The organism is Paenibacillus cisolokensis (assembly GCF_018403665.1).
GTDB lineage: Bacteria > Bacillota > Bacilli > Paenibacillales > Paenibacillaceae > Paenibacillus_AH > Paenibacillus_AH cisolokensis.
Genome location: NZ_BOVJ01000025.1, coordinates 1 through 52,276 on the forward strand (window position 1 = coordinate 1; position 52,276 = coordinate 52,276).

Sequence of the window (52,276 nt, forward strand, 5' to 3'; positions counted from 1 at the left end):
CCGAATAGATGACTGCGGTACAAAATTCTGCAAAAATACAGTATTTATTGGCAATTTCCACTTGTCTGGCTTGAACCGATCAAAAAACTGTATTATCGCAGGAATTTTAGCGTTCTGGCCATTTTCCGTCCGAAAAAGTTGCACTATTGCAGCTTTGTTTATGCAGCCCCGCCGATCGCGTATCGAGGCGGGAATGAATGATCAATGGCTCCCCTGGATGACCGGTTCGTGCTCCGGCCGCCCGGCCAACCAGTCTTCCAGCGTGGCCACCCGTTCCGGATGCTTGTAGCTGCGCGCGAGAAAGCCGACGCCATGCGATGTCATCGGGTCCTGGTCGGTCGGCTGGTAGCGCAGGTCGACGCTCCAGCGCACTTCGTCCGAATAGTTGGGCGTCGACATATGAAGACAACGGTCGTTGAACAGAATGGCGCTGCCCGCCGGAACCGGAAGGGCGACGGTCGGCGAGTTCCCGAGCTGGCGCTTCGTGAGCGCCGTGTAACCTGTGCCGGATTCGGTCTCATGATGCCATTTCAGCAGACGTTTGCGATGGGTTCCCGGCTTGATGTGCAAGCAGCCGTTCGTCTCGGTAGCATCTACAAGCGGAATCCATACCGTAATGACCGGGTTGGAATTGGCGTCCGGCCAGTACGATTTATCCTGATGCCAAGGTACGGCGCCGGCAGCCACCTTCGGAATTTTTGGACGGGTATTATATACCGGATTCGCGAATATTTCGCCGCCGATCAGCGATTCCACGGCGTCCAGTATTTTCGGATTGCTCATGAGGTGAAAATAGCCCGGCAGACGGTCTCTCCAGCTTCTCCCGTATTTCAGAAACTCATCGGACGATAAACCGGCGAACAGCTCGGCGAGACGGTATTTGAACGGGCGATGCTCAAGGGTATCCGTAATGAGATTCGCCCGTTTCAGTTCTTCGGCAATCATCGACACCTTCCGGTTCATCGCTTCAATCGCCGGCGCCATATCTTCGTCGGTCAGCAGCCGAGGCAGCACGACGTACCCTTCCTCGTTGTAAAAATCGATTTGCTCCTTTGTCAAACTTCCGCTTCTCATTTTGTCGCCAGCCTCCTTCTTCATTTGCAATTTATGGTAACATGAATGGGAGGAACGGTATTTCGACGAAAGTCCGGCGATTTATCTTTTTTTCCGGTGAAATGGCATACGGAAAGGAGAGGGCATATGAACGGAGAGTTGTCCATTCGGCCGTTCGTGCGGGTAGCGCATTATTACCGGTTTCCGATCGAACGAAACGCGAGCGAATCGAGCAGGATCGGATATTGCTACGCCTTTCACCTGGTACGGGAAGGAAGAGGACGCATCTCGGTTCCCGGCGAATCGCGAACCGTCAAGAAGGGGGATCTGATCTTCTTCCCGCCTTCGCTCCGGCATTCGTTCTATTCCGATCCCGTCAAGCCGCTGGCCACTTATAACGTCTATTGCGAGCTTTGGGCGGATAAGCCTTTGCGGACAGACGTCCATCTCGTCTGGAACGATGCCGACTTTCACCCCGCCTACTTGACGAGCATGCGCCCCGATGCCGAGCCGGATCGTCTCCCGCTTGTGCAATCGCTGCAGCATCGGGAAGCGCTGATGACGATTTTCGCCGCAATCGTCAGACATCATCAGAGCGAAGCGGCCGCTTCGGAGGAGATCGCGGCCAGTCTGCTGAAGGCTTTCGTATTGGAGCTGGTTCAGCTGGCGAGACAGCCGTCCTACGCGGACAGACGCGTACAGGCCGTAATCGAGCGGATCGACCGCGAGGCGGACGCGCGGGCCCGGGAGGATCAGTGGCTGGACATGACCGGTCTCCGGAAGTCCCAGTTTCATCAATTGTTCAAACAGGCGACCGGGATGCCGCCCAAAGCGTATGTGACCCGAGCCGTCATGAAGCGGGCGGCCGTATCGCTTACCGAAAGCGGCCGTTCGATTACGGACATCGCCAGCGATCTCGGCTATTCGTCTATCCATCATTTCACCAGGCAGTTCACGCAATTTTACGGCACGCCGCCGACCGAATACCGCAAACGGCAAAACAACTAAAGATATTCCTTGTTTTCGTAAGATCAGCGGATAACGGAGCCGCCCGGATTGATGCAGAATAAGGCGTAAGGGTATACAGCCAGTACAGTCGTCGCTTGGAAGGGGGCTGCTTCATGCTGAACGGCGGCGCTTCCGCCATCCGAACCGGGAAGGCGGGGTTTAACCACTGTTATGTGGATCGCGCTTATACGCTGACCCATCTTCTGCTGCATCAGGTTCAGGATCGCTGCTGTTACGAGGCGGACGGGCGCCTTGCCGACCACGGCAGCCTGCTCGTCTACATGCTGTCCGGGCATGGCGCGATCGCGATCGACGGACATGAGCTGCCGCTGCCGGAGCGCCATTATATATGGCTCAATCCGGGCAGCAGCTACCGGATCGCCGCGGCCAAAGGGTCCAGAAGTCCGATGCGGTTCGTATCCCTGGAGCTGCAGCCGACGGCCAGAGGCAGGCAGCTGCTGGATGCGCTTGCGCAAGCGAGGGACGGCCGCGCGGTCCGGGATGTCGCGGGCCTTGACGAGCTGCTGTTCGAGATTATGCACGAGCTGCGGACGGAACCGCCGCATCTGCCGCTCATGCTGGACAGCCTGCTCAATCGGCTGCTCATCATGCTCGAACGGCAACTCCCGGGCAGCCGGGCGGCGGCGGGCGAAAGGAAGAAAGCTTACGGCAAGAAGGAGCTTGTCTATCAGATTGTTCAGTATTTGGACCGCCATGCGGCGGAAATTTCGGAGCTCGGCCAGTTGGCCGACAAGCTGGGCTACAGCTACTCCTATATGTCGCACGCCTTCCGGGAGGAAATGGACATTTCATTGCAGGAATATTGGGCCAAGCGGCGCATGATGAAGGCGATGAACAGCCTGCAGTCCGGCCGGAGCAGCATTACGCAAATATCGGAGCATCTGCACTATCAGTCGGTCCATTCGTTCAGCAAAGCTTTCAAGAAAATGACAGGCTTCACCCCGACAGAATATCAGAGTTTATATGGGAGAAACGGCGAATATGAATAAAATTGCAATGCTGCTGAATCCGGCTGTCAGGAGCCGGGTGTTCGCAGCTGCGGCGCTGGAACGGATGTCGCGGCTCGCGAACGAGCTGGCGGTGCCGGCGGAGCCGCTTTCGCCGGAGGGCAGTGCCGCCCTGATCCGGGGGGCCGAAGCGGCCGTCACCTCCTGGATGAGTCCGCAATTGAACGAAGAGCTGCTCGATGAGGCGCCGGACTTGAAAATCGTGCTGCATGCGGCGGGTTCGGTGAAACCGGTCGTATCGGAAGCGCTGCAGGCAAGGGGCATCCGCGTCGTCTCCGCCGCCTCGGTGCTGAGCCGCGGGGTGGCGGAGACGGCGCTCGGGCTCACGATCGTATCGCTTAAAAATATATGGGATATTGCGGACCGCACCCGTGACGGGGACTGGTGGAACAACCGGGCGGACGAGACGCGCAGCCGGATTCGCGAGCTGTTCGGCGTGACGATCGGCTGCATCGGGGCGGGGCAGGCCGGCAGACGCTACCTCGAGCTGCTGCGCCATTTTCGCGTCGACGTTTTGCTGTACGATCCGACGGTCAGCGCGGAACAGGCGGTACGGCTGGGCGCGAGGTCGGTTTCCCTCGAAGAGCTGGTGGCCGCTTCCGATGTCGTCACGGTGCTCGCGCCGGAAATTCCGGCTACCTATCATATGATCAACGAGCGGACGCTGAGCGCGATGAAAGATGACGCGATTCTGATCAATCTGGCGCGCGGCTCTCTCGTCGACGAGCAAGCGCTGCGGCGGCGGCTGGAGCGCGGCAGCCTGAGGGTCATCCTCGATGTGACCGATCCGGAGCCGCCTCCGTCCGGGCATTGGCTCCGTACGCATCCCCGCGTCATCTTGACCGGTCACATTGCTGGCGCCGTCAACAACGGCTTGCTTGCAATCGGAGATTTCATCGCAGACGAGCTGGAACGGTATCGCTCCGGAGAAGCGCTGACCGGGGAAGTCGATCTGTTACGGCTCCATCTTCTGGCCTGAGCGGCTGTCCGGTATCCGCGCTTTTCGTTTCACGATATGCTGCGGCTGCGGCAGGATGCGTTCCAGGCGATGTCCGTATCCGGTATACTGCTTGGCCTGCCGGACGAAAGCGTTTTCGAATAAATAGGGGAGGGAAACGGGATGGAGCGGCATTTGCATGCCGATATTGTGATCATTGGCGGAAGCACCGGCGGATGCGCCGCGGCGCTGGCGGCGTCGCGGGCGGGCAAACGCGTCATTATGACGGAAGAGACGGATTGGATCGGCGGTCAGTTGACAAGCCAGATGGTGCCGCCGGATGAGCATCCGTGGATCGAAAGCTTCGGATGTACGGCGAGTTACCGGGCGTTCCGGAACGGGGTGCGGGATTATTACAAGCGCCATTTTGCGGTGCTGCCTGCCGCCCGGGCGAACCCGCATTTCAATCCCGGCAACGCCAGCGTAAGCCGTATCGCGCATGAACCGCGGGCGGCGCTGGCCGTGCTGCGCGATATGCTGGCGCCCTACATTCACCGCGGAAGCCTGACGATCATGGAGCAGCACAAGGCGGTGCGGGTAGAGACGGCGGGCGACGAGATTCGCGCCGTGCATGTCCGCAGCAGTTTGACGGGCGATACCGCGGTGCTGACCGGCGCCTATTTTCTGGATGCGACGGACGAGGGAGACCTGCTCCCGCTATCGGGTACCGAATATGTAACGGGCGCCGAATCGGCCGCGGAGACCGGGGAGCCGCACGCTCTTGACGGCGCGGCCGATCCGGCGGACATGCAGGCGATCACCTGGTGCTTCGCCGTCGACTATATCGAGGGTGAAGATTATACGATCCGGAAGCCGGAGCAGTACGAATTTTGGAAGCAGTACAGCGCAAGCTTCTGGCCGGATCGCCAGCTCAGCTGGACGGGGCTTGTCCCGCATACGCTCGAGCCGATTCGTTACAGCTTCTTTCCGGACGGCAAGTCGTTTTCGCTATGGACGTACCGCCGTATTATCGACCGTTCGCAGTTTGCGCCGGGTGCGTTTGAAAGCGATGTGACCGTCGTCAATTGGCCGCAGAACGACTACTGGCTCGGACCGATTATCGATGTGGATGAGGAAGAACGGCGGAAGCATCTGGAGAACGCCAGACAATTGAGCTTGTCGCTGCTGTACTGGATGCAGACGGAAGCGCCGCGTCCGGATGGCAAAGCCGGATATCCGGGGCTGCGGCTGCGCGGCGATATCGCGGGCACGCAGGAAGGTCTGGCGAAGAGCCCCTATATTCGCGAATCGAGGCGGATCAAGGCGGAGACGACGGTCGTGGAGCAGGATTTGAGCCCGGAATGCCGCAAGGACGGTCTGGCGGCTGACTATTTCGATTCCGTCGGAATCGGCGCATACCGGATCGATCTGCATCCGAGCACGGCGCTTCGAACCTACATCGACATCTCCAGCCTTCCGTTCCAAATTCCGCTCGGCAGCTTGATTCCGGTCCGGATGAACAATCTGCTGGCCGCTTGCAAAAATATCGGCACCACCCATATTACGAACGGCTGCTACCGGCTCCATCCGGTGGAATGGAACATTGGGGAAGCCGCGGGCTATCTCGCCGCCTTCTGCATCGACCGTGGCATGCGGCCGCGCGCAGTGCGGGCGGACGGCGTCTCACTCGGCGACTACCAGGCGATGCTCGCAGCGGCCGGCGTAGAACTGAAGTGGCCGTCGCCAAGGGCCTTGTAAATCCGGTTCGGCGATTACGCGTCCGCAGCTCATTACCGCCCAATATGTCACCGCCCTGAACGTGGGCGCTTTAATTTGACGCCGGGCCGGTTTTCCTCAGCGCAGCGCGACTGTCCGGCGGGTAAAATCGTACCCGCCGTACCGGATCGCGTTGCCGAGGCTGGCCCATACGTCCGGACTTTCGCCGCCGATATGCCAATAGGCGTTGCCGCCGATGGCGAAGCTTGCGCCCGCCATATATTTCAGCGACAGCGAACGGCTGTCCTCCGCCCAGATCGAATGTTTCGTTCCCCCGCGATTGTAAACGGCCGTATATTGTCCCAATGTCTCATCCCACCGCACCGCCGGCTTCACTTCAGCGAGCCGCCGGTTCTGTTCCGCCAGCGTCAAGTCCTCGGATACCGTCCGGCCGTTCTGCCGCGACCAATCCCTCGTATAGAACGGCAATCCCAAAATGACCTGCCCGGCGGGGATTTGCCGGACCAACTTCCGGACATGCCGCTCCACCCACGGCAGCGAAGAGACGGAGCCGGGCTCCGGACTGCCGTTCCAGTGCTCCTCATACCCCATCAAGACGATATAATCGGCTGCATCAGCCAATGCGGCATAATCGAACGGCTCGCTCCAGTCCGTTTCCAAATCGGGAGGAACGCATACGGACAGCTCGGCTCCATGGGCGTGCAGCACCCGGGCCGTTTCGCGGACGAAAGATGAGAAGGCGTCCCGGTCGGCCGGATCGATATTCTCGAAATCGAGATTCAATCCGTCCAGCCGGTAAGTTTGCACGATGTCGGCAAACCTGCGGACGAGCGTCTCGCTCCGCTTCGGATCGGTCAGCACGAGATGCGTCATTTCCCGATCGAAACGGTTGCCGACAAGCGGCCAAACCCGCTTGCCCCGTTCATGCGCCAGGGCGATCAGGGCGGGATCCGCCTGACCGGTCGTTCCGCCCGTTGCCGTTATAAAAAACCATCTGGGCGATATCGTATTGACGACAGCATTTATCGTCATGTTGCGAAATTGCCGATCGGCATCCTCATACAGCCATCCGAGCTGGACGCCCGCATCCGGTTCGGCGGCGAATTGCGCTTTCCAGCCCGGCATTTCGACGATCCGGTACAGGAGCACGGCGGCTTCCGCCCGGCTGATCGTGCGGAGCGGCCGGAACTTCCCGGCGTACCCTTGCATGAGGCCGGCTTCGGCCGTCGCCGCGACGGAAGACGCGGCCCAGGAAGCGATCCGCTCCGCATCGGCGTAAGACAAGCCGGTCCGGCCGGAGGCTTCCCCGTGCAGCCGGAGCGCCCTTGCGGCGATGACCGCGGCTTCCTGCCGTGTGACCGGCCGGCCCGGCTCGAAGGTGCGCGGTCCCGTTCCGCCGACGATCCCCAGGTTGACGGCGCCATGAACGTCGCCGTAATACCAGGCGCCGCGCCGTACGTCGGAGAAGGCGGGAATCGCATTGCCGACCGGGTCCAGATGCAGCGCGCGCAGCATCATTGCGGCGAATTCGGCGCGGGTTACCGCCCGTTCCGGCGCGAACCGGCGATCGCCGACGCCGCCGACGATCCGTTTGGCATAAAGGGCGGCAATGGCGTCCTCGGCATAGCTGCCGGCCATATCGTCGAACGGCGGCTTGCCTGCCGCCGGCGCCGCGAAGCCGGCATTCGCGAACAGACAAGCCGCAATCAAAGCGAAAATAAATATGTATGATCTCGTGTTCACTATTCGGCCTCCGTCTTTTGTTCTATTAATCTATCAATCTATCATAGCAAAAACGGCGCCCGTCCCTTTTTATAAATAATGGAAGCTCCTTTAACGGATAACCGAGAACGAACCTTAAACGCCGCAAATATTGACATCAATAATGAGACATATAAAATAGGTATTAGCACTCCTGCGGATGGAGTGCTAACAGACGGACACCAAACGATAAACATAAAGATACAATGAATTCGACCGGCGAAAGGAGAACGCGAAGTAATGGCCAAAAAGCAGTTTAAGGCGGAATCGAAGCGATTGCTGGAAATGATGATCAATTCGATTTACACGCAGCGGGAAATTTTCCTGCGGGAGCTTATTTCCAATGCAAGCGACGCGATCGACAAAATTTATTACAAGGCATTGACCGACGACAATCTGACATTCAACAAGGATGACTACTACATTAAAATAAAAGCCGACAAGGCAAATCGCACGCTGACTATCTCCGATACGGGGATCGGGATGACGAAGGAGGAGCTGGAGAACAATCTCGGCGTCATCGCCAAGAGCGGTTCGCTCGCCTTCAAGATGGAGAACGAGGCGAAAGACGGCCATAACATTATCGGCCAATTCGGGGTCGGCTTCTATTCCGCTTTCATGGTCGCGGACAAGGTGACGGTTATCAGCAAAGCGCTCGGCAGCGACGAAGCGTACAAATGGGAGTCGAGCGGGGCGGACGGCTATACCGTTGAACCGGCTGAAAAAGCTGAGGTCGGAACGGACATTATTCTGAAAATCAAAGAGAATACCGAAGACGACCGGTACGACGAGTTTCTGGAAGAATATCGCCTGCGAGCGATCATCAAGAAATATTCCGACTTCATCCGCTATCCGATCAAGATGGACGTGACGAAAACCCGGCCGAAGGAAGGCGCCGAGAACGAATTCGAGGAATATCGGGAAGAAGAAACGATCAACAGCATGGTCCCGATCTGGCGCAAAAACAAAAACGAGCTGAAGCCGGAAGATTACGAAAATTTTTATGCCGAAAACGGTACGGCTTCGACAAGCCGCTGGCGCATATCCATATCAAGGCGGACGGCGCCGTCAACTATAACGCGATTCTGTTTATCCCGGAGCAGCCTCCGTTCGACTATTACACGAAGGAATACGAGAAAGGTCTCGAGCTTTATTCGAGCGGCGTCCTGATCATGAACAAATGTCCGGATCTGCTGCCGGATTATTTCAGCTTCGTTAAAGGGATGGTCGACTCGGAAGATCTGTCGCTCAATATATCGCGCGAGATGCTGCAGCATGACCGGCAGTTGACGCTGATCGCCAAAAATATTAAAAACAAGGTGAAAAGCCAGCTGCAGACGATGCTGAAGGAAGAACGGGAGAAGTACGAGAAGTTCTACCAGGCGTTCGGCAGACAATTGAAGTTCGGCGTATACAGCGATTACGGGACGAACAAGGATATGCTGCAGGATCTGCTCCTGTTCTATTCCTCCAAGGAGAAGAAGCTGGTCACGCTGGACGAATACGTGTCGCGGATGCCGGAAGATCAGAAGTACATTTACTATGCTGCCGGGGATTCGATCGAACGTCTCGCCAAGCTGCCGCAGACCGAGCTCGTTGCCGACAAAGGCTACGAAATTTTGTATCTGACCGACGATATCGACGAGTTTGCGGTCAAAATGCTCATGTCCTATAAAGAGAAAGAGTTCAAGTCGGTGTCGAGCGGCGACCTGGGCATCGACGAGGCCGATTCGGATGCGGACAAGTCCGATGCGGAGGACAGCGGCAACAAAGAGCTGTTTGAGGCGATGAAGAACATTTTGGGAGACAAGGTGAAGAAGGTCAAGGCGTCCAAGCGGCTCAAATCCCATCCGGTATGTCTGACCGCCGAAGGCGAGCTGTCGATCGAGATGGAGAAAGTGCTGCGCGCCATGCCGAACGGGCAAAATGTGAAGGCGGACAAGGTGTTGGAGATCAACGTCAACCACGACGTGTTCCAATCGCTCAAAGCGGCTCATCAGCACGATCCCGAGAAGCTGAAGCTCTATACCGGCCTGCTGTATAATCAGGCGCTGCTGATCGAAGGCTTGCCGGTCGACGATCCGGTCGAATTTACGAATGATATTTGCAAAATGATGGTGTGAGGAACGGACGGGGCGGGCATATGTCCGAGGAGGGGCTTCCCGAAGTTATGGGCGTGATTTCGGGAAGTCCCTCCGCCTGTTTTGTACGGCAATACGATCAGCGCCGAATTGACGGTGCCGCCAGCCCGGTTGTAAGATTAGTGCGGGAAGTAGCCGCCGATTACGGCGATCCGCAGCGAGCCGGCGAGACCGAATCGATCGGTGCAATGCTTGCTGTATACGGCGGCAGTCGCCCGCGCCCCGCTGCTTTTGCTTCCGATAGACGGATTTTCGCCGCCGCATCCGGCTGCTCGAAGCGCTGCACTTGGCGCTGGACGCGTTCGCCGATCTCCCGGGAGCCGCGATTCGCGTAAGGGCCGATATCGCCCGCATCGAAGCGGGCTGGTGGCCGGTTACAACGAGCGATCCGGCTCATGAACGTCAATAAGTCAATACTAAAGGAGCCTGTTGAACAAGATGGAGCAATTCAGACTTCCGAAAATACCGATGCCCAAGCTCGAACTGCCGCAAGCGGTGCAGGCGGTGCTGGCCGAGGCCGAAGAGAAACTGGCCCATCGTCCCAAGCTGCTGCAGCTGTTCAAAAACTGCTTTCCGAATACGCTTGAAACGACCACGAAGCTGCTCGACGACGGCACGACGTTCGTCATTACCGGGGACATCCCGGCGATGTGGCTGCGCGATTCGGTCGAGCAAGTCATTCACTATGTGCCGCTCGCGAAGGACGATCCCGATCTGCAGCGCATCATCGGCGGATTGATTAAACGGCATATCGCCTATATTCAAATCGACCCGTATGCAAACGCTTTTAACGAGTCGGCCAACGACTGGCACTGGAACGCGACGGACGAAACCGACATGTCGCCGTGGGTATGGGAGCGCAAGTTCGAAATCGATTCGCTCTGCTTTTCGATGCGCCTCGCTTATTTGTATTGGAAAGAAACAGGGCTGACGGATATTTTCGATGCCGGCTTCAAAGCCGCAATGCGCACCATTTACTCGTTGTTCCGGACCGAGCAGCGGCATTTCGAGCTTTCGCCTTACCGTTTCACCCGCAATAACGGCATCCCGACCGACTCGCTTCGCAATAACGGGCTCGGCATGCCGGTCAACTATACGGGCATGGTATGGTCGGGCTTCCGCTCCAGCGACGATGCGTGCGATTTCCATTACAACATTCCGGGTAATATGTTTGCGGTTGTGGCGCTGCGTTATATGCAGGAATTTGCGGAATGGGTGTTCCGCGATCTGGAGTTCTTGCGCGAGCTGAAGGAGCTGGAGCAGGAGATCGATCACGGGATCAGGCTGTACGGCATTTATCGCCATCCCGAGTTCGGTCCGATCTACGCTTATGAAACGGACGGCTTCGGCAACTACTGTCTGATGGACGACGCCGGAACGCCGGGACTTATGTCCATTCCTTATCTCGGCTATGTTTCCGCGGACGATCCGGTATATCAGAATACGCGCCGGTTTGCGCTCAGCAAGGAAAATCCGTTCTACTTCGAAGGCAAGGCGGCCAGAGGTATCGGCAGCCCGCATACGCCTCCGGGTTATATCTGGCATATGGCGTTGTCGATGCAAGGGCTGACGGCGTCTTCGCCGGAGGAGAAGCTGGAGATGATCGCGATGCTGGAAGCGACGGACGCCGATACCGGCTATATGCATGAAGGCTTCCATGCCGACGATCCGGGCAAGTTCACACGATCGTGGTTCGCCTGGTCGAACAGCCTGTTCTCCCAGCTCGTATACCGGGCCATGAAGGAAGGGCTGCTGTAGAAAGGCAGTTGTAAGAAAGGCTATAGTTAAGAAAGAATGCTGTAAGAAGAATTCTGTAAGAAAGACTACTGTTAAGAAAGACTACTGTTAAGAAAGACTACTGTTAAGAAAGACTACTGTTAAGAAAGGCTTCTGTAGAAAGGCTTCTGTAGAAAGGCTTCTGTAGAAAAGCTTCTGTAGAAAGGCTATTGTAAGAAGGGTACTGTAAATAAGCTAATCGTTTTTGTGTCGAGGTTCGCACAGCCAAAAGGTTTCGTTATGGCAGCGAGCCTTTTTGCATTTAACTTGAGCCTTTATGCGCATAACTCATTGCCCCCGACCAAGTTGCGCGCTCCCGAGCTTATGGACAATATCGAATACCCGGAAGTGGAAGGTAATTGGTAAGAATAACTCAGTACGGCCCACCAGGCCGCCATCCGTTATGAAAAGAGTTCGTGTTTCGCGGCATGATTTTATGAAAGCATAATGCGAGTCTCTCCATCTGCCGATTACTGGACGCTAACGAACCCCCGCTCTCTACCGACGACAGGGCGCTAACGAATATGACAAACCTTATCGAGGCAAAAAAGGCACCGATGGAAACTGTAACGAATCCAGAGCACGCTATTCGCCATTATCTGGAACTATTTGCCATTATAGACGCTAATAACGTTTCTACGATTCGTTAGAATACATGAAGGCCGCTTTTCAGCCAAATAGCGTGTGTACGATTCGTTAAAAATGTTTGGGGCGTTTGGCTGTGCTCACGTATCGCTACCCGGAAGCCCGGCATGGACCGCCCTCTCAATCACGCCGCCGCTGCCGGGGACCGGCGTGATCCCGCCCCTCCGTCGGCGCGAAAATCAGCCGGGCATTGCGCATTCGCCTGGGGTGAGGGGGCGGCCGCCGCTGCTGCCGGGACCGGCGTGATCCCGCCCTCGCCACTGCCGCGGGTGGCGGGCTGCCCCCGCCTTCACCGCAACCCCGCCGCCGACGAGAACGTGCTCGATCCCGCCCACACCGCTGCTGCCCGGGAACCGGCGGCCCCCGCTGGCTCCGCGCTCACCGCCGCCTTACCTGGCGTTGCGGTTACGCGCGCTTCGGCGCTGCGGTCGATTCGCGGACGATGAGCTTCGCCTGCAGCAGCGTCTCGGTAAGCGGCTTGTTCGGATGCGCGATGCGGTCGAGCAGAAGCTCCACCGCGCAGCTGCCGAACAATTCGAGATCCACGTTTACCGTCGTCATCGGGGGCGTGGCGATGCGCGACAAGTAACCGTTGTCAAAGCTGACGACGGAGACGTCATCCGGCACGCTGAAGCCGTGCTGCTGCAGCGCGGAATTGAGCATGAAGCCGAGCCCGTCGTTGACGCAGAACCAGGCGGTTGGATAGTTTTCCAACTTTTTGACAAGGTTAATAATATACGAGTGATCCTCCAGCGCGCGATCGACGATCCACTCTTCGTTGGGGGTAACGCCGTATTCGTGCATGGCGAGCCGGAAGCCGTCCAGCCGTTCGTAATAACTGGGGGAAAAGTCGATATTTCCGATATAACCGATATCCCGGTGGCCGAGCTCAAGCAGATGTCGCACCGCTGCGTAAGCGCCGAACCGGTTGTTCGTCAGCACGCAATCGGCCGCAATATCGGGATGGTGATGGTCGATCAGGACGGTCGGTATGCCCGTATCGATAACGGCGTTGACGTATTCGGTCGTAATATGGGACAGCGTAAGCACGCCGGCAACCGCGCGGTTCTCAAGAAACGGCGGAAGGCGAAGCTCGGCCGCAGCCGTCTGATTGACCGACTGGATGAGCAGTTCATAGCCGCGGTCGCGCACTTCTCTTTCGATGCTGAGATAGATTTCGCCGAAAAGTTTTCTGGGCAAACGCAAAATCGGAAGCGATCAGCGCGATGCTGCCGTTTGGCGCATTCGGCTGCCGGCGTTTTCGGTCCTTGCCGTAAACGTAGCCCATCTGCTCCGCCGTTTCGATCACAAGCCGCCGCGTCGCCTCACTCACGCCGGGCTTGCCGGTTAGCGCTTGCGAAACGGAATTTTTGGACAGTTTGAGCCGGTCGGCAATGTCCTGCATCGTAACTTTCGATTTCACGTCGGTCATTCCTTTCCAAGCTGCGGATACATAATTAAAGTACAGGGCAACTCTATTTTCGGCGACAAAAATGCTGCAGTCAACACTACTATAGTAACGTTACAGATTAATTTTGTAAAGTTACAACCGAGTAAACTGTTATGGATTGTTCACAACAAAACGGCTTGACTTTTTATAAACGAACAGGGATAATGATGTTACAAACGGTTACAAAGCGCATTTTCCAAGAATAGTAACGTTACAATAACATTACTATTCTACCTAGAGAAAACATGATTTATTCAGGAGGTCTTGGCGGAATGAAAAAGAATGTTGCGTTACTACTCCTAGTTGGCATGATTGTCGCCGTATTGTCGGCCTGCTCCACCGGCCAGGGGGGAAAAGCGGAAGATAGCGGTGAAGCGGAAGGCGGAGTGACGACGATCGAGTTTTGGGCGGCGCCCAACCCGACGCAGCAGGCATATTGGCAGGAAATGGCCAAAGCGTACGAGGCCGAAAATCCGAACGTGAAAATTAATGTCAGTGCGATAAAGGAATCCCCGAGCTCGGAGGCCAGCATTCAGGCCGCAATCGCGGGCAGGAGCGCGCCGACGATGTCCGAGAACATTAACCGTGGCTTCGCGGCTCAGCTGGCTGCGAGCAAGGCGCTCGTCCCGCTCGATACGCTGCCGGGCTTTCAAGATATTCTGTCCAGCCGGAATATGACCGAGACGATCGAGCCCTGGACTTTTGCGGACGGCCATCAATATGTGCTGCCGATCTATTCCAACGCCATGCTGTTCGGTTGGCGGATTGACATTTTGAAAGATCTCGGCTACGAGCAACCGCCGCAAACGTACGGCGAAATTCTGGAGCTGACGAAAAAGCTGAAGGCGGCTCACAAAGACAAATATTTGTGGGCGAAAGCAGATCTGATCGACCCGACCGCCTGGAAGCGCTGGTTCGACTTCTTCATGCTCTATAATGCCGCTTCCGGGGGCAACAAATTTATCGAGGGCGACAGCTTCGTCGGAGACGAGGCGGCGGGCGTAGAGACGCTCACGTTCATCGACAATCTTCGCAAGGAGAACGGCATTCTGGCGCAAAACGTAACCGATCCGTTCGAGACGGGCACCAGCGTATTCACCGATCTCGGTCCTTGGACGTTTACGATGTGGAAAGAGAAATTCCCGGAAATGAAATATAATGAAACGTTCGCATTGACGATGCCGCCTGTGCCGGACGGCAAAAATCCCGCAGAGAGCAAAACTTTCGCGGACACGAAAGGCATTGTCATCTACGCAGACGCTACGGAGGCGCAACAGAAAGCCGCTGTCGACTTTCTGAAATGGGTTTATTCCAAACCGGAAAACGACCTGAAATGGTTCGAGCAAACGATGCTGCCGCCGGCGCGCGACGACCTGTCGACGAACGAGGCGTTCAAGGCGATTCTCGATGCCAATCCGCAGCTGAAGCCTTACGCCGAAAATGTGCCGAACGCGATTCCGCCGATGGACAACGCCAAATATAACGAGCTGCAGACGCTGATCGGCCAGGAGGCGCTGAACAAAGTCGTTCGCGGTGAGATTTCGCCGGCAGACGGTTGGGCCAATATGAAGAAGGCCATCGAAGACGCACTGAAATAAAGGAGTCTTCCCATGGAGCGACAAAACAACAGGTTGGGCTGGTTATTTACCAGCCCGTACCTCATTTATTCCATCGTTTTTTCTTCATCCCGTTGATCTGGTCTTTCTATTTGTCGTTTACCGACTGGGACCTGATCGCGCCGGAATATCATTTTGTCGGGTTCGAGAACTTTATGGACGCGCTCCGTTCGCCGAGCGTTCATGCGGCGTTCTGGGTCACCTACAAGTTCATGCTCGTCTTTATTCCGATCGTGACGGTGATGGCGCTGACCGTGGCGGTGCTCGTCAACGGACTGCCGCGTTTCAAAAGCTTGTTTCTGATCGGCTTCTTTCTGCCGTATCTGTCCTCGGGCGTCGTATCCGCGCTGATCGTCAAAGGGCTGCTGTCCTATAACAGCCCGGTCAATACGTTTCTGCGCAGCCTCGGCATCACGATCGACTGGCTCGGCACGCCGATGTCCGCGCTGTTCGTGATCGGCATCATTCTGGCGTGGAAATTTACCGGCTATTATGCGCTTATTCTGACCGCCGGACTGTCGAGCATCGACAAGGAAGTGTACGAGGCCGCCGCCATCGACGGCGTCACGGACCGCCAGCGGTTTTGGCGCATTACACTGCCGCTGCTGTACCCGTCGCTGTATACGACGCTCATTCTGGCTTTCGGCGTTACCTTCGGCATCTTTACTGAGGTGTATCAGCTGACCGGAGGAGGTCCGAACTTCGCGACCAATACGTGGCAGATGGAGATTTTCAACCAGGCGTTCAAAAACCTGCAGGCCGGCTACGCATCCGCCGTAGCGCTGCTGGCTTCGCTCGCGACGTTCATCTCCATCTACATCGTTCGAAAATTGCTGGAACTGTGGGGGAAGCGCTATGGTTGGAACTAATCGAAACCGCAAATTGCGGCTGGCGATCCGTTACATCGTCGCGCTTGTCCTGCTGCTTGTTCTCGTTTATCCGTATTTGTACATGGTGCTCAATTCGCTCGCGGATTGGACCCAGATCGACCGCAAGCTGTTTCCGACCAAGTATACGTTCAAGTCGTATGAGTGGCTGTTCTCCGGCGGTGAGACAGGGATGTCCCGTCCGTGGATGACGGCGTTTATGAACAGCATTATCGTGTCGCTCGCCTCGACCGCCCTGATGATGCTGTTCGGGGTCATGGTCGCCTATGCGTTGTCGAAGCTGAGATTCAGGGGCCGCGATTTTACGAACAACTTCGTGTTGTTCCATATGTTTTCCCGGCGATCATCCTGCTCATTCCGACGTTTCTGACGGTGCAGCGGATCGGCTTGTATGATACGTATCTGGGCATGATCTTGCCGAAAGCGGTCAGTCTGTGGGCGATTTTCATGTATACCAATTTCTTTAAGGCGATTCCCGATGCGTTCATCGAAGCGGCCAAGCTCGATGGCGCAAGCGATTGGAAAATTATGTACCGGATTATGCTGCCGATGTCCAAGTCCATTACGACCGTCGTATTTCTGTTCCTGCTGATGGAGCGGTGGACGGAGCTGTTGTGGGACATGATCGTCGTGCGCAGCGACGGTCTGCTGACGCTGAACGTGCTGTTGTCGCAAATGTTCGGTCCGTACGGCACTTATCCGGGTCCGCTCTACGCGGCGTCGGTCCTGCTCACATTGCCGATAATTTTGATCTTCATTATATTTGGCAAGAAGTTCCAGGATGGTATGCAGTTCAATCTGAAATAACAAGAGGAGTGCTTGGAAACCTATGAATTCGTTATCGGCGCATACGGCCGCCCAAACCTGCGCATCTCTGCTTGAGGAATACCGGAATGCCGGGGAGCGCGCCGGCGGCGCGCAAAAGCTGAAATTCGCCGGCGTAGACGGGAAAGACGTGTACAACATCGCCGCCCCGTTCCGGGATGACGGGGAACTTGTCATTGCCGGGCGGGTGGAATCGCGGGACAGCGAGCATTCCGATGTCGTCTTCTTCACGGAACGCGACGGCGTCTGGGTACCGCGCGAAGGCGCGCCGGTGTTTCGGCTTCAGGACCCGTTCCATACGGTCATCGGCGGCAATCTCGTGCTGGGAGGGGTGGAAGTATTCCCCGATCCCGGACGGCCCGGTTACCTGATGTGGCGGACGGTGTTCTACCGGGGCAGCCGGATTGCCGAATTGGAACGGTTCTTCGAAGGTCCTGACGGCATGAAAGATATCCGGCTCGTCGAGCTGGCCGACGGATCGGTCGGCGTATTCACGAGACCGCAAGGAGAGAAGGGCGGCCGCGGGAAGATCGGTTTCGTCCGCATCGGCTCGCTGGAGGAGCTGACCGTGAAGGCGATCGAAGAAGCGCCGCTGCTCGATGCCCACTTCACCGACGAAGAGTGGGGAGGAGCGAATGAAGCCCATCTCCTGGCCGGGGGCTTGATTGGCGTGCTCGGCCATATCGCTTGCTATGACGACCAAGGAAATCGCCATTATTATCCGATCGTATTTGTTTATCATCCGTTGACGGGCGAACGCACCGCGCTCAAGATGATCGCCGAGCGGGCGGATTTTGTGCCCGGCCCGTCGAAGCGGCCGGATCTCGAGGACGTTGTATTCAGCGGCGGCCTGATCCGGCACGGAGACGGCACGGCAACGCTCTATGCAGGCGTCGGCGACGCGGAGGCGCAACGGATCGAAATTCGCGACCCGTTCGCCGCGTTCGAGAACAGCCCGGCCGGTCCGGGCATAAAACAGCAAGAGCAAAAGAGCTAAGGGAGCAATTATTACGATGATCCATGTTTACCGTTATGAAGAAAATCCGCTTATTACGCCGGCGGATGTCACCCCCCACCGGGAAGACTTCGAAGTCATCGGGGCGTTCAACGCCGGCATCGCCAAATACGGGGATGAAATCATTATGCTGCTCCGCGTGGCGGAGCGGCCGATCAGCCCGAAGCCGGGCATCGTGCTGGCGCCGGTATACGACGCGGCCAACGACCGGCTTGATCTGATCGAGCTGAGGGAGGATGACGAGCGGTACGATTTCTCGGACCCGCGCGTCATCCGCAACCGTTCGGAGAGCGCGACTTTCCAATACTTGACCTCGCTGTCGTACCTGCGCATCGCGCGCAGCCGCGACGGCCGCCATTTTACCGTCGACGACAAGCCGTTCATCTACCCGTCGCAGCCGCTGGAATCGTTCGGCATCGAAGATCCGCGCATTACGCAGATCGGCGACACGTATTATATTTATTTCTCCGCGGTGTCTCCGGTCGGGGTCGGCGAATCGCTCGTCTCGACGACCGATTTTCGCACCGTGACCCATCACGGAATGATCTTCAGCCCGGACAATAAAGATGTGCTCATCTTCCCGGAGAAAATCGGGGGCAAATATTACGCGCTCCACCGGCCGACGACGAAGAGCGTCGGCAACCCGGAAATCTGGATCGCCGAATCGGACAACCTGCTGCAATGGGGCAATCACCGCCATCTGCTCGGGCTTCGTCCGGGAATGTGGGACAGCGGCCGGATCGGAGGCGGAGCGGTGCCGATCCGCACCGAACGGGGATGGCTCGAGCTGTACCACGGCGCGACGAAGGAGCATCGCTACTGCATGGGCGCGGTGCTGCTCGATCTCGAAGATCCTTCGAAAGTAATCGCGCGCTCGAACAAGCCGATTCTGGAGCCGGAAGCGCCGTACGAAAAGGAAGGATTTTTCGGAGATGTCGTCTTTTCCTGCGGCGCGCTGGTGGAAGGCGATATCGTGAAAATGTATTACGGCGTCGCCGACACTTCGATGGCGGCGGCGGAGCTTAGCCTCCGGGAAATTCTGGACAGCCTGGAGAAAGTGTAAGGGGTCCCTAGCGGGCCTCTTTTTTTAATGCAAAAGAGGCGTTTTCATTCGCGGGCCTCTCTGAAGCACGGAAAGGATTTTACGGCGCGGCTCGCGAATGTGAAACGGGGAAGAAGCCGAAACGGGGAGGAATACGATCAATGAAAGCTGCGGTATTGCATGGAGTCGGACAGATGGCAGTCGAACGGCGGAACGAACCGTCCCCCGGCCCGGGCGAAGTAACGGTGCGCGTACGCGCGGCCGGCATCTGCGGCACGGACCAGCATATTTATCACGGCCATCCGGGCTCCGCAGCGGTAACGCCGCCGATCGTGCTCGGCCATGAACTGGCCGGTATCGTGGCGGCGCTGGGCGAAGGCGTAGAAGGGCTGAAAGTCGGGGATCGCGTATCCGTCGATCCGAACATCTATTGCGGCATATGCCGGTATTGCCGGGACGGACGGGCGCATCTGTGCGACCGGCTGGCGGCCGTCGGCGTCACGAGAGACGGCGGCATGGGCGAGCTGTGCGTCGTACCGGCGGCGAACTGCTACGTCGTGCCGGATACGATCAGCTTCGCGGAAGCGGCGCTCGCGGAGCCGCTCGGTTGCGTGCTGCACGGCTTCCGCAAGCTGACCATCCGCCCCGATTATACGGTGCTGATCGTAGGCGGCGGCTTTATCGGACAGCTGTTTCTGCAGCTGGCGAAGGCGTCCGGCGCGCGGCGGATCGTCGTCAGCGAGCCGGACAGCGGCAAGTACGAGACGCTGCGCAAGCTTGGCGCGGACGAGACGGTGAATCCGCTTGACGCGGCGGCCGCAGCCGCGCTCGCCTCGACCGCCGATGTGGTGCTGGAATGCGTCGGGCGTCCGGATTCCATGACGCTCGCGGTCGAAGCGGCGGCCAAGGGCGCGCAGGTGCTCCTCTTCGGCGTCGCTGCGCCGACGACGGAAATCGGCATCAGGCCGTACGATATTTTTGCCAAAGAGCTGCGGATTTTCGGTTCCTTTATCAATCCTTACACGCATCCCGACGCGCTTGCGCTTATCGACGCCGGCATCGTCCGGGTGGAGCCGCTCGTGACGCACCGTTTCGCGCTCGACGACATGCCGGCCGTCATGGCGGACTATCCGCGGCTCAAGGTCGGGAAAGGCCTTATCGTGTATGAATGAAGAAATTGTGTGGTATAATCGCCTCAAGGGACAGCATGACGGGAAATTGCAGTTATGGCCGTTCGAGGAGGTTGAATGATGGATTATGCACCGTATTTTGCGGAGCGCAGGGATGCGCATCTGCGCGAATTGAAGGAATGGCTGTCGATTCCGAGCATCTCTGCCCAATCCGTACATAAGGAAGACGTGCGCCGCGCGGCGGAATGGCTGGCGGACGCGCTCAAGCGGGCCGGTCTCGAAAACGTGGAAATCCACCCGACGGCCGGCCATCCGATCGTCTACGCGGATCATCTGCATGCGCCCGGCAAGCCGACCGTTCTGATCTACGGTCATTATGACGTGCAGCCGGTCGATCCGCTGCATCTGTGGCAGACGCCGCCGTTCGAGCCGGATATCCGGGACAACAAGCTGTATGCGAGAGGCGCTACGGACGACAAAGGCCAGCTTTTCCTGCACATCAAGGCGATCGAAGCGATATTGAGCACGGAGCAAGCACTGCCGGTCAACGTGAAATTTTGCGTCGAAGGCGAAGAGGAGATCGCAAGCGGCAATTTGCACCCGTTCATCGAAGCGCACAAAGACAAGCTGGCGGCCGACGCCGTGCTGATCTCCGATACGGAGCTGCTCGGTCCGGACAAGCCGGCCATCTGCACCGGTCTGCGCGGCTTATGCTCGCTCGAGGTGTCGGTCCGCACCGCCAATACCGACCTTCATTCGGGCACATACGGGGGCGGCGTGCCCAACGCGCTGCACGCGCTCGTCTCGCTGTTGGATTCGCTGCATGACAAACGGGGACGGGTCGCGGTCGACGGCTTCTACGACGATGTGTCCGAGTTGACGGACGAGATGAGAGCGGAGTTCGCCAAGAAAGGCATCGACGAGGAGAAATTGAAGCGAACGCTTGAGCTTGACGCCCTGTACGGCGAGGAAGGCTATACGTTCGCGGAGCGGGTCGGCGCGCGGCCGACGCTGGAAATCAACGGCATGTACGGCGGTTTCCAGGGCGAGGGCACGAAGACGGTTATCCCGTGCGAAGCGCATGCGAAAATTACATGCCGTCTGGTCGACCATCAGGACCCGCAAGATATTCTCGACAAGGTCGAACGGCATATCCGCAAGCATACGCCGCCCGGCGCGAAAGTGAGCGTCGTGCAGGGGGAGAAAGGCCGGCCGTATACAATCGATCCGTCGCACCCGCTGCTGCGGCAAGCCGGGAGCGCCTATGAGCGGGTATACGGGGCCCGTCCGGTATTCACGCGGGACGGCGGCTCGATTCCGATCGTGGAGGCGTTCGCGCGCGTCCTGTCGGCCCCGGTCGTCTTGATGGGCTTCGGGCTGCCGACCGAAAATTTGCATGCGCCAAACGAACACTTCCATCTGGACAATTTCGACAAAGGGCTGCTGACGATCGTCGAATTTCTGAAGCGGTTTTGACAGCTTCCGCTTTGCGCGAGGTTCCCGTACTGAAGAAGGAGGAGCAGGATGAAGCCGAAAGTCTTTATCGACAGACCGCTTCCCGCGGAAGTTGTCGCATATATTGCCGGACATTGCGAATATGAGCAGTGGGACTCGGCCCGTCCGATTCCCCGCGAGACGCTGCTGGAGAAGGTCGCCGATGCCGACGGGCTGTTCACGTCGTCCTCGGCGATCGATGCGGAGCTATTGAGCCGCGCCAAGCGGCTGAAAATCGTCAGCAGCATGAGCGTCGGGTACAATCATTTCGATCTTTCGGCCATGAAAGCGCGGGGAGTGCTCGGGACGAATACGCCGCATGTGCTGGATGAAACGGTGGCCGATCTGGCGTTCGCCCTTATTCTCGGCACGGCGCGCCGCGTGGCGGAGCTGGATCGGTATGTGAAGCAGGGAAAATGGCGCAAAGAGGATAACGAGGTTCTGTTCGGCACGGACGTGCATCATGCGACGCTCGGCATTATCGGCATGGGCCGAATCGGAGAGGCGATCGCGCGGCGGGGAAAACTGGGCTTCGGCATGGAAGTCGTATACTATAACCGCAATCGCAAACCGGATACGGAAAAGGAACTCGGGGTACAATATCTTCCATTGGAGCAGCTGCTCGGGACAGCCGATTTCATCGTCATGATGACGCCGCTGACCCGCGAGACCGCCGGCATGATCGGCCGCGCGCAATTCGCGCTCATGAAGCCTTCCGCCATCTTCATCAACGTCTCCCGCGGCCAGACGGTCGACGAGACCGCGCTGGTCGATGCGCTGCGGGAAGGGCGCATACGCGCCGCCGGGCTGGACGTCTACGCGCTGGAGCCGATTCCGAAGGATCATCCGCTCCTGTCGCTGCCGAATGTGCTCACCTTGCCGCATATCGGCTCCGCGACGGCCAAAACCCGGTTCGACATGGCCATGCTCGCGGCCCGCAATCTGGTCGCCGGCGTCACCGGCCAGACGCCGCCGAACATCGTCGCAGAACTGAAATAGCGTAGTATGCGAATGAAAAACAGCCTTGGACCGGCGATGCGGTCCAAGGCTGAATTTACGTAATTAATTTTTCATTGCTTCTCCAAATGATCGATCGACAGGCCGAGCCCTTCCGCGACGCGGCGTCCGTACTCCGGATCGGCTTTATAGAAATGCCCGATCTGACGCAGCTTGATTTCGTCCTTCTCGACCGGCTTCATGGAGTTCACGATATTTTGGATAAGCCGGGCCCGTTCGTCCTCGCTAAGCAGCCGGTACAGGTCGCCGGCTTGCGTGTAGTGGTCGTCACGGTCGTAAGCGACGCTGTCGGCCGTCCCCGATACGGGATACGGATGCGGCTTGTGCTCGGGAGACTCCGTCGGTCCGCCGTAGCTGTTCGGCTCGTAGTAAACCGAGCTGCCGCCGTTCGAATCGAAGCGCATTTGCCCGTCGCGCTGGTAATTGTGGACGCCGCTGAGCGGACGGTTGATCGGCAGCGCCTGATGGTTCGCGCCGACACGGTAGCGGTGGGCGTCATGGTAGGCGAACAGGCGGCCTTGCAGCATTTGTCCGGGGAGACGTCGATGCCGGGTACGAGCGTTCCGGGCGAGAACGTCGCCTGTTCGACTTCGGCAAAATAATTTTCCGGATTCCGGTTGAGCACCATCCGGCCGACTTCGATCAGCGGATAGTCTTTTTGCGACCAGACCTTGGTGACGTCGAACGGATCGAAACGGTACGTGTCCGCGTCTTCAAGCGGCATAATTTGCACATATAGCCTCCAGGCCGGGTAATCCCCCGCGGCGATCGCGTTGAACAGATCTTCGGTATGATAGTCCGGATTTTCGCCGGCAATTTGCCGGGCCACTTCTTCCGTCAAGTTTTTGATGCCTTGCTCCGTTCTGAAATGATATTTTACCCACACGGCTTCCCCTTTGGCGTTCACCCATTTGAAGGTATGGCTGCCGTATCCGTGCATATGGCGGTACGTAGCCGGAATGCCGCGGTCGGACATCAGAATGGTAACCTGATGCAGCGATTCGGGCGAGAGCGACCAGATATCCCACACCGCGTTCGGGTTTTTCAAATGGGTTTGCGGATGGCGTTTTTGCGTATGAATGAAGTCCGGAAATTTAATGGCGTCCCGAATGAAAAAGACGGGCGTATTATTGCCGACGAGGTCGTAGTTGCCTTCCTCGGTATAAAATTTGACCGCGAAACCGCGCGGGTCGCGGACGGTATCGGCGGAGCCGCTCTCCCCGGCGACCGTCGAGAAGCGGACGAATACCGGCGTGCGCTTGCCGACTTCGGACAGAAATGCGGCTTTCGTATATGCCGTCACGTCGTTCGTCACTTCGAAATAACCGTGCGCGCCGGCGCCTTTGGCGTGAACGACCCGCTCGGGCACGCGCTCCCGGTTGAAGTGGGCCAGTTTTTCAAGAAGATGAACGTCCTGGATCAGCGTCGGTCCCCGCGAACCAGCCGTCATTGAATTCTGGTTGTCTCCGACCGGAGCGCCCCAGCTCGTCGTTAGCTTGTTACTTTGATTTGTCACAAGGGTCCACCTCTTTCAATCTGTTGTTTGTTTATACTATAGACCAATTCTCAATGTAAAATCAATATTAATTTATAATTATTATAAATAAAATTTCTGTGAATTTGTCCAGCCGCTTCATATGGAGGAAAGTTCGGGACGAGCACGGACCGGACATGCCGGTAAAGTTCTTTAATGTTCGAAGTAAAATGTAAAAAAGTAGGGTTCGAAAGAAGAATGTGCAAAGCTATAATTTTTGTGAAAACGATTACAATCAGTCTTGCCCGTCTATCCGCCGTGCCGCAGGGTGACCGATCAAATCCGCATCCTTTATAATGAAATGAATCATGCGACAGGAAGGAGGAGATCTTCGTTCGTGTACAAGGTGCTGCTCGTGGACGACGAGGTGTTCGTCCGCAAAGGCTTGATCAATCTGATCGACTGGCGTTCGCTCGGCTTTGAAATATGCGGGGAAGCGGACAACGGAGCGGATGCGCTGGAAATGATGAAGCGTCTCGGTCCGGATGTGGTCATTACCGATATCCGGATGCCGGTGCTCGACGGCCTCGAGCTGATTCGTACCGTCACGACGGAATGGCCGCGAAGCCCCGTATTTATCATCGTGAGCGGTTACCACGAATTTACGTATGCGCAGCAGGCGCTGCGTTACGATGTGCACGATTATATTTTGAAGCCGATCGACGAAGGGGAGCTTACGGCGATGCTGGCCAAGCTGGCCGGCATGCTGGGGGCGAAGAAGCTGAACAGTCTGGCCGGCGAGAAGATCGTGACCGGCACCTTGCTGGAAACGCTGGTCAAGGACCGGTATGCCGGGGAGGAAGCTGCGCAATTTGCCGCCGCCCTGCGGATGGAAGCGACGGGGCGATTCGTCTACGCGCTGGCGGAGCTGCACCCGGAGACGGATTCCGGCACGGGCGCCGGCGGCTGGCCGGTCGAGGAAGCGGTCGCCGCGCTGCAGCCGGTCGCGGAGCGGATCGGCCGCCCGATTCCCGTCCATATCCATCAGCCCGGCCTGATCGGCCTGCTGCTGGATGTGAGCCGCATCGCTTCGGCAACCGGCGATATGGAAGCGGTTTACCGGTCGGTGCAAGCCGCCTTGTCCGAGGCGAGGGGGGCGCCGGTAACGCTCTACGTCGGCGGCGAGGTCGGGCGGATCGGCGATGTCCATTCCTCTTGCCGAACCGCGCATCAGGCGATGTCCTATCAATTTGCGGAAGGCGAGACGCCGGTTCTGCTGTATGACCGGGTGGCGGGAACGGCCTTGTATTATTTCGACATCGATTCGGAGCTGTACGCGCAGCTGCTTGAGCGGCTGGAAGAAAACGACAAGGAAGCTTATTCGGCCAGCATCGACCGGCTGTTCCGGCATTTCCGGGAAAAGCGGTTCGCTCCGGGCGCGGTATCGAACGCGATCGCCCGCTGCGTGATTGGCGTCATCAACGTCATCCGGGCGATGGATGGGAGCGAGAAGGAGCTGGCTTCGCTTCCCGCGATCATGGATTGGCAATCCCGCCGGGTGCGGCTGCCGGGACTGAAGCGGCTGTTTGCCGCCTTCATGGAGGAAGCGGCGGATTATATCGCGCGGCTGCGGCGGCAGCAGTCGAAAGCCGGCATCGAGAAGATCCGGAAATACATCGAGACGCATTATATGGAAAATATCAGCCTGAAGAGCATTGCGGCCAAATTTTACATGAATTCCGTTTATCTCGGGCAACTGTTCCGCAAAACATACGGCGTCTATTTCAACGACTATCTGCTCGGCATCCGGATCGGCGAGGCGAAGAGGCTGCTGCGGCAAACCGACTGCCGCATGTACGAAATCGCCGAAAAAGTCGGTTTTCAGAACGCGGACTACTTTGTCACGCAATTCGAGAAGCTCGAGCGCATGACGCCGACGGACTACCGCAACAAGCTGCTGGGCAAAAAATAACGGGTGGCGGTTATCGATGGGCAAGCTGCATTTGAACAATATCAAGCTGAGGGACAAACTGCTGCTTATGTATCTCTTGTCGGTGTTCATTCCGATCGTCGTGACGAACGTCGTTTTCTACCATGTCACGACCAACAACATCCGAAACCAGAAAATCCGCGATGCCAACATCGCTCTCGAGAAGCTCCAGCGCGAGCTTCGCTCCGTCATCGACGAGGCGGCGGGCATCTCTTACCTCTACTACATCGATCCCGTGCTGAACGAGCATCTGAACCGCACTTACGAATCGGATATCGAATATGTGGAAGCGTACAATACGGCGATGAAAGGCGTCTTCAACAAGTCCGAGCAAGCTTACGGCACGATCGCCTCGACGGTCATCTACTCCGATAATCCGACAATTCTGACTTCCGGCACGATTCTTCCGCTTACCGATGCGGTGCGCAGCGCGGACTGGTATGCGCAGTTTCGCCGAACGTCCGTCTCGTACCCGGTTCTGATCCATAGCGGGAACGATTTCAGCTTCGTCCAACGGCTCGACTATGCGGCGTCCGGTCCCTATACGCAGATCGTCAAGATCGATTTGAACATGAGCACCGTCCGGCGGCTGTTCGCCGATTCCGGATTCGAGGGCAGCGTCTACTTCGTTCATCCTGACGGCACCGTTCAATATACGGACGACCGCGAGGTAGATTGGCGCACCGGGGCGACGCCGATGTCCGCAGTGGCGCTGCCGGAGAAGCCGATCGCCTTCAGCAAGCATTATGCGAACAACAACTATTTGAACGGCTGGAGCCTGCACGGGGTTATGGACGAGAAAGCCGTCCTGCAGGAGGTGCGCAAGTCGAGCGCGTTCGTCTTCTATATGGCCTGCATCAATTTTCTGCTTCCGTCCCTTATTATCGCGGCGATCTCCCGGTCGATCCACGTGCGCCTCGTACGGATTCTCCGCCATATGAAAAAGGTGAAAAACCAGCATTTCGAAACGATTCCGTACGAGGAGTCGAGAGACGAAATCGGCCAGCTGACCGGCGAGTTCAACCGGATGACGCAACGGATCGACAGCCTGATCCACGACGTCTACATGGCGGACATCCAGAAGAAGGATCTGGAAATCAAGCGGCGGCAGGCGCAGCTGCAGGCGCTTCACAGCCAGATTAATCCGCATTTTCTGTTCAACGCGCTGGAGACGATCCGCATGCGCAGCCTGATCAAGGGCGAGGCGGAAACGGCCCGGACGATTAACCGCCTGTCCAAAATTTTCCGCAAAGCGATCGTCTGGAACCGCGACTGGGTGACCGTGCGGGAAGAGATGGAGCTGATCGAATGTTTTCTCGAAATCCAGAAATACCGTTTTGGCGACAAGCTGGAATACCGGCTGACGGTGGAAGAGGCAGTCCATGATCTTCGCATCCCGAAAATGACGTTTCTTCCTTTCGTCGAAAACGCGAGCATTCACGGCATCGAGAGCTCTCCGGGCATCGGGCTCATTACCGTTCATATCGGATATGCGGACGGCCGGCTTGCGTTCCGGCTGACGGATAACGGCGTCGGAATTCCGCCGGAGAGGCTGGAGAGCATCGTCCGCTATTTGCAGGGCGGCGACGAAATGGGCGAGCATGTCGGCATGAAGAACGCTTATTACCGCCTCAAGCTGTGCTACAAGGATTCGTTCGATTTTGCCATCCGGAGCGAGGAGGGAAAAGGCACGGCGATCGAGATCTTGCTGCCGCCGAAGCCCGAAACAGCAGTCGTCTGAATGATGCCGCCGAAGCCCGAAACGCCGGTCAGTTGAAGGTCATACGCTGCTTACACAAAGGGGCGGCAAGGGCCATGGTGTTTTCAATATGGTTTTCAAAGTACGATCTAAAGTTTGGAGGGTAAAAGTGGAAACGGTTTCTTTCTATAATGAAAGAGCTTACAAAAAAGAAGCTGAAAGGGGCGAGCAAGTTATGGTTCGAAAATGGTTGTCCGCCGTTCTGGCCGCCATGCTGGTCGTAATGGCTGCCTGCAGCAGCGGCAGTGGAAACGAAAGCGGCGGCGCTTCCGCCGGAGGAGAAGATTCGAACTCCGCAAGCGCCGAGAATCGCTCGGACGACGACAAAACGCCGGTTACGTTCACGTACTACAGCTTCAATACCGGTAAAGACGTGATGGCGTCCGAGACGACGATCGGCAAGGAACTGCAGCAGCAGACCGGCGTCGATTTCAAAATCGAATATCTCGTCGGCGACATCAAGACGAAGTCCGGCGTCATGATCGCAAGCGGCGACTATCCGGACGTCATCGTGCCGGAAGGCGAGATCGACAAGCTGCTCGACGCGGGCGCATTCATCCCGCTCGACGAGCTTATCGAAGAGCATGGGCCGAACATCAAGCGGGTATACGGACCTTACATGGATAAATTCCGGCAGGCGGACGGCAAAATTTATCACCTCCCGTTTTCCGCCAATCAAGGCTACATCGGCGAGCCGAATATCAGTCAGGGAGCGTTCTGGATTCAACGATCCGTCCTGAAGGAATTCGGCTATCCGAAAATCAAGACGCTGGACGAATATTTCGATCTGATCAAACGCTACAAGGACAAATACCCGCAGGTGGACGGCAAAGATACGATCGGCTTCGTCTCGTTCGCCGGCGTGGCCGACAGCTTCTTCACGCTGACGAATCCGGCGATGCATCTGGCCGGTTATCCGAACGACGGCGACGTCATCGTCGATATGGAAACCCATGAAGCGAAAGTGTACCAGGCGACCGATCTGGAGAAGCGCTGGATCCAGAAGCTGAATGAGATCAATGCGCAAGGGCTGTTCGATTCGGAGTCGTTCGTCATGAACAAGGACCAGTACCTCGCCAAGCTGACAAGCGGCCGCGTCCTCGGGTACTTCAACTACGCCTGGCAGGTCGGCGACGCCACCAACAATCTCAAGCTGGCGGGGATTGACGAGAAGCGCTACGCGCCGCTTCCGATCGTGTTCGACGCCGACATCAAGGATCAATACCTCGATCCGCCGGCATTCGTGAACAACCGCGGCATCGGAATTTCCGTCAAGGCGAAAGACCCGGTCCGGATCATCCAATATTTCGACAATCTGCTGAAGGAAGAAAACCAGATTCTCGTGCAATGGGGCATCAAGGACGAGACGTACAGCGTCGATGAGAACGGACGCTTCTATTTGAACGACGAGCAGAAGCTGAAACGCGACGATCCCGAGTTCAAGCGCTCCTTCGGCTTCCAGTATTTCGAGTACGCCTGGCCTCGCTACGGCAACAATTCGGTGTTGGCCGACGGCAACGCTTACGGCGTCGGGAATCAGCCGGAGGTGGCGTATGCGGGGTATACCGAGGGCGACAAAAAATTCTCGATGCGTACGGCGTCAAGACGTTCGCCGAATATTTCAGCAAGCCGGACGAACGTCCGTGGTACCCGGCATGGAGCATCAACAAAGGCCAGAACACGCCGGAGCAGCTTTTCGTGCAGAAGGCGAGCGACCTGCAGAAGAAATATTTGCCGAAGCTGATCTTGTCGGACCCGTCCGAGTTCGAGTCGCTGTGGACCGAGTACGTGAACGAGTTCGCCAAGCTGGATGCGAAATCGTATGAGGCGTTCGTTACGAAAGTGGTGAAAGACCGCGTCGCCGGCAAGTGGTAACACGGGCAACGACGTTGCAATAGGCCGGAACTGCTGCCGCATTCCGGCTTTTCCGTCACGGAAGGAGTGGAGACGATACAAGTGGCGTTTTTCAGAAAGCTTGCCAGACAGAAGATGCTTGTGCTCATGTCGGTGCCGTTCCTCCTTTGGCTGATTCTGTTCAAATACGTCCCGTTGTGGGGCTGGACCATCGCCTTTCAGAAATACCGTCCGGCCAAACCGTTCGGCGATCAGGAATGGGTCGGCCTGGCGAATTTCGAATTTTTATTTCAGGACGACAGCTTCTACCAGGTGCTGCGCAATACGATCGTCATGAGCTCCATCAAGCTCGTGCTCGGCTTCGTCACGGCCATTGCGCTTGCGATCCTTCTCAACGAGCTGCGCAGCCTCGTCTTCAAGCGCATCGTCCAGACGATCAGCTACCTGCCGCACTTTATTTCCTGGGTGGTGGCGGCCAGCATTATCTCAACCGTGCTTGCGCCGGAAGGCATCTTCAACATTTTGCTGCTCAAGCTCGGCATGATCGATCAGCCGGTGCTGTGGCTCGGCATCGGGGAATATTTCTGGGGCATTCTCGGCGTATCCGAGGTATGGAAGGATGTCGGCTGGAATACGATCGTCTATCTGGCGGCCATGACAACGATCGATCCGGCGCAGTACGAAGCGGCGGAAATCGACGGGGCCAGCCGCTTCCAGCGCATTTTGTACATTACGCTGCCTGGCCTGAAGCCGGTTATCGTCATTCTGCTCATTATGAATCTCGGGCATATTCTGGAGGCCGGGTTCGAGCCGCAATATTTGCTCGGCAACAGCATGACCGTCGACTACTCCGACAATCTGGACATTTTCGTCCTGAAGTACGGCATGAATATGGGCAATTATTCGCTTGCGACCGCGGCGGGCATGTTCAAGACCGTCGTCAGCTTTATCTTTCTCTTAACCGCCAACGCGATCGCCAAGAAGCTCGGCGAAAACAGACTGTTCTAAGGAGGCGCCGCGATGATGAGAACGAGCTCGCCGCCGGGAAAGCACGGCGGTTTGGCGGACCGGTTGTTCGATATTTTCAATATTGTCTTTATGATCTTGCTGGTCGTGGTGACGCTGTATCCGTTCATCAACATGCTGGCGATGTCGTTCAACGACGCGAACGATTCGATCCGCGGCGGCATCTATTTGTGGCCGCGGGTCTGGACGCTGCACAACTATGAATATATTTTAACGAATCGTCGATTTACGGCGCGACGCTGATTTCGATATTGCGCACCGTTGTCGGGACGGCGGTATCCGTCTTCTGCACCGCCATGCTCGCCTACACGGTAAGCCGCCAGGATTATGTGCTGCGCAAGTTCGTGACGATGGCGTTCGTGTTCACGATGTATTTCAGCGGCGGTCTTATTCCCGGTTATCTGCTCATCCGCGAGCTGGGGCTGATCAATTCGTTCTGGGTCTATATTTTTCCCGGCATTATCGGCGTATTCAACATGATCGTCATCCGCTCCTTTATCGAGGGGCTTCCGGACGGCATTCTGGAATCGGCCAAAATCGACGGCGCCGGCGACTTTACGACCTTCATCCGCATCGTACTGCCGCTGACCGTACCGGCGCTGGCTACCGTCTCGCTGTTTGTCGCGGTCGCGCAATGGAACTCCTGGTTCGATGTCTTTCTCTACAACTCGTCGAACATCAACTTGAGCACGCTTCAATACGAGCTGATGAAAATATTGCAAACTTCCAATACCGCGGCCAATTCGATGACAGCCGCCGATCAGTTCGCTTCCGGCCAAGGGGGGACCGCGACCGTCACCCCGACGTCGATCCGGGCGACGATGACGATTATCGCGAGCGTGCCGATCATTATGGTTTATCCGTTTTTGCAGAAATATTTTGTTAAGGGCATGACGGTGGGCGGCGTGAAAGGATAAGTCGCTTGAATGCTCGGCGAGGCTATCGCATCTGCGGGAGCAGGCCGGGGGCTATTTGCCGAAGGGAGGGAATTCGAATGAAAAGTCCGGGTTATGCATGCTGGCTGCGCTTCGACCGCATTGCCGATCCGGCGCTGCTTGCGCGCTACAGGCAATGGTGCGGAAAAATTGTCGTTTTATCGGGGGCCGATTCGCAAGGTCCGCTCAGGACAGCCGTCCGCGAGCTGACGGAAGGGATCGGCTCGCTGCTCGGGATGCGGCCGGCCGTTGTGAACACGGCGGGAACGTCGGAACCGCAGCGGGAGCGGTTTATCGTGCTGGACGTCTCCGGCGGTCCGGATTCGGCGCATACGGACGGCGGCGAAGCGGATGCGCCGGCTTCACCGGACGGCTACCGGATCAGGACCGTATACCGGGATGGCGGCGAATATATCAGGATTGCGGGGGAGTCGCCGGGCGGCGCGTTATATGCCGTTTTCCATTTTTGCGGCTCTTGGCGACAGGCTCCGGCATCGAGGCGCTGGATATCGCGGAAGCGCCCGCATGCAAGCTGCGAATGATCAACCATTGGGACAATATGGACGGCAGCGTCGAGCGCGGTTACGCCGGGCGGTCGATCTTTTTCCGGAACGGTGAAGTGTTGGCCTCTTCCCCGCGTATTCGCGATTATGCGAGACTGATGGCTTCCATCGGCCTCAACGGTATCGCCATCAACAACGTAAACGTTCATCGTCTTGAATCGTCGCTGATTACGGAGCGGCTGCTGCCGGATGTCGCCGCCATTGCGGAGCTGTTCCGCGAATACGGCATCCGGCTGTTTCTGAGCGTCAATTACGCCAGTCCCGTCGAGCTCGGGGAGCTGCCGACGGCCGATCCGGTCGACCGGCGCGTCGCCGAATGGTGGATGCGGAGGGCGGCGGACATATACCGGCATATTCCCGATTTCGGCGGTTTTGTCGTGAAGGCCGATTCGGAGAACCGGCCCGGACCTTTTACATACGGACGCGACCATGCCGATGGGGCCAACATGCTCGCGGATGCGCTCGCGCCTTACGGCGGACTGGTGCTGTGGCGCTGCTTCGTTTACAACTGCCGTCAGGATTGGCGCGATCGCACCACCGACCGGGCGCGTGCCGCTTACGATCATTTCAAACCGCTGGACGGCCGGTTCCGGGACAACGTCGTGCTGCAAATCAAGAACGGGCCGATGGATTTTCAGGTGCGGGAACCGGTGTCGCCGCTGTTCGGAGCGATGGAGCGAACGAATCAGATCATGGAATTCCAAATTACGCAGGAGTACACCGGGCAACAAAGGCATGTATGCTATTTGATCCCGCAATGGAAAGAAATTTTGGACTTCGATACTCTTCTCAAGGGCGAAGGAAGCGCGGTGAAGGCAATCGCGGCCGGACAGGTCCATCCGTACACGCATTGCGGCATTACGGCTGTGTCCAATGTAGGGGACGACGACAATTGGACAGGGCATCATTTGGCGCAGGCCAATCTGTACGGCTACGGCCGGCTGATCTGGAATCCGGAGCTGGCGGCGGCGGAAATCGCCGAGGAATGGACGCGGCTGACGTTCGGCGCGGACCCGGAGGCGTTGTCCGTCGTGACCGGCCTGCTGCTGGAATCGTGGCCGATCTATGAGCAGTATACGTCGCCGCTCGGCGTCGGGTGGATGGTGAAGCCCCATGTTCATTACGGGCCGGATGTTGACGGATACGAATATTCGAAGTGGGGCACCTATCACTTCGCTGATTGCCGCGGCATCGGCGTTGACCGGACGCAGGCTAGCGGAACGGGATATACGGCCCAATACGAATCGGCCAACGCGGAACGCTACGAGCGGCTGGAAACATGTCCGGACGAGCTGCTGCTGTTCTTTCATCATGTGCCGTATACGCACCGGCTGCAATCGGGGAAGACCGTCATTCAGCATATTTACGACACGCACTTCGAAGGAGTGGAGCGGTTGCAATATTGGATCGGCCGCTGGGCGGAGCTGGAAGGCAAAATCGACGCGGACCGCTTCGGCCATGTGAGCGAACGGCTTAAGGAGCAGCTGGATAGCGCGAAAGAGTGGCGGGACGTGATCAATACGTATTTCTACCGCAAATCCGGCATCGCCGACGAACGCGGCCGGGTCATTTATTAAGGAAGGAGCGGGTTCGAACAAGATGGCATCCTCAAGCTTTCAAGCGGGCGCGACGGACATGGGCATCCCGAAGCTGCGAGAGCGGTACGGAGATTGCTTCGATATCGGCGCCGCGGTGAATATGACGACGATGGAGACGCAGCGGGAATTGCTGGCCGCTCATTTCAACAGTTTGACGGCGGAGAACGATATGAAATTCGAACGGATTCACCCGGATGAAGGGACGTACGACTTCGAGGCGGCGGACCGGATCGTCGCCTTCGCGGATGAGCACGGCATGAAAGTTCGCGGACATACGCTCGTCTGGCATAATCAGACGCCGGAGTGGGTGTTTCGGGCGCCGGGCGGCGGGCCGGCGGACCGCAAGACGCTGCTGGCGCGGATGAAAAGCCATATCGACACGGTGGTCGGCCGGTACAAGGGTCGGATCTATTGCTGGGACGTCGTGAACGAAGCGGTGGACGATGGCGCCGGCGCCTGGCTTCGGCGTTCTCCCTGGCGCGAAGGAATCGGGGAGGACTACATCGCGCGCGCGTTCGAATACGCCCATGCAGCGGACCCGTCGGCGCTGCTGTTCTACAACGATTACAACGAATGCCATCCGGAGAAGCGGGACAAGATCATCCGTCTGCTGCGCACGTTGCAAGCGCAAGGCGTGCCGGTTCACGGCGTCGGACTTCAGGGCCACTGGAGCTTGAACGAACCGGAGCCGGACGATATCCGCGCCGCCATCGAAGGCTACGCGGCGCTCGGTTTGCAGCTGCAAGTGACGGAGCTGGACGTCTCCGTCTTCGAGTTCGGCGACCGCAGGACGGACTTGTCGGAGCCGCCGGCGGAACGGATGGAGCGGCAGGCGGAACGGTACGAGCGGATCTTCCGCCTGTTTCGGGAATATAAGGATGTCATTGCAGCGGTCACCTTCTGGGGGGCGGCCGACGATTACACGTGGCTGGACGACTTTCCGGTGCGGGGGCGCAAAAACTGGCCGCTGCTCTTCGACGAGCGGCACCGGCCGAAGCCGGCGTTTTGGCGGGTCGCAGAATGGGGGGGATTGCAACCATAAGCTTTAAAAGAGCAAAGCCGGCCACCCAATAACGGGTGTCCGGCTTTTGCGAACTCGTACTGTTTACGGATTACCTGCAGCCGGCTGCGGCCGCTTCCTACAGCACCTGCTCGAGAAACCGGGCGGCGCGTTCGCTCTGCGGTCGGGTGAAGAACTCCTCCGGCTTCGCCTTCTCGATTAGCAGGCCTCCGTCGAGAAAATATACCGTGTCCGCCGCCTCGCGCGCGAACTTCATCTCGTGCGTCACGATCAGCATCGTCATTCCGGACGAAGCCAGATCGCGGATAACGGACAGCACTTCCTTCACCATCTCCGGATCGAGCGCGGACGTCGGCTCGTCGAACAGCATGACGTCCGGGTCCATCGCCAGCGACCTGGCGATTGCGACGCGCTGTTTCTGCCCTCCGGACAGTCTGGACGGGTACACGTCGGCTTTATCTTCGAGTCCGACGCGCCTGAGCAGCTCGAGCCCCTTGGCGCGGGCCTCCTCCCGGGAAAGCCCCTTCACCTTGACCGGCGCAAAGGCGATGTTGTCGATGACGGTCATATGCGGAAACAGATGAAAATGCTGAAAAACCATGCCGATCCGCTGCCGAACTTTCGTAATATCCGTCTTCGGGTCCGTAATCTCGATTCCGTCGATCTCGATGCGGCCCCCGCTCGGCGTTTCCAGCATGTTGAGGCAGCGGAGGAAGGTCGATTTGCCGGAGCCCGACGGCCCGATGACGGCGACCACTTCGCCGCGCTCGACGCTCGTCGTAATCCCGCGGAGCACTTCCAGCTTGCCGAACGATTTGGTCAATTGCTCAACGTTAATCACTGCGGCGCATCCTCCTTTCGAGCAAACGGGCCAGCGACGTCAACACAAGCACGAGCGCGTAGTAGATAACCGCCACGAACAGAAGCGGCTCGAACGCGCGGGCCGTATCGGCCTGGACGACATTGGCGCGGCGCATCAGGTCGGCGACGCCGATGACCGACACGAGCGACGATTCCTTCACCAGCGCGACGCATTCGTTGACCAGCGCGGGCAATATATTTTTGATCGCCTGCGGAAAATAATGCTGACCATCATCGTCCGGTACGGAATGCCGAGCGCCATCGCCGCTTCGCGCTGCCCCTTGTCCACGGCCAAAATGCCGCCTCGTATCGTCTCCGACAAATACGCCGCGGAATTGAGTCCGAACGCCAGTCCGGCCGCCATCAGCGCCGAAATGTCGTACCCTGTAAGCTGGGGAGTCGCGAAATAGAAGATCAGCAGCTGCAATAGCAGCGGCGTTCCGCGGAAGATCGACGTGTAGACGGTGGCGAACCATTGTAACGGTTTCATGCTGGACAGCTTGAACAGCGACAGGATGCTGCCCCAGACGAAGCCGAACAGGGCGGATACGAACGTGAACAGCAGCGTAACGAAGACGCCCTCCAGCAAGTAGCCCATGTATCCGTCCAGGACGTTGAAATCGAGAATGCCGTTCCCCCGGCGCTCGCTCTCTTCCTTGCCGAACCATTTGTCGACGATCGCCTGCAGCGAGCCGTCTGCCTTCATATCGGCCAGCGCCGCGTTAAATTCCTCCCGGAGCGGCGATCCTTTCGGAAACGCGATCGCATATCCTTCGTCCTCGTCGGCTGTCGGGAGAAAGCGGTAGACGAGGTTCGAATCGCCGGCCGTATATTCCAGCGCCACCGCGTCTTCCAGAATGACCGCGTCAAGCCGTCCGGACTTGATTTCCTGCACCAGATCGGGAATCCGGTTCAGCTTCACGATCTCCGAACCGTCCATGCCGGCGACCGCTTTCTCTTGCGTCGAGCCGAGCTGGACGCCAATCCGCTTGCCCCTCAGCTCCTCCAGCGACGAATACGATTTTCCTCCTCCGAGACGATCGTATTCCGCGCCGTATAATAGTTCTCGGAGAAATCGACGCTTTGCTTGCGCTCCTCCGTGACAGACATCGCCGACATGACAAAATCGACCCGTTTCGTTTGCAATGCGGCAATCAGGCCGTTGAAATCCATATTGGATATTTTCAGCTCGTACCCGAGTTTCTCCGCGATATGCCTGGCAATGTCGATATCGAGTCCGACGACTTCGCCGCCGCCTTTGGCGTCCACGCTTTCATACGGCGGATAGTCCGCGGATGTGCCCATGACGATCGTCTTCGGCTCGCCGCCGGACGTATTCGTCCAGACGCCGGCCGCCAGCAGAACGGCGGCGATTGCCGACAACGACCATTTCAACCATCTGCTCATTTTCCGGCTCTCTCCCATGTTAAATAATGAAATGTAAAACTTCCTTAGTTAATATAACCAAAAGTAAGAGGCCGGCACAATACGGAAATGTTTCCCGAAAATCCGCAAGCGGCGTCCGGCCTTACGTGATCCAACATATTTCTGCAAAATCAGTCAAAGAAATGTGGGATGGCTTGTGTTATAATTTGTGTAAAATAATGGAATGGGGAATGGTGTATGGTTAAAGCGACGGGTATCGTTCGAAAAGTCGACGAACTGGGACGGATCGTCATCCCGGTTGAGTTGCGCAGGACATTGGGCATTGAAATAGGCGATCCTCTGGAAGTGTATGTGGACGGCTCGGACATTTTGCTTCGAAAGTATACGCCGGGTTGCGTTTTTGCGGCAGCATCCATCAGTTGATCGGCAATATCAATCATAATCTGATTTGTTATGAATGTGCGCAAACGATCGGCAAAATGAGCCAGGTCGCAACGGGCAGAGGTTGACGCCGGGCAGAGGTTGAGGCGGATTCGCCGGATTTCTATCGTTTGCTCAGCTCTGCGTATGTATTCAGCATCTCGTCAAGCTCCTGGGATTTTGCAAAACTGCTATCGATCTTGCTCCGTACTGCAGCGCCAGTTCAACCAGTTCCTTGCGCAATATTTCGATCTTGTCTTTTACTTCTTCGATACTCAGACGATTTCCCTCCTTGTGAAGCGGTCGCCGTGAAGCGATCTCCTCTATCATGAATATCGGCAAATGAGGAAAAAACATCCACTTCCTGACGGTGAAAATTTTCCAAAATCATTCGCGCCGCAGCAAGACAGCATATACTCTCATTCAGAGAACTGCGCGGGGATTCGGGGGTTCAAACGGCCAGAGAGCTGCGCGGGGATTCGGGGCTTGAAAACGGCCAGAGAGCTGCGCGGAAATTCCGGCCTTCAAACGGCTTGGCGAAGATGGCGGAGATCAAGGAGGGCGTGAGGAAGCGATTGTGTATCTCATTTCCGACGAAGCGGCGGACGAGACTGTCCAGGATGGGCTTGATGACGGTGCTGAAGAATGACGGCATCACGGATGCCGGGAATTAGCGGAAGCGGATAGGGGTACGGATGAGAACAGGCCCGACCACGCCGTTACGGCGGCCGGGTCTTTATGCGGGTTATGCTTGGCTATGATCAACTCAGGTGTGGAAATTAGTCCGTTTTTCTTACTGTTCCCTCGCCTGACAATTCGCGATAACGTCATGCAATCTCAGGGCGAATTCTTTATGATCGCTGGTGTTGTAGCCTCCATGGTTGCCGGGGAATTCGACCATTTCCGTTCCCAGCCGCTCCGCTAAAGCGACTGCGCAACGGTAAGGGAAAAACTCCCGCGAAACTTTTCCGCCGGCCGGAACGATCCGCATCGATGCAGATTTTAACGCCGTCTTCAATGTGCCGAGATCCAACTTGTAATGGAGAATTCCGGTATTTCATGCTCCGTGAAGTACGTTGAATTACCGAGAAGCCGCTCGGCAAGCATAGCCTTCGATTGTGCGGGTTTGATCACGTCCGTTTCCGAATTCGATAATAATTTTATGTCCTCGCTGCGATGATTCTGCTTAAGCTTTTCCATAAATTGCTCGGATTGTTCCAACTCGTTTCCGGATAAAAGCTGCAGCAAGACAGGCTCGTGCGGGATTATGGCCCGTACTTGCCCGGGATGCCGTACACACAGATCAAGTCCGATGACGGCACCGGAGCTGCTTCCGAAAACGTACGCGGGCTTATCGGTAAGTTTGGCCAGCGGGCGGTGGGCGTCTTCGCTGTGTATTTCCACGCGGTATGCTTCGGTTCGATCGGCGGGATTGCTGCGGGAATGACCGCGACGATCGTAAGTGAGGACGGTATACGCGTATCGCAAGATGGTCGGCGATAAGACGGAACTTGCCGGCATCTTCGCCTCCGCCATGAATCAACAGGAGGATGGGACCCGAACCGCGTCATAATAGATGCTCGCACCGGGTACTTCCAACTTACCGCTCCTCGCGCTCCTCGATGTGCTCATTTGTTAACCTTCCTTTCTTCTATCCTCCTTACACATTTGGCTAATGATATAAAATGCAGGGAATAATTAATAAACAAACTTTCCGCCCTGTGCGGCCGGCTCTTCGCGAGTAAAAAACTGCAAAAGTGCAGGAATCCCGGCCGGAAATCGGACCCCAGCCTTGAAATACTGCAAAAATGCAGGAACTTCAAGCCGATCACGCCGAAATCACGAGTTTTGCCTCGAGAATGATGTATTATTGCAGGAATTTGGCCTTAGAAGGCGAAAATGGGCCGGAAAAGATGTATTTTTGCAGTATTTTGGTGAGACGATGGGCAACTGGACGATTTGTCGAACACCGCGTAAACGGGAGCTATTTGTGGAAATGGGAACTATTAACGGCATCGCGAGCTTGCATGGGGAACAGGAATTTTCTCGGAAGAAACGAGGGGCTATTTGCGGAGTCGCGAGCTTTCGCGGAAATGGGGAACTATTCACGAAAACGGAGGGCTACTAGCGGAGTCGCGAGCTTACACGGAAACAGGAACTTTCACGGGAAACGGGGGTTATTTGCGGAGTCGCGAGCTTTCACGGGAACAGCAACTTTCACGGTAACGGGGGCTATTCGCGGCATCGCGAGCTTGCACGGAAACGGGAACAATTTCACGGGACCGGGTGTGCGATTCACGCCTCGCGAACTTACACGGAATTTGGGCCTTTTCAAAGAGCAAGCCTCCGCTGCCGCAACGTGCGGCAAAGGAGGCTTGGCGTTCCCCGGCTCGGCGACGTGCGGCAAAGGAGGCTTGGCATTCTCGGCCTGGCTGACGTGGGGCAAGGAGTCCTGGCGTCCTTCGCCCCGGGCCGGCGAGGGGCAGTGGAGGTTTGAGCGTTCCCCGGCTCGGCCGATGTGGGGCAAAGGAGGTTTGGCATACTCGGCCTGGCTGACGTGGGGCAAGGAGTCTTGGTCTCCTTCGCCCCGGGCCGGCGAGGGGCAGTGGAGGTTTGAGCGTTCCCTGGCCGTTCTGCAGCAAGGATGCTCGATCCTCCCCCTGGCCAGCCCGCTGCAAAGGAGGCTGGCCAGCCCACGACAACGGAGGCTTGCGCGTTCCCCCGGCCGGCAGGCGCGGGCAAGAACGAGTTTACTTCAAGTTCGCGGACCACTTCTCGGCCCGCTGCTGCAAATCGTCGAGGAACTGCTGGATATCCGGCGCGTTGCCGGTGGCGGCCTCGCTGATAAAGCCGTTGACGGCCGGCACGATATCGCTCATGTAAAACGGGTTGGCCTCATCCATCAGCTCCGAGTGGCCGACCTCGGCGATTTTCAGCGCCATCCGGATGAACTTGTCTTCCTCGCTCACGAAGTCGGCGTTTTTCAGCGTCGGCGTGCTGGCGAAGTTGTCGTATCTGTATTTTTGCGTTTCATAGCCGGACAGAAATTTCATCACTTCCCATGAAGCTTCCACGTTTTGGGCATCCTTCGCCATGACGAACGGATCGACGGCTACCCAGCCTTCGCCGTTCGGCCCCATGTTCATGACGGGCTCGAACCGGTCGAGCAGTTCCCGGTTGTTGTTCGTCATAAATTCGCTCATCGTCGCGCCGCCGGTCGTGTCGATGCCGATCGCGATGTTGTTGTTCTCCAGCCCGAACGTCTCCGCTCCCTGACCATTGACGAACCCGGGCGGCGGCAGGACGGCCGCTTCCTTGATCCATTCCATCACCTTGACCATCTCCGGACTGTTCAGCTTCCACGTGATGCTTTTCGGATCGGTCAGCGTGCCTTCCGCGCCGGGGGCGCCAAAGGCGAGCGTCAGCGCGACGAAGGTCGAGCCGTTCAGGGAGTTGCCGCTCCAGTGCAGGCCGTAGTTGTCCGCCCCGGTCTTCGGATTTTTACCGGTCATCCGTTTCGCCTTCTCCAGAATCTCTTCCGGCGACGGCTTGTCGGACAGCGGCTCGACGCCCCAATCCTCGAACAGCTTTTTGTCGTAAATGATCATTCTGCGGCCGAGCACGGCGGGAATGCCGAATTGCTTCGTGCCGTCCGGCGACTTCGTGCTGTACGAATTGTTCCAGATCCCCTCCAAATAAATCGACGGGTCGAACGACGAATCCGCTTCGATCAGATCGTCGATGTCCCGCAGCAGCCCTTCGTTGTACCATTGGGAGGCGAAGGCGCCGCCGGTGTACAGCACGTCCACGTCTTTGGACAGCAGCATCGCCGACTGCTTCGCCTTGACGTTTTCCCACGGGATTTGATAAAGCTCGAGCTTGATGTTCGGGTACATTTTGTTGAACGTATTTTTAAGAAAATCGTTCAAGCCGACCGTCTTTTTGCCGGTCTGCGTATCAAGACCGTTCTCCAGCTGCCAGCCCGCCAGGGCGACGCGGACCGTGCCGGAAATGTCCGACACCTCGCCGACGCCGTCTCCGCCGGAGCTGCCGCCGGTTTCTCCTCCGGACCCGGAGGAACAGGCCGCAGTCAGCGCCGTCAGAACGGCGAGCAGCAGCAAGGCGAATTTTCTCCACGCGATGGTCAAGTCAGACCCCTCCATCCATCTTTTATTGTTTGATGCCCGTTAACGCGATGCTCTCGATAATGTATCGCTGCAGGAACAAATACACGAGAACGACCGGTATAAGGCTTACCGCCGTAGCCGCCATAATGATCGACGGCTGCTGATTGAGCCCGTTGTTGTAGGTGAACATGGCCAGACCGATCTGAATCGTATACTTGTCCGAGCTTTTCAGCGCCAGCAGCGGCCACAGCATGTCGTTCCAGACGCCGAGGAACAGCAGGATGACCATCGTGGCAACGATCGGCGCGCACAGCGGCGCATAGATGCGCCAGAACACCGACAATTCGCTCGCGCCGTCGATCACCCCGGCTTCCCGTAGGCTCGACGGCAGCTGGTCGATGAACGCCTTGGCCAGAAACGTTCCGAAGGCATAGTTCATCGCCGGAAGATAGAACGCCCAATACGTATCGATCAGACCGACGCCGCTGAACAGCAAATATTGCGGAATCATCGTCATCTCGAAGGGGATCATCATCGTGCTAAGCGCGAGCAGCAGAACGATGTTGGCGCCTCTGAAGCGGATTTTGGACAGCGCGTACCCGGACAGCAGGGCCGACACGGCGCTGACGAGAATGACCCCGGCACTGACCAGGAAAGAGTTCCAAATATATTTGGCCATCGGAATGTTCGTGAAGGCGGCCTCGTACGTTTTGGTGGACGGGTCCTGCGGCCATAGCCGGGGCGGGAAAGAGAGCTGAAGCCTCGCCCCCCAGTCGAAGCTTGTCATGACCATCCACAGAAACGGAATGATCATCACGATCGATCCGGCCGCAAGAACGATGAATAATACCGTCTGAGACAACGCGTCTCTTCTTTTTCGCGATGGCGGCTGCAGCGTGCCGCTCCGGGACAGTGACAAATGCTCTTCCCCCTTTTGGATGAGAGGTTCGGTCGGTGCGAAGTTCGTCATGCCGGCGGATGAAAGGTTCGGTCGGTTGCGATGCTCGTCATGCCGCCGGCGTCAGTCGGGGCCGCCTTTCTTTCGGTTGAGCAGCAGCAGAATCGCCGTGAGCGCAAGGATAATGATGAACAGCAGATAAGAAGCGGCGGTGGCGACGCCCATCTGCGAGGCCAGGAAAGCGTTGCGGTAAATGTACAGGACGGCGGTCATCAGGCTCCCGCTCGGATTGCCGGCCGTGCCGCCGAGCAGCCAGACGTCGGTAAACCGTTTCATCCCGCCGATGGTCCCCATGACAAGCATGAAGAAGAAAATCGGGCGCAAATAGGGAATCGTAATGTGCAGCCATCGCTTGAAACTGCCGGCGCCGTCCACTTCCGCCGCTTCGTGCAAATCGCGGGGAACGCTCTGCAGACCGGCCAGAAAAATGATCGTATTGTAGCCGACCGCTCCCCACAAACTCATCAGGACGATGCTCAGCCGGGAATAGCGGGGATCGGTAAACCAGCCGACCGGATCGAGGCCGAGCCATCCCAGCATAAAATTGAGCAGCCCTTCCTTGCCCGGATAGAAAAGGAAGGAGAACAGCAAGCTGGTCGCGACCGCCGATACGACGTTCGGCAGAAAATAGACGCCTTTGAAAAAGTTTTTGCCGAGGTTCCATTTCAGACTGTTAATGAGACTGGCCATAATGAAAGAGATTGCGATGCCGAGCAGGACGGACAGAACCCCCATGTAAAAGGTGTTGCCGAGCGCCTTCCAAAACTGCGAGTCTTCCAGCACATACGAATAGTTGCTGAGCCCGACCCATGCGCCGGAGACGACGCTGCCTTCCGTCTGCCGGAAGCTCATGTACAGGGCAGCCGCCATCGGATAGACGGCAAAGGCTGCGACGCCGGCAATAAGCGGGGCGTTGAACAGATAACCCGTCAAGTCGTTGCGGGTAAGGAGGCGTTTGCGTGGAGACATCTTTATCCCTCCTCCGGTTTTCGATTCGGCTTCGTGAGCTCCGCCATTTTTTGCTGCATCTGCATAAGCGCCTGTTCGGGCGTGATCCGGCCTTTGATCGCCTTGAACATCTCGATTCTGGCAATGTCCCGGACAGCGCGGAAGTTGTGGGAGAAATAGACCGGACGGCTTTCGTTTGCGAGCTCGACGAACAGTCTTCTCGTTTTCTGGTTGCCGAAGAAAGGCTCGGGCTCGTCGTACATCGGATCCCGGTAGGCTTCCTTGAGAGACGGGAAGATGTCAGCGTAGCGGTACATCCGGTTCACGGTCCGGCTGTTGCCGAGCATGTACTCGATAAAGGCCCATGCCGCCTCTTTGTTGTCCGACTGGCGCATAATGCCGAGATACGATCCTCCGGCTTCCGCCGCTCGCGATCCCCCTTCCGTCCAGGCCGGCATCCTCGCCACGCCCCACAGCCCCGCCGACTCCGGAGCGGTATCCTTCAGGAAGGCGCCCATCCATACCGCCTCCAGGACGGTGGCGATCTTTCCTTCGGCCAGCGCCTCGTTCCACGTCTGGGAGCGGGTCTCCGCATCGAGGACGATTCCTTCGTCAATCATGCGGAGAAGTTGCTTGAGCGCCCGCAGCGCCTCCGGGCGGTCGATGCGAATCGCGCCGTCTTCGTCCACATACAGCATGCCTTCCTGCGCGAGCATATGCTCCCACATGACGGTCAGTCCGAAGGTCGATTCGAGCGGCATCGTATGCATGAACGCGCCGGTTCGCTCCTTGATCGTCCGGCCCGCCTCCAGGTAGCCGTCCCAGGTCGCCAGCAGCCGGGACACCGATTCCGGATCGGAAGGAAGCCCCGCCTCGGCGAACAGGTCCCGCCGGTAAAACAGCGCGACCGGCCCCGAATCCCACGGCATCGCGTAATACCGGCCGTCCCGCATGGCGTCCGGCCACTTCGCGGCGACGATCTTGTCCCGGTACGGCGCGATTCTCCCGCTCAAGTCCTCCAGCGCATTCGTCTCGATGTACTGGCCGACATAATAGCCCGACAGCGCCGCGACATCCGGCCCTCCTTCGTTGGAAGCGTTGGCGAGCAGCAGCTTCTTGTACATGTCGTCATGCGTCTTGACTTCGATGCGGACACGGATGCCGGGATAGGCTTCATGGAAGCCGGGAAGCTCCGCCGCGATGGCCGCGGCCGTATAACCCCAAGCCCATAACGTAAGCTCGCTTTCGATCGCTTCCGGATTGGCAGCCGCACGATGCTTGTCGCTCATCCCGCCTGACGGCGCGCCGGCGCTGGCAACGGAAAAGAGCAGCAGAATGAAGACGCCAGGCAGTATGATCAGCTTGGCTTGTCTCATAGACCACCTTCTTCGCTTTAGTAGAATCTTTTCACCAAAAATATTACATTCGAAAAAGGTTTGCGCCCATGTCTGCTGCTTGTTTTATTTTGCAAAATTTTCAGATTATTCAACGAAACAAGGACAGAGGTTTACAGTGCGAAACGTCCGATGTAGACAATTTTCATGTTCATGTGGATGAATGTGAGATGAGGCGCCGTGAGGGGGGACTTCGTGAGGCGGCGGGAAGGCGCGGTTCAGGGCGCCTGCCGCTTGTCGCTCATCGCCTGCTTGAACTCGGTCGGGCTCAGCTGCGTATGACGCTTGAACACCCGGCTGAAGTACCGGAAATCGCCGAAGCCGGTTTTCTCCGCGATTTCCGCGATCGAATCGGAGCTATGCATCATCAGCTCCATCGCTTTTTCGACGCGGACGCTGTTCAAATAACGCGTGAAATTGACGCCCGTTTCCAGCTTGAACAGTTGCGACAGGTAGTTTTTGTTCAGATGAAAATGTTTGGCCGTCTGCTCCAGCGTAATTTTGCTGGCATAGTTGGCCGCCAGGTAGCTCTGGATTTGCATAATGATTTTATGGCTGCCCTTGGCCATCAGCTGCTCCTTGAGCCTGATCAAGTAACGGCAGTACTGCTTGAGCCGCTCCTTCGTCCGGTCGACGCTCCAATACAGGTTGAACGGCCGGGACCCGAATTCTTCCGCCGGACCGGTCTCCTCCGTGCCGGGGTGGCTGTTCATTTCCATCGCGCACACATCCATGAGCGCGGCAGCCTTGTCGATGCATACAACCGCCGTGCGGAACGAGCACCGGTCCTCCCGCAGCAGGGCAAAATGCTCGTCGATCGTCTGCAGCGCTTCTTCTTCTTTGCCATAGGCGATCGCGTGGGTAAGCGATTGGCGGTAGCGGCCGTCGAAGAGCGCGATGAGAGAAGGGTCCTTGCCCTCGTACGGCACCTTCGTCAGCTCGCGGCTGTGAATCGGGCGGTTGTCGCTGCGGAACAGATGCAGCTCCGCGGCTTTTTTCGCCTCGCGATAATGCCGGGGCAGCCGCTCGATGCCGCAGCAGACGGCGCTGAAGCCGAATCGGACTTCGAATTTCAGGTAGATCCGGATATCGCGCGCAATTTCGTCGAGACGGCGGATCAGCCGCGCTTCGTAATCGGCGAGGCTCTCTCCGGGAAGGCAGTCCATGACGAGCGCGTATTCGTCGTTCTCGATCCGGAAGAAGTCTAGATCGCCCCAGCGCTCCGCCATTTCCTGCAGCGCATTGACAAGCGCGAATCCGACGAGCCATCCTTCGTCCTCGCCGTAGCGCTGCAGCGCTTCGGTCAAATTGACCTGCATGACGGCAATGGAAAACCGCAAGAACGACGAGCGCAGACCGTACATGCCGACCGCTTCCCGAATCTGCTCCGGCGTATAGGCGTGAGTGAGCAAATCGTTGAAGAAGTTTTCGGCCTTGTAGCGGTCGTTCGCCGGCAGACAGCGCTTCGCCGTTTCCTGCCGGATGCGGCTGACGACGTTGTTCACGCATACTTTCAAATCTTCCGGCCGTATCGTCATTTTGAGCAGATAATCGGAAGCGCCGAGCAGCAGCGCCTCCTTGACATATTCGAAGTCGTCGGCGCAGCTGAGCACGATGAACCGGCAGGAAGGCTTTCGGGCCTTCACTTGCCGGATCAGCTCGATGCCGTCCATAACCGGCATAATGATGTCGGTAATGATCAGATCGGGCTGCCATTCGCCGAACCGGTCGAGCACTTCCCGGCCGTTGGCCGCCTCTTCGATCCGGTCGACCTGCAGGTCGGGCCACGACACCGAGTAACGGATGCCGTGCCGGACAATCGCTTCATCATCGACGATGACAAGGTTCATGGGCCAAGTCTCCTTTCGCCGCATCTTATTCAGGCAATGCAACCGTGACGGTCGTCCCTTTTCCCTCCGCGCTGGATAAGCGCACCCCGTATGCTTCGCCAAAGTAGAGCTTCAGCCGTTTGTCCACGTTGTAAAGCCCGACCCGCTCTCTTTCGCCCTTGCCCGAAGACGGGGGAAGCGGCGGACTGCCGACTCCGTCATCGGCAATGGCGATGATCACATGTCCCTCCTCAGCGCGGCCGGTGATGCGGATTGTGCCGGGACCGCTCTTGGGCAGTATGCCGTGCAAAATCGTATTTTCGACCAGCGGCTGCAGGCACAGTCTGGCAATGCGCTTGTTCAGAATCGCTTCGTCCAGTTCGTAAACGACCTCGATTTTATCCGGATGGACCATTTGCTGAATATGAATATACCGCTTCAGGTAGCCGATTTCTTCGCCGATCGTAATGATCGGCTGGTTCAATTGAAAGGCGCCGACGAGAATTTCATTCATCGACGTAATCATTTCGAATACTTGCTCGCCCCGCCCCATCTTCGCCAGCCAGCGAATCGTATTAAGCGTATTGAAAATAAAATGGGGATTGATTTGCGCCTGCAGCGCGCGCATTTCCGCCTGCTTCTTCTTCTCCTGCTCGGCCGCAAGCCGCTCGAAAGAATCCTGGAGCCGATCGATCATTTCATTGAAGCAGCGGATCAGGAAGCCGATTTCGTCATCCGTCGTCTTCGCCCGGTACGGCAGCCATTCGCGGTTGCCGATCTGACGCATATAATAGGCCAACTGGATAATCGGCTTCAGGAACCGGTACGCGATCAGCAGCGCCATCGTCATCGCAATCAGCAGCATGCCCAGGTTGAGCGCAATCTGAATGTTGCGGATGGCGGCCGCGTCCTTCAGCAGCGCTTTCTCGGGGATAAAGCCGACGATTTCCATCGTGTTTGGCCCATCGCTTTTTCCGGTAATGTACAAGTAGCCGTCTTGCGACCTGTAGGAAGCGCCGGGGGAAAGCGGAGGCATGTTCGCCAGACGTTTCGCCGCATCGCGATCGGCCGGGTTCGGGTTGTAAATGATGTGCGCATTGCGGTCGATCAGCAGAATCGTTTCGTCGTACCGCTTCTCTTCCTTGGCGATAATTTGCGCGATCCGGTTCGCCGGCACCGTCACAATGACGACGCCTTCCGTTTCGTTCGTCTGCGGAGACTTGATTCGCCGCCCAAGGAACAGCACCTGCTCTTTGGCCTTGTCCGTATTCATGACAAAGCCGGCGGGCCCGATCGGAGAGACGACCAGTTCTCCCTCGCTGCGCATAATGCTGCGGTAAATGTCCGACCGTATCAGTTTGTCCCGATAAGCCGACGAGGTGCCGCCGACCTGCAGATGCTTGTTGACGAGGAAGATGTCGTCGATGTAATCGCGGCTGTTTTTGAAACCGTCAAAGTACGATTGCAGCTCGATCCTCCGCACGTCGTCGTTCAGCAAGCCGAACAAATTCCGGTCCAGGAAAAACAGGGACAACGTCATAAAATCGATATCCTGAATGTAGAAGTTGATCTCGTTGTTCATCGACCGTATGTAGTGCTCCGCGTAATAGGCCGTATTCTCTTTGATGATATTGCCGATAAAAGGATAACCGATTGCGCTGCTGACGATCAGAATCGTCCCGTTCATGAGGAAGAGATACAATGCGAGCCTGACCGATATATTCCGGCCTGGCAGTAGCGATGCGAGTTTGGTCATTCCGTTCTCTCCGTTTTCCATGGTCCGGTACGTTGTATATATTTCGATAGGTTCCCTGCATTTTCCTACCGGAGGACAGGATAACCGGGGACACGGCCGATCGTCCGGAGCGGTTCGAAATATAGTTTCGAGGTTAAACGCGGTGACTCATGGGCCGATGTGCCGGATTTCGCGCCGTATAAAAAGCGGTAAGGGGAGCCGTATGTTGCAGCGGGGAGAAGATCGCGGATTTGGATGGATTTGGGCGGACTCTGATGAACTCGGATGGGGGCTTGGATGAACTAGGTTGGATTCGGATGAACTAGGATGGGTTTGGATGAACTCGGGTGGGGGCTTGGATGAACTCGGAAGGGTTGGATGGACTCTGATGGATTCGGACTCAGGCGGGCAAGTAGCCTTTCATTCTGACGAGTGGAACGTTTTGTATCATATATTGAACAAATATACAATATATTATATGATATGAAGAAGAACAGACACGTTATTACCTGGTTGAGGAGGGTACATATGCCAAGCGGCGTATTGCGATCGTTTCTCGAGACGCGGCTCGCGGAATTGGAGGAGCAAGGACTCGGCAATTCCATCGAACCGCTGGAGGGGCCGAACGGGCCGGTTATTACGATCAACGGCAAGTCATTCATCAATTTGTCTTCCAACAACTATTTGGGTTTGGCGACGGACGAACGGATCATCGAGGCCGGCATCCAGGCGATGCGGATATACGGCGCCGGAGCCGGAGCCGTGCGCACGATCAACGGCACGATGACGCTACATGCCGAGCTGGAGGAGAAGCTGGCCGCATTCAAAGGGACGGAGGCGGCCATCGCGTACCAGTCCGGGTTCAACTGCAATATGGCGGCGATTTCCGCCGTGATGGATCAGCATGATGCCATACTGTCCGACGAGTTGAACCATGCCTCGATTATCGACGGATGCCGGCTTTCGAAAGCGAAAATTATCCGTTACCGCCACTCCGATATGGACGACTTGAACCGCAAGGCGAAGGAGGCCGTCGAGTCCGGCCTGTTCGCCAAAGTGATGGTCATTACCGACGGCGTCTTCTCGATGGACGGCGATGTGGCCAAGCTTCCCGATATTGTAGACATCGCTGAGCGTTACGGCCTGATCACTTACGTTGACGACGCGCACGGGTCGGGCGTGCTCGGGAAAGGGGCGGGTACGGTTAAACATTTCGGCTTGTCGGAGCGGATCGATTTCCAGATCGGCACGTTGTCCAAAGCGATCGGAGTCGTCGGCGGTTATGTGGCCGGGACGAAGCCATTGATCGACTGGTTGAAGGTGCGGAGCCGTCCGTTTCTGTTCTCGACTTCGCTGCCGCCGGCCGCCGTGGCGTCCTGCATCGCCTCGATCGACATCCTGCGGAACAGCACGGAAGCGTACGAGCGGCTATGGGACAATGCGAATTATTTCAAGCGCGGTCTGACCGAGCTCGGATTCGACATTGGCGCCAGCGAGACGCCCATCACGCCTTGCATCATCGGCGATGAGAAGAAGACCCAGCGATTCAGCCGCATTCTGTACCGCGAAGGCGTTTATGCCAAGGCGATCGTCTTCCCTACCGTTCCGCTCGGCACCGGCCGCGTTCGCAACATGCCGACGGCGGCTCATACCCGGGAAATGCTGGACCGCGCGTTGGAAATTTACGCCGCCGCGAAGCGGGAGCTCGAGCGGGAAGACGCCGGATAGACGCGTGCGGGGCGTCATAAAAGCAACCCGCTCGTCCGTTTGGTCTTTTTCGTCAAGCGGATTTTCATGATCGGACAATGGATAATTCACGGTACACCGGGCAGGAAACGGACAGTTCGCCGGATAGTCATCGGATAGTTCACGAACAGTACACCGGATAATTCACCGGACAGTATAGTACACCGGATAACACAGTACATCGGACAATTCACCGGATAGTGCAGTACACTGGATAGCACAGTACATCGGACCGTTCACCGGACAGGAAATGGACAAAAGCCATCATGCGTTATAGCGGTAGCGACTGATCGCAATAGTAAAATCGTCATCATATGGAGGAGATACGATGGAGCGTATTCTGGTCACCGGCGCCGGCGGCCAGATCGGCACCGAGCTCGTCGCCGCGCTGCGAGAACGTTACGGCGCAAGCCGGGTCATTGCGTCCGACCGGAGGAGCCTTGCGGACATCGAGCCGTTCGAGCAGCTCGATGTTACCGACGGCAAGGCGGTGCTTCGGTTGGCGGGCAAATACAAGGTCGACACGATCATTCATCTGGCCGCCATGCTGTCCGCCACGGCGGAAGCCCAGCCGCTTGCGGCATGGCATGTCAATATGGGAGGGCTGCTGAACGTGCTCGAGGCGGCAAGAGAGCTCAACTGCAGCGTGTTCGTGCCGAGCTCGATCGCCGTGTTCGGCCCCGGCGCCGAGCCGAACGGCACGCCGCAGACGGCGGTTCAGCGGCCGATTACGATGTACGGCATTCACAAGACGGCCGGCGAGCTGCTGTGCGATTATTACTATCTCAAGTATGGCGTCGATACGCGAGGGCTGCGCTTCCCGGGGCTGATCTCGCATGCGGCGCCGCCAGGCGGCGGGACGACCGATTATGCGGTGGAAATGTATGTGGAGGCGGTAAAGAAGAAAGCGTATACGTCCTATATCGCGGAAGGAACGTTCCTGGACATGATGTATATGCCGGATGCGCTGAACGCCACGATCCGGCTGATGGAAGCCGATCCGGCCAGGCTGAAGCACCGGAACGCCTACAATGTGTCGGCGATGAGCGTCGACCCGGCCGCTATTGCCGGATCGATCCGCCGCCGTATCCCGGATTTCGCGCTGGATTACGCGCCCGATCCGCTGCGGCAGTCGATTGCCGAGAGCTGGCCGAATTCGCTGGACACGTCGTGTGCCGAGGAGGAATGGGGCTTCCGGCCGCAATACGATCTCGACCGGATGACCGAGGATATGCTCGATCACCTCATGCGGCGGGAAGCGTACCGGTTCCGGCAGGTTCAATAAGTCATGACGGCATGATAACCGGTCACGCCGTCATGCGTGTTAATATAGCGATGCTCCGCCGCGGCGTTGAACCGGATCGATTGACCGGCGCGAATCGAATGGACGGAGCCGGCGATCTCGATATCCAGTGAACCGTATTCGAGAATAATATATTCTTCGACGCCGTCGTTATGCGGCTCGGAGTGATGGACGCAGCCCGGATCCATCTCGACCCAGTAAATCTCGGTGCGCGTCCGCGCGTCGAACGGGAAGAGCGGTCTGGAGCGGAACGCGCCGTTCGCTCCGACGATGAGGGGCGCCTCTTCGCGGGTTACGATCGACACGTCCTGCGCCTGATCCTCGAGCAGCGACGTAAACGACAGCTGAAGCCCGTTGACGATTTTCCACATGACAGTAATGGTCGGATTGACCGCCCCTTTTTCGATCTGGGATATCATCGCTTTGCTGACCCCGGTCAATTCCGCGACTTTATCGAGGCTCAGCCCGCGCGCTTTGCGGATTCGGCTTAAATTGTTCGCAATATTGGATGTAAGACGTTCCACCATCGATCTGCCCTCCCGGTTTGCTGTTTCCATTGTACCCAAACCGGGGGACGTATTCCACCCCCGACAAAGCCAGCCCGACGGATGGCCGGGCCGGCCGCACACGCGCTTCCCGTTGCGCTTCCTATTCGCCTGTCTAACCATCCGCGCCATCCGTCAAACCGTCTCCGGTCCGTCGGTGCACCCCAGCTTCCGTCAACTCGTCTCCGGTCCCCGGTGCGCCTCGTCTTCGTCTAATCGTTGCCGGTCCGTCGGTGCGCCTC

At 57.5% G+C, this 52,276-nt stretch carries 29 protein-coding genes and 11 pseudogenes; 25 read left to right on the forward strand and 15 right to left on the reverse strand.

Annotated elements, in window-relative coordinates; translation table 11 throughout:
• Window positions 1-201: 201 nt before the first annotated feature.
• Window positions 202-1,074, reverse strand: coding sequence for a phytanoyl-CoA dioxygenase family protein (locus PACILC2_RS03800; protein WP_213527598.1), 873 nt, complete (start codon window positions 1,072-1,074; stop codon window positions 202-204).
• A 126-nt stretch (window positions 1,075-1,200) separates the two neighbouring features.
• Between PACILC2_RS03800 and PACILC2_RS03805 the strand changes: the two genes are divergently transcribed.
• From PACILC2_RS03805 to PACILC2_RS03820, 4 genes are all read left to right on the forward strand, one after another.
• Window positions 1,201-2,061 (forward strand): AraC family transcriptional regulator, encoded by an 861-nt coding sequence (locus PACILC2_RS03805; RefSeq protein ID WP_213527601.1) that lies wholly within the window; start codon window positions 1,201-1,203, stop codon window positions 2,059-2,061.
• Window positions 2,062-2,174: 113 nt separating this feature from the next.
• Window positions 2,175-3,071, forward strand: coding sequence for a helix-turn-helix transcriptional regulator (locus PACILC2_RS03810; protein WP_213527603.1), 897 nt, complete (start codon window positions 2,175-2,177; stop codon window positions 3,069-3,071).
• Window positions 3,064-4,068, forward strand: coding sequence for a hydroxyacid dehydrogenase (locus tag PACILC2_RS03815; RefSeq protein ID WP_213527605.1), 1,005 nt, complete (start codon window positions 3,064-3,066; stop codon window positions 4,066-4,068). The genes PACILC2_RS03810 and PACILC2_RS03815 overlap by 8 nt, the downstream gene beginning before the upstream one ends.
• Before the next feature lie 141 nt (window positions 4,069-4,209).
• Window positions 4,210-5,784 (forward strand): FAD-dependent oxidoreductase, encoded by a 1,575-nt coding sequence (locus PACILC2_RS03820; protein WP_213527607.1) that lies wholly within the window; start codon window positions 4,210-4,212, stop codon window positions 5,782-5,784.
• Between the two features lie 96 nt (window positions 5,785-5,880).
• On the opposite strand, the gene PACILC2_RS03825 is transcribed toward PACILC2_RS03820, so the two are convergent.
• On the reverse strand, window positions 5,881-7,506 hold the full coding sequence (locus tag PACILC2_RS03825; protein WP_213527609.1) for an S-layer homology domain-containing protein: 1,626 nt from the start codon (window positions 7,504-7,506) through the stop codon (window positions 5,881-5,883).
• Window positions 7,507-7,764: 258 nt separating this feature from the next.
• Between PACILC2_RS03825 and htpG the strand changes: the two are divergent.
• From htpG to PACILC2_RS03835, 3 genes and pseudogenes are all read left to right on the forward strand, one after another.
• Window positions 7,765-9,647 (forward strand): annotated as a pseudogene (gene htpG / locus PACILC2_RS03830) (molecular chaperone HtpG).
• Window positions 9,648-9,951: 304 nt separating this feature from the next.
• Complete coding sequence (locus tag PACILC2_RS27815; RefSeq protein WP_280515267.1) at window positions 9,952-10,074, forward strand: hypothetical protein; 123 nt, start codon at window positions 9,952-9,954, stop codon at window positions 10,072-10,074.
• Window positions 10,075-10,103: 29 nt separating this feature from the next.
• Window positions 10,104-11,423, forward strand: coding sequence for a glycoside hydrolase family 125 protein (locus PACILC2_RS03835; protein ID WP_062497252.1), 1,320 nt, complete (start codon window positions 10,104-10,106; stop codon window positions 11,421-11,423).
• A 1,068-nt stretch (window positions 11,424-12,491) separates the two neighbouring features.
• Here PACILC2_RS03835 and PACILC2_RS03840 read toward each other — a convergent pair.
• Window positions 12,492-13,509, reverse strand: a pseudogene (locus PACILC2_RS03840) (LacI family DNA-binding transcriptional regulator).
• A gap of 299 nt (window positions 13,510-13,808) precedes the next feature.
• On the opposite strand from PACILC2_RS03840, the gene PACILC2_RS03845 reads away from it, so the two are divergent.
• From PACILC2_RS03845 to PACILC2_RS03880, 8 genes and pseudogenes are all read left to right on the forward strand, one after another.
• Window positions 13,809-15,134: an ABC transporter substrate-binding protein gene (locus PACILC2_RS03845; RefSeq protein WP_062495785.1), complete on the forward strand. Its 1,326-nt coding sequence runs from the start codon at window positions 13,809-13,811 to the stop codon at window positions 15,132-15,134.
• 12 nt (window positions 15,135-15,146) lie between these two features.
• Window positions 15,147-16,021, forward strand: a pseudogene (locus PACILC2_RS03850) (carbohydrate ABC transporter permease).
• Window positions 16,008-16,846: pseudogene (locus tag PACILC2_RS03855) on the forward strand (carbohydrate ABC transporter permease). The pseudogenes PACILC2_RS03850 and PACILC2_RS03855 overlap by 14 nt, the downstream one beginning before the upstream one ends.
• A gap of 22 nt (window positions 16,847-16,868) precedes the next feature.
• Complete coding sequence (locus PACILC2_RS03860) at window positions 16,869-17,861, forward strand: MTP-1 family protein (protein WP_213527611.1); 993 nt, start codon at window positions 16,869-16,871, stop codon at window positions 17,859-17,861.
• Window positions 17,862-17,880: 19 nt separating this feature from the next.
• Window positions 17,881-18,942: a BtaManbiosPhlase gene (locus tag PACILC2_RS03865; protein ID WP_062497248.1), complete on the forward strand. Its 1,062-nt coding sequence runs from the start codon at window positions 17,881-17,883 to the stop codon at window positions 18,940-18,942.
• Between the two features lie 140 nt (window positions 18,943-19,082).
• Window positions 19,083-20,093 (forward strand): zinc-dependent alcohol dehydrogenase family protein, encoded by a 1,011-nt coding sequence (locus tag PACILC2_RS03870; RefSeq protein ID WP_213527613.1) that lies wholly within the window; start codon window positions 19,083-19,085, stop codon window positions 20,091-20,093.
• Window positions 20,094-20,171: 78 nt separating this feature from the next.
• Window positions 20,172-21,527, forward strand: coding sequence for a dipeptidase (locus tag PACILC2_RS03875; protein WP_213527636.1), 1,356 nt, complete (start codon window positions 20,172-20,174; stop codon window positions 21,525-21,527).
• A gap of 48 nt (window positions 21,528-21,575) precedes the next feature.
• Window positions 21,576-22,544, forward strand: coding sequence for a 2-hydroxyacid dehydrogenase (locus PACILC2_RS03880; RefSeq protein WP_213527615.1), 969 nt, complete (start codon window positions 21,576-21,578; stop codon window positions 22,542-22,544).
• Between the two features lie 71 nt (window positions 22,545-22,615).
• On the opposite strand, the pseudogene katA reads toward PACILC2_RS03880, so the two are convergent.
• A pseudogene (gene katA / locus PACILC2_RS03885) lies at window positions 22,616-24,012 on the reverse strand (catalase KatA).
• A gap of 421 nt (window positions 24,013-24,433) precedes the next feature.
• On the opposite strand from katA, the gene PACILC2_RS03890 reads away from it, so the two are divergent.
• From PACILC2_RS03890 to PACILC2_RS03920, 7 genes and pseudogenes are all read left to right on the forward strand, one after another.
• Entirely contained in the window at window positions 24,434-26,008 is a 1,575-nt protein-coding gene (locus PACILC2_RS03890) for a response regulator transcription factor (protein ID WP_213527617.1), read from the forward strand.
• A gap of 16 nt (window positions 26,009-26,024) precedes the next feature.
• Window positions 26,025-27,767 carry a sensor histidine kinase gene (locus PACILC2_RS03895; protein ID WP_213527619.1) on the forward strand — a complete coding sequence of 581 codons (1,743 nt, stop codon included), beginning with the start codon at window positions 26,025-26,027 and terminating at the stop codon, window positions 27,765-27,767.
• Window positions 27,768-27,960: 193 nt separating this feature from the next.
• Window positions 27,961-29,660: pseudogene (locus PACILC2_RS03900) on the forward strand (ABC transporter substrate-binding protein).
• A 114-nt stretch (window positions 29,661-29,774) separates the two neighbouring features.
• Window positions 29,775-30,647 (forward strand): ABC transporter permease, encoded by an 873-nt coding sequence (locus PACILC2_RS03905; protein ID WP_082655673.1) that lies wholly within the window; start codon window positions 29,775-29,777, stop codon window positions 30,645-30,647.
• Between the two features lie 12 nt (window positions 30,648-30,659).
• Window positions 30,660-31,582: pseudogene (locus tag PACILC2_RS03910) on the forward strand (carbohydrate ABC transporter permease).
• Window positions 31,583-31,659: 77 nt separating this feature from the next.
• Window positions 31,660-33,740: pseudogene (locus PACILC2_RS03915) on the forward strand (alpha-glucuronidase family glycosyl hydrolase).
• Between the two features lie 22 nt (window positions 33,741-33,762).
• Entirely contained in the window at window positions 33,763-34,803 is a 1,041-nt protein-coding gene (locus tag PACILC2_RS03920) for an endo-1,4-beta-xylanase (protein ID WP_244863213.1), read from the forward strand.
• A 97-nt stretch (window positions 34,804-34,900) separates the two neighbouring features.
• Here PACILC2_RS03920 and PACILC2_RS03925 read toward each other — a convergent pair whose 3' ends face one another.
• The 3 genes and pseudogenes from PACILC2_RS03925 to PACILC2_RS29160 form a co-directional block, all read right to left on the reverse strand.
• Window positions 34,901-35,623, reverse strand: a complete 723-nt coding sequence (locus PACILC2_RS03925) for an amino acid ABC transporter ATP-binding protein (RefSeq protein ID WP_213527621.1) — start codon at window positions 35,621-35,623, stop codon at window positions 34,901-34,903.
• Window positions 35,616-36,583: pseudogene (locus tag PACILC2_RS29715) on the reverse strand (ABC transporter substrate-binding protein/permease). The gene PACILC2_RS03925 and the pseudogene PACILC2_RS29715 overlap by 8 nt, the downstream one beginning before the upstream one ends.
• Before the next feature lie 56 nt (window positions 36,584-36,639).
• Complete coding sequence (locus PACILC2_RS29160) at window positions 36,640-37,050, reverse strand: transporter substrate-binding domain-containing protein (RefSeq protein WP_372447041.1); 411 nt, start codon at window positions 37,048-37,050, stop codon at window positions 36,640-36,642.
• Window positions 37,051-37,266: 216 nt separating this feature from the next.
• Between PACILC2_RS29160 and PACILC2_RS27820 the strand changes: the two are divergent.
• Window positions 37,267-37,538: pseudogene (locus PACILC2_RS27820) on the forward strand (AbrB/MazE/SpoVT family DNA-binding domain-containing protein).
• A gap of 704 nt (window positions 37,539-38,242) precedes the next feature.
• Here PACILC2_RS27820 and PACILC2_RS03945 read toward each other — a convergent pair.
• The 7 genes and pseudogenes from PACILC2_RS03945 to PACILC2_RS03975 all read right to left on the reverse strand — a co-directional run bounded on the left by PACILC2_RS03945 (window position 38,243) and on the right by PACILC2_RS03975 (window position 48,461).
• Window positions 38,243-39,104 (reverse strand): annotated as a pseudogene (locus PACILC2_RS03945) (alpha/beta fold hydrolase).
• Between the two features lie 1,095 nt (window positions 39,105-40,199).
• Entirely contained in the window at window positions 40,200-41,597 is a 1,398-nt protein-coding gene (locus PACILC2_RS03950) for an extracellular solute-binding protein (RefSeq protein WP_372447043.1), read from the reverse strand.
• Window positions 41,598-41,619: 22 nt separating this feature from the next.
• Window positions 41,620-42,438, reverse strand: a complete 819-nt coding sequence (locus tag PACILC2_RS03955) for a carbohydrate ABC transporter permease (RefSeq protein WP_372447045.1) — start codon at window positions 42,436-42,438, stop codon at window positions 41,620-41,622.
• Window positions 42,439-42,597: 159 nt separating this feature from the next.
• Complete coding sequence (locus PACILC2_RS03960; RefSeq protein ID WP_062495745.1) at window positions 42,598-43,503, reverse strand: carbohydrate ABC transporter permease; 906 nt, start codon at window positions 43,501-43,503, stop codon at window positions 42,598-42,600.
• Window positions 43,504-43,505: 2 nt separating this feature from the next.
• Window positions 43,506-44,858 (reverse strand): ABC transporter substrate-binding protein, encoded by a 1,353-nt coding sequence (locus PACILC2_RS03965; protein ID WP_062495743.1) that lies wholly within the window; start codon window positions 44,856-44,858, stop codon window positions 43,506-43,508.
• Between the two features lie 236 nt (window positions 44,859-45,094).
• Complete coding sequence (locus PACILC2_RS03970; protein WP_213527626.1) at window positions 45,095-46,726, reverse strand: helix-turn-helix domain-containing protein; 1,632 nt, start codon at window positions 46,724-46,726, stop codon at window positions 45,095-45,097.
• A 25-nt stretch (window positions 46,727-46,751) separates the two neighbouring features.
• Complete coding sequence (locus PACILC2_RS03975; protein WP_213527628.1) at window positions 46,752-48,461, reverse strand: sensor histidine kinase; 1,710 nt, start codon at window positions 48,459-48,461, stop codon at window positions 46,752-46,754.
• Between the two features lie 507 nt (window positions 48,462-48,968).
• On the opposite strand from PACILC2_RS03975, the gene PACILC2_RS03980 reads away from it, so the two are divergent.
• Both PACILC2_RS03980 and PACILC2_RS03985 read left to right on the forward strand, forming a co-directional pair.
• Entirely contained in the window at window positions 48,969-50,168 is a 1,200-nt protein-coding gene (locus tag PACILC2_RS03980) for a glycine C-acetyltransferase (protein WP_213527630.1), read from the forward strand.
• 346 nt (window positions 50,169-50,514) lie between these two features.
• Entirely contained in the window at window positions 50,515-51,471 is a 957-nt protein-coding gene (locus PACILC2_RS03985) for an NAD-dependent epimerase/dehydratase family protein (RefSeq protein ID WP_213527632.1), read from the forward strand.
• On the opposite strand, the gene PACILC2_RS03990 is transcribed toward PACILC2_RS03985, so the two are convergent.
• Window positions 51,465-52,016, reverse strand: coding sequence for a helix-turn-helix domain-containing protein (locus PACILC2_RS03990; protein WP_213527634.1), 552 nt, complete (start codon window positions 52,014-52,016; stop codon window positions 51,465-51,467). The genes PACILC2_RS03985 and PACILC2_RS03990 overlap by 7 nt on opposite strands.
• Between the last annotated feature and the right edge of the window lie 260 nt (window positions 52,017-52,276).

Coding starts and splice junctions, on each gene's coding strand:
- PACILC2_RS03880 (WP_213527615.1), top strand. CDS start 21,576: ATGAAGCCGAAAGTCTTTATCGACAGACCGCTTCCCGCGGAAGTTGTC.
- PACILC2_RS03845 (WP_062495785.1), top strand. CDS start 13,809: ATGAAAAAGAATGTTGCGTTACTACTCCTAGTTGGCATGATTGTCGCC.
- PACILC2_RS03805 (WP_213527601.1), top strand. CDS start 1,201: ATGAACGGAGAGTTGTCCATTCGGCCGTTCGTGCGGGTAGCGCATTAT.
- PACILC2_RS03980 (WP_213527630.1), top strand. CDS start 48,969: ATGCCAAGCGGCGTATTGCGATCGTTTCTCGAGACGCGGCTCGCGGAA.
- PACILC2_RS03905 (WP_082655673.1), top strand. CDS start 29,775: ATGCTTGTGCTCATGTCGGTGCCGTTCCTCCTTTGGCTGATTCTGTTC.
- PACILC2_RS03965 (WP_062495743.1), bottom strand. CDS start 44,858: ATGAGACAAGCCAAGCTGATCATACTGCCTGGCGTCTTCATTCTGCTG.
- PACILC2_RS03860 (WP_213527611.1), top strand. CDS start 16,869: ATGAATTCGTTATCGGCGCATACGGCCGCCCAAACCTGCGCATCTCTG.
- PACILC2_RS03985 (WP_213527632.1), top strand. CDS start 50,515: ATGGAGCGTATTCTGGTCACCGGCGCCGGCGGCCAGATCGGCACCGAG.
- PACILC2_RS03815 (WP_213527605.1), top strand. CDS start 3,064: ATGAATAAAATTGCAATGCTGCTGAATCCGGCTGTCAGGAGCCGGGTG.
- PACILC2_RS29160 (WP_372447041.1), bottom strand. CDS start 37,050: ATGAGCAGATGGTTGAAATGGTCGTTGTCGGCAATCGCCGCCGTTCTG.
- PACILC2_RS03875 (WP_213527636.1), top strand. CDS start 20,172: ATGGATTATGCACCGTATTTTGCGGAGCGCAGGGATGCGCATCTGCGC.
- PACILC2_RS03895 (WP_213527619.1), top strand. CDS start 26,025: ATGGGCAAGCTGCATTTGAACAATATCAAGCTGAGGGACAAACTGCTG.
- PACILC2_RS03970 (WP_213527626.1), bottom strand. CDS start 46,726: ATGAACCTTGTCATCGTCGATGATGAAGCGATTGTCCGGCACGGCATC.
- PACILC2_RS03990 (WP_213527634.1), bottom strand. CDS start 52,016: ATGGTGGAACGTCTTACATCCAATATTGCGAACAATTTAAGCCGAATC.
- PACILC2_RS03800 (WP_213527598.1), bottom strand. CDS start 1,074: ATGAGAAGCGGAAGTTTGACAAAGGAGCAAATCGATTTTTACAACGAG.
- PACILC2_RS03835 (WP_062497252.1), top strand. CDS start 10,104: ATGGAGCAATTCAGACTTCCGAAAATACCGATGCCCAAGCTCGAACTG.
- PACILC2_RS03870 (WP_213527613.1), top strand. CDS start 19,083: ATGAAAGCTGCGGTATTGCATGGAGTCGGACAGATGGCAGTCGAACGG.
- PACILC2_RS03960 (WP_062495745.1), bottom strand. CDS start 43,503: ATGTCTCCACGCAAACGCCTCCTTACCCGCAACGACTTGACGGGTTAT.
- PACILC2_RS03810 (WP_213527603.1), top strand. CDS start 2,175: ATGCTGAACGGCGGCGCTTCCGCCATCCGAACCGGGAAGGCGGGGTTT.
- PACILC2_RS03820 (WP_213527607.1), top strand. CDS start 4,210: ATGGAGCGGCATTTGCATGCCGATATTGTGATCATTGGCGGAAGCACC.
- PACILC2_RS03920 (WP_244863213.1), top strand. CDS start 33,763: ATGGCATCCTCAAGCTTTCAAGCGGGCGCGACGGACATGGGCATCCCG.
- PACILC2_RS03975 (WP_213527628.1), bottom strand. CDS start 48,461: ATGACCAAACTCGCATCGCTACTGCCAGGCCGGAATATATCGGTCAGG.